This is a genomic window from Pseudoflavonifractor sp. An85 (assembly GCF_002161235.1).
Taxonomy (GTDB): domain Bacteria; phylum Bacillota; class Clostridia; order Oscillospirales; family Oscillospiraceae; genus Enterenecus.
This window is the reverse complement of sequence record NZ_NFHE01000005.1, coordinates 1-57671: the sequence shown is the minus strand read 5'-3', so window position 1 is coordinate 57671 and position 57671 is coordinate 1. Positions and strand designations below refer to the sequence as shown.

Annotated in this window: 50 protein-coding genes and 1 pseudogene (1 of these 51 running past the window's edge); 14 read left to right on the top strand and 37 right to left on the bottom strand. The window is 58.3% G+C overall.

The window, feature by feature from the left end:
* On the top strand, positions 1-300 hold the 3' portion of the coding sequence (locus B5G37_RS04005; RefSeq protein WP_087254249.1) for a galactoside ABC transporter permease. It extends 1356 nt beyond the left edge of the window; the window shows 300 of its 1656 coding nt (coding positions 1357-1656); the start codon falls outside the window, past its left edge; its stop codon occupies positions 298-300.
* Positions 301-473: 173 nt separating this feature from the next.
* Positions 474-2279 carry a M56 family metallopeptidase gene (locus B5G37_RS04000; protein WP_087254247.1) on the top strand — a complete coding sequence of 602 codons (1806 nt, stop codon included), beginning with the start codon at positions 474-476 and terminating at the stop codon, positions 2277-2279.
* Between the two features lie 43 nt (positions 2280-2322).
* On the opposite strand, the gene B5G37_RS03995 is transcribed toward B5G37_RS04000, so the two are convergent.
* The 8 genes from B5G37_RS03995 to B5G37_RS03960 form a co-directional block, all read right to left on the bottom strand.
* Complete coding sequence (locus B5G37_RS03995; protein ID WP_158099342.1) at positions 2323-2805, bottom strand: DUF3592 domain-containing protein; 483 nt, start codon at positions 2803-2805, stop codon at positions 2323-2325.
* Between the two features lie 46 nt (positions 2806-2851).
* On the bottom strand, positions 2852-3334 hold the full coding sequence (locus B5G37_RS03990; RefSeq protein ID WP_087254239.1) for a DUF3592 domain-containing protein: 483 nt from the start codon (positions 3332-3334) through the stop codon (positions 2852-2854).
* A 20-nt stretch (positions 3335-3354) separates the two neighbouring features.
* A complete protein-coding gene (locus B5G37_RS03985) occupies positions 3355-5109 on the bottom strand; it encodes a M56 family metallopeptidase (protein ID WP_087254236.1) in 1755 nt (584 codons plus the stop codon).
* Positions 5102-5479: a BlaI/MecI/CopY family transcriptional regulator gene (locus B5G37_RS03980; RefSeq protein WP_087254233.1), complete on the bottom strand. Its 378-nt coding sequence runs from the start codon at positions 5477-5479 to the stop codon at positions 5102-5104. Before B5G37_RS03980 ends, B5G37_RS03985 begins: the two co-directional genes overlap by 8 nt.
* Positions 5480-5605: 126 nt before the next feature.
* Positions 5606-6844: a cytosine deaminase gene (gene codA, locus B5G37_RS03975; RefSeq protein WP_087254230.1), complete on the bottom strand. Its 1239-nt coding sequence runs from the start codon at positions 6842-6844 to the stop codon at positions 5606-5608.
* A gap of 18 nt (positions 6845-6862) precedes the next feature.
* Positions 6863-8107, bottom strand: coding sequence for a cytosine permease (gene codB, locus B5G37_RS03970; protein WP_087254228.1), 1245 nt, complete (start codon positions 8105-8107; stop codon positions 6863-6865).
* Between the two features lie 439 nt (positions 8108-8546).
* On the bottom strand, positions 8547-8741 hold the full coding sequence (locus B5G37_RS03965) for a hypothetical protein (protein ID WP_087254226.1): 195 nt from the start codon (positions 8739-8741) through the stop codon (positions 8547-8549).
* Between the two features lie 102 nt (positions 8742-8843).
* On the bottom strand, positions 8844-9902 hold the full coding sequence (locus B5G37_RS03960; protein WP_087254224.1) for a GDSL-type esterase/lipase family protein: 1059 nt from the start codon (positions 9900-9902) through the stop codon (positions 8844-8846).
* A 141-nt stretch (positions 9903-10043) separates the two neighbouring features.
* Here B5G37_RS03960 and B5G37_RS03955 point away from each other — a divergent pair, with 141 nt between their 5' ends.
* Together B5G37_RS03955 and B5G37_RS03950 are read left to right on the top strand one after the other, a co-directional pair.
* Positions 10044-11417: an MATE family efflux transporter gene (locus tag B5G37_RS03955; RefSeq protein ID WP_242962751.1), complete on the top strand. Its 1374-nt coding sequence runs from the start codon at positions 10044-10046 to the stop codon at positions 11415-11417.
* A 287-nt stretch (positions 11418-11704) separates the two neighbouring features.
* Positions 11705-13243, top strand: coding sequence for an ATP-binding cassette domain-containing protein (locus tag B5G37_RS03950; protein WP_087254217.1), 1539 nt, complete (start codon positions 11705-11707; stop codon positions 13241-13243).
* A gap of 40 nt (positions 13244-13283) precedes the next feature.
* On the opposite strand, the gene B5G37_RS03945 is transcribed toward B5G37_RS03950, so the two are convergent.
* The 21 genes from B5G37_RS03945 to B5G37_RS03845 form a co-directional block, all read right to left on the bottom strand.
* Positions 13284-13955 carry a DUF421 domain-containing protein gene (locus B5G37_RS03945; protein ID WP_087254214.1) on the bottom strand — a complete coding sequence of 224 codons (672 nt, stop codon included), beginning with the start codon at positions 13953-13955 and terminating at the stop codon, positions 13284-13286.
* A 179-nt stretch (positions 13956-14134) separates the two neighbouring features.
* Complete coding sequence (locus B5G37_RS03940) at positions 14135-14650, bottom strand: hypothetical protein (protein WP_087254211.1); 516 nt, start codon at positions 14648-14650, stop codon at positions 14135-14137.
* A 20-nt stretch (positions 14651-14670) separates the two neighbouring features.
* Positions 14671-15213, bottom strand: a complete 543-nt coding sequence (locus tag B5G37_RS03935) for a hypothetical protein (RefSeq protein WP_087254208.1) — start codon at positions 15211-15213, stop codon at positions 14671-14673.
* 147 nt (positions 15214-15360) lie between these two features.
* A complete protein-coding gene (locus B5G37_RS03930; protein WP_087254205.1) occupies positions 15361-16521 on the bottom strand; it encodes a helix-turn-helix transcriptional regulator in 1161 nt (386 codons plus the stop codon).
* Complete coding sequence (locus B5G37_RS03925) at positions 16505-17065, bottom strand: TIGR01440 family protein (protein ID WP_087254202.1); 561 nt, start codon at positions 17063-17065, stop codon at positions 16505-16507. The genes B5G37_RS03930 and B5G37_RS03925 overlap by 17 nt, the downstream gene beginning before the upstream one ends.
* Before the next feature lie 10 nt (positions 17066-17075).
* Positions 17076-18572, bottom strand: a complete 1497-nt coding sequence (locus B5G37_RS03920) for a carboxypeptidase M32 (RefSeq protein WP_087254199.1) — start codon at positions 18570-18572, stop codon at positions 17076-17078.
* A 54-nt stretch (positions 18573-18626) separates the two neighbouring features.
* Positions 18627-18914 carry a hypothetical protein gene (locus tag B5G37_RS03915; protein WP_087254196.1) on the bottom strand — a complete coding sequence of 96 codons (288 nt, stop codon included), beginning with the start codon at positions 18912-18914 and terminating at the stop codon, positions 18627-18629.
* A 62-nt stretch (positions 18915-18976) separates the two neighbouring features.
* Positions 18977-19462: a small multi-drug export protein gene (locus B5G37_RS03910; protein ID WP_343229679.1), complete on the bottom strand. Its 486-nt coding sequence runs from the start codon at positions 19460-19462 to the stop codon at positions 18977-18979.
* Between the two features lie 3 nt (positions 19463-19465).
* Positions 19466-22306, bottom strand: a complete 2841-nt coding sequence (uvrA, locus tag B5G37_RS03905; RefSeq protein ID WP_087254195.1) for an excinuclease ABC subunit UvrA — start codon at positions 22304-22306, stop codon at positions 19466-19468.
* A gap of 33 nt (positions 22307-22339) precedes the next feature.
* Entirely contained in the window at positions 22340-23350 is a 1011-nt protein-coding gene (locus B5G37_RS03900; RefSeq protein ID WP_087254192.1) for an aldo/keto reductase, read from the bottom strand.
* Between the two features lie 12 nt (positions 23351-23362).
* Positions 23363-23857, bottom strand: coding sequence for a Cys-tRNA(Pro) deacylase (gene ybaK / locus B5G37_RS03895; protein WP_087254189.1), 495 nt, complete (start codon positions 23855-23857; stop codon positions 23363-23365).
* A gap of 7 nt (positions 23858-23864) precedes the next feature.
* Positions 23865-25829, bottom strand: a complete 1965-nt coding sequence (uvrB, locus tag B5G37_RS03890; protein ID WP_087254187.1) for an excinuclease ABC subunit UvrB — start codon at positions 25827-25829, stop codon at positions 23865-23867.
* Between the two features lie 24 nt (positions 25830-25853).
* Positions 25854-26501 carry a JAB domain-containing protein gene (locus tag B5G37_RS03885; protein ID WP_242962750.1) on the bottom strand — a complete coding sequence of 216 codons (648 nt, stop codon included), beginning with the start codon at positions 26499-26501 and terminating at the stop codon, positions 25854-25856.
* A gap of 64 nt (positions 26502-26565) precedes the next feature.
* The gene (gene pyrE, locus B5G37_RS03880) at positions 26566-27240 is read right to left on the bottom strand and encodes an orotate phosphoribosyltransferase (RefSeq protein ID WP_087254184.1); all 675 of its coding nucleotides are present in this window, start codon (positions 27238-27240) and stop codon (positions 26566-26568) included.
* Positions 27241-27356: 116 nt separating this feature from the next.
* Positions 27357-28355: a WYL domain-containing protein gene (locus B5G37_RS03875; protein WP_087254181.1), complete on the bottom strand. Its 999-nt coding sequence runs from the start codon at positions 28353-28355 to the stop codon at positions 27357-27359.
* 116 nt (positions 28356-28471) lie between these two features.
* On the bottom strand, positions 28472-29212 hold the full coding sequence (locus B5G37_RS03870) for an NTP transferase domain-containing protein (protein WP_087254178.1): 741 nt from the start codon (positions 29210-29212) through the stop codon (positions 28472-28474).
* 23 nt (positions 29213-29235) lie between these two features.
* Positions 29236-30510, bottom strand: a complete 1275-nt coding sequence (locus B5G37_RS03865; RefSeq protein ID WP_087254175.1) for an O-acetylhomoserine aminocarboxypropyltransferase/cysteine synthase family protein — start codon at positions 30508-30510, stop codon at positions 29236-29238.
* A gap of 70 nt (positions 30511-30580) precedes the next feature.
* Entirely contained in the window at positions 30581-31492 is a 912-nt protein-coding gene (locus B5G37_RS03860) for a GerMN domain-containing protein (protein WP_087254172.1), read from the bottom strand.
* The gene (locus B5G37_RS03855) at positions 31479-32966 is read right to left on the bottom strand and encodes a HAMP domain-containing sensor histidine kinase (protein WP_087254437.1); all 1488 of its coding nucleotides are present in this window, start codon (positions 32964-32966) and stop codon (positions 31479-31481) included. The genes B5G37_RS03860 and B5G37_RS03855 overlap by 14 nt, the downstream gene beginning before the upstream one ends.
* A 5-nt stretch (positions 32967-32971) precedes the next feature.
* Positions 32972-33670 carry a response regulator transcription factor gene (locus B5G37_RS03850; RefSeq protein ID WP_087254169.1) on the bottom strand — a complete coding sequence of 233 codons (699 nt, stop codon included), beginning with the start codon at positions 33668-33670 and terminating at the stop codon, positions 32972-32974.
* A gap of 19 nt (positions 33671-33689) precedes the next feature.
* Positions 33690-34031, bottom strand: coding sequence for a helix-hairpin-helix domain-containing protein (locus B5G37_RS03845; RefSeq protein ID WP_087254166.1), 342 nt, complete (start codon positions 34029-34031; stop codon positions 33690-33692).
* A 135-nt stretch (positions 34032-34166) separates the two neighbouring features.
* On the opposite strand from B5G37_RS03845, the gene B5G37_RS03840 reads away from it, so the two are divergent.
* Complete coding sequence (locus B5G37_RS03840) at positions 34167-35543, top strand: D-alanyl-D-alanine carboxypeptidase family protein (protein WP_087254162.1); 1377 nt, start codon at positions 34167-34169, stop codon at positions 35541-35543.
* 395 nt (positions 35544-35938) lie between these two features.
* Here the strand turns inward: B5G37_RS03840 and B5G37_RS03835 are convergent, their stop codons facing one another.
* On the bottom strand, positions 35939-36517 hold the full coding sequence (locus B5G37_RS03835) for an ECF transporter S component (protein WP_087254159.1): 579 nt from the start codon (positions 36515-36517) through the stop codon (positions 35939-35941).
* Between the two features lie 124 nt (positions 36518-36641).
* Between B5G37_RS03835 and B5G37_RS03830 the strand changes: the two genes are divergently transcribed.
* Entirely contained in the window at positions 36642-38063 is a 1422-nt protein-coding gene (locus B5G37_RS03830; protein ID WP_087254156.1) for a PLP-dependent aminotransferase family protein, read from the top strand.
* Here B5G37_RS03830 and B5G37_RS03825 read toward each other — a convergent pair.
* The gene (locus B5G37_RS03825) at positions 38020-40341 is read right to left on the bottom strand and encodes a SpoIIE family protein phosphatase (RefSeq protein ID WP_158099341.1); all 2322 of its coding nucleotides are present in this window, start codon (positions 40339-40341) and stop codon (positions 38020-38022) included. The genes B5G37_RS03830 and B5G37_RS03825 overlap by 44 nt on opposite strands.
* Positions 40342-40474: 133 nt before the next feature.
* Here B5G37_RS03825 and dusB point away from each other — a divergent pair, with 133 nt between their 5' ends.
* The 5 genes from dusB (at position 40475) to B5G37_RS03800 (ending at position 46440) form a co-directional block, all read left to right on the top strand.
* Positions 40475-41449, top strand: coding sequence for a tRNA dihydrouridine synthase DusB (gene dusB / locus B5G37_RS03820; RefSeq protein ID WP_275532971.1), 975 nt, complete (start codon positions 40475-40477; stop codon positions 41447-41449).
* Positions 41450-41473: 24 nt separating this feature from the next.
* Positions 41474-42049 (top strand): sigma-70 family RNA polymerase sigma factor, encoded by a 576-nt coding sequence (locus B5G37_RS03815; RefSeq protein ID WP_087254148.1) that lies wholly within the window; start codon positions 41474-41476, stop codon positions 42047-42049.
* A gap of 47 nt (positions 42050-42096) precedes the next feature.
* Positions 42097-42723, top strand: a complete 627-nt coding sequence (locus B5G37_RS03810) for an anti-sigma factor (protein ID WP_087254145.1) — start codon at positions 42097-42099, stop codon at positions 42721-42723.
* 228 nt (positions 42724-42951) lie between these two features.
* Complete coding sequence (locus tag B5G37_RS03805; RefSeq protein ID WP_087254142.1) at positions 42952-45021, top strand: elongation factor G; 2070 nt, start codon at positions 42952-42954, stop codon at positions 45019-45021.
* 159 nt (positions 45022-45180) lie between these two features.
* Positions 45181-46440: a hemolysin family protein gene (locus B5G37_RS03800; protein WP_242962749.1), complete on the top strand. Its 1260-nt coding sequence runs from the start codon at positions 45181-45183 to the stop codon at positions 46438-46440.
* A 28-nt stretch (positions 46441-46468) separates the two neighbouring features.
* Here B5G37_RS03800 and B5G37_RS03795 read toward each other — a convergent pair whose 3' ends face one another.
* Both B5G37_RS03795 and B5G37_RS03790 read right to left on the bottom strand, forming a co-directional pair.
* Positions 46469-46984, bottom strand: coding sequence for a nucleoside recognition domain-containing protein (locus tag B5G37_RS03795; RefSeq protein WP_087254139.1), 516 nt, complete (start codon positions 46982-46984; stop codon positions 46469-46471).
* Between the two features lie 7 nt (positions 46985-46991).
* Positions 46992-47564: a spore maturation protein A gene (locus tag B5G37_RS03790; protein WP_087254136.1), complete on the bottom strand. Its 573-nt coding sequence runs from the start codon at positions 47562-47564 to the stop codon at positions 46992-46994.
* Positions 47565-47747: 183 nt separating this feature from the next.
* Between B5G37_RS03790 and B5G37_RS03785 the strand changes: the two genes are divergently transcribed.
* Positions 47748-47990, top strand: coding sequence for an AbrB/MazE/SpoVT family DNA-binding domain-containing protein (locus B5G37_RS03785; protein ID WP_087254130.1), 243 nt, complete (start codon positions 47748-47750; stop codon positions 47988-47990).
* A gap of 108 nt (positions 47991-48098) precedes the next feature.
* Here B5G37_RS03785 and rsmI read toward each other — a convergent pair whose 3' ends face one another.
* From rsmI to recG, 4 genes are read right to left on the bottom strand one after another with little or no spacing between them, the layout of a single operon-like run.
* A complete protein-coding gene (gene rsmI, locus B5G37_RS03780) occupies positions 48099-48929 on the bottom strand; it encodes a 16S rRNA (cytidine(1402)-2'-O)-methyltransferase (RefSeq protein ID WP_087254127.1) in 831 nt (276 codons plus the stop codon).
* Between the two features lie 10 nt (positions 48930-48939).
* Entirely contained in the window at positions 48940-51117 is a 2178-nt protein-coding gene (locus B5G37_RS03775; protein WP_087254125.1) for a Tex family protein, read from the bottom strand.
* 12 nt (positions 51118-51129) lie between these two features.
* The gene (locus tag B5G37_RS03770) at positions 51130-51516 is read right to left on the bottom strand and encodes a C-GCAxxG-C-C family protein (RefSeq protein ID WP_087254121.1); all 387 of its coding nucleotides are present in this window, start codon (positions 51514-51516) and stop codon (positions 51130-51132) included.
* Positions 51517-51542: 26 nt separating this feature from the next.
* Complete coding sequence (gene recG, locus B5G37_RS03765) at positions 51543-53636, bottom strand: ATP-dependent DNA helicase RecG (protein WP_087254431.1); 2094 nt, start codon at positions 53634-53636, stop codon at positions 51543-51545.
* Between the two features lie 269 nt (positions 53637-53905).
* Here recG and B5G37_RS03760 point away from each other — a divergent pair, with 269 nt between their 5' ends.
* Positions 53906-57343 carry a pyruvate carboxylase gene (locus B5G37_RS03760; RefSeq protein ID WP_087254117.1) on the top strand — a complete coding sequence of 1146 codons (3438 nt, stop codon included), beginning with the start codon at positions 53906-53908 and terminating at the stop codon, positions 57341-57343.
* A gap of 112 nt (positions 57344-57455) precedes the next feature.
* A pseudogene (locus B5G37_RS03755) lies at positions 57456-57671 on the top strand (hypothetical protein); the annotation flags it as partial.

The window sequence follows — 57671 nt, the reverse complement described above, 5'->3', positions numbered from 1 at the left end:
GGTATTCTCTACGGCTTCGGCTCCTGGCTGGAATGCATCCGTATGTACGGCTCTGGTTCCGCTGCTTACGGCCAAGGCTGGGAGATGGACGCCATCGCCGCCTGCGTGGTGGGCGGTGTGTCCTTCACCGGTGGTATCGGTAAGATCTCCGGCGTTGTGGTGGGCGTGTTCATCTTCACCGCTCTGACCTACGCCCTCACCGTTCTGGGTATCGACGCCAACCTGCAGTTCGTGTTCTCCGGTATCATCATCCTGGTGGCCGTGACCTTGGACTGCTTGAAGTACGTGCAGAAGAAGTAATTTCAATTTCATACGTACCAATCAAAACCCCCGGCCGGTGGCCGGGGGTTTTGTGCGTGTCTCAAAAACGCCATCATTTCTGACCGCTTGACAAGTTTAATCTAATCTGTTAGACTTACATTGTAATCTAACACATTCGACTAATCCCCTTCCAACCGAAAGGAGGCCACACCATGACAGAATTATTTCTCCACGTGGTAAACCTGAGCATATCGGCCAGTTGGCTCATTTTGGCGGTGCTGCTGGCCCGTGTGGTGATGCGGCGTGCACCCAAATGGGCCCACGTCCTGCTGTGGGGTCTGGTGGGGATTCGTCTGGTGTGCCCCATCTCGTTGGAGAGCATCTGGAGCCTGATCCCCAGCGCTCAGACCATCTCCCCCACTCTCTTGACCGATTCCACTCCCACGGTGCAGACCGGGTTTCCCACCTTGAACCAGTCCATCAATCCCGCACTGTCTCAAGCCGCGGCGGCCACCCCGGATGCCACACCGAACCTTTTAGAAATTTGGCTGCCTACACTGGCGTCGTTGTGGGTGTTGGGAATGGTCGTATGGATGGGGTATGCCGCTGTTGGCTACCTACACTTGCGCCGTAGTTTGTCCAATGCTGTGGAGGTGGAGGATCACATTTTCCAAAGCCCAGCGGCCCACGTTCCCTTTGTCCTGGGTCTATTTCATCCTAACATCTATCTGCCTCACTCCATGGACCCGGACACCTTGTCTCACGTGATCGCCCACGAACAGGCCCATCTGAAACGGCGGGATCACTGGTGGAAAGCCCTGGGCTTCCTGCTATTGTGCATCCACTGGTTTAATCCTCTGGTGTGGGTAGCCTACGGGACATTTTGCCGGGATGTGGAACTGGCCTGTGACGAGGCGGTGGTAAAGCATCTGGACCATCAGGCCCGAGCAGACTACTCCCAAGCCCTGCTTCTGTGCAGTGTGGGCCGCGCCTCCTGGAAGGCTGGTCCCCTGTGCTTCGGAGAAGTGGGGGTCAAACAGCGGGTCAAGGCTGTGCTGCGCTACCGCCGCCCTGCTCTCACCACGGTAGCCGCTTCGGTATTGCTGTGTGCTCTGGTGGGGGTGGCATTTCTCACCAATCCCATCCCCAACCGTAGCTTTCCCATGGATGGAAGCCGGGTATCTGACCTGAACCCCCAATGGATCATAGATGAAATTACAGCCATGGAGGGATTGAAGGACGGCACACCTCTGTGCATCAACGGAAATCAAATTGTATACCTCACCTCCAATTTTGAAATTCGGAAATCCGGAGAAGTATCGTTCTTCTATGTTCAAAAACAGCGGACGTACCGCGCCCAGCTAAAGATGTCGGCGGAAGAAGAAACCTATTCTGTCACCGCCCCCACCTCATGGCCTTGGCAGAACACCGTATTCAGCTTGCAGTCTTATTTGGATGCACTGAAATGCCTACCCCAGGAGGAAATCCGCCGCTTGGCTCCGGATGCTGATCTGTATTCCGTGACCATGGTGGAAAGTGGAACGCCGGACGACTGGGACCGCACCATCACCTACACCCCCAAAGGTGCAGGAGCCATTGACGGGTGGTACATCCACCTGCAAGTACAGCCCTTCTATGCAAATGAAGACAGCGGGTATCATGGGACCGGAGAGGATGTCATCCACCTGTTCTATGGCGGTGAAAGCAGCGTCCCAGCGGGTACCTATGTGGGGACAGATATTCCCGGCACCTTGGTGGCCAACGATATCCCCGGTGGCCTGGATTCCCCCTATCTGAGCCTGAGCGGCAATGGCACCTTTTTCTGGTCCCCGGCTCTAATCTCCAGCGCCGCCACCATTGGACTCTACGAGCAGACAGACGACGGGGTGATTCTCTATACCAACGAGGGCCACAACGCCTATGTATTCCGTAAAGTGGGCGACACCCTGGTCTATGACCCGGATGCCTCCACCCCCGCCCAGACATTTTCTCTGGAAGATTGGGCGTTCTTACCTTGAAGCATAAAATTTCCCCGGGAACTGAAACGTTCCCGGGGAAATTTTATGCTTGATTCTTTCTCTGAATCCTACGCAAATATATCATTCGAACCAAAGAAGTAACCAATATCACCGCACCCACACCACAAAACAGCAAGCTTGCAATCAAAAGTCCCCGAGATGGCTCCAGAATGTGATTGGACTGGTTGGGGTGCTCCGGATTATACTTCACCGGAAACACATCTCCCACACGCACTTCATCTCGTTGATGCCAAGCCGCCCCGGTGTACGTCTGCCCGTCCACCTCATAGTGGTACTGGACATCATAGCAGTCCTCCAGATGATGGCGTCCGCTCCGCTCCTGATGTATGTCCACTTGGAACACCGTTGCCTGGGTCATCGGCCAATCCACCTGAGAGAGCTGTTGCTGGTATTTCATATGGTTGTTTCCAGCCCATATGAGGGAGCCAAAAAAGAGGATCAGACCTAGTACAAACCAGAAACCAGGATCCGGTTTTCCATCCCCTTTCTGCCTGTGAATGACCATACAATCCCCCCTATATGTGGGATTATATACGTCCCTCTTTTCCGCGTCAAGACTCCTGTGGCCACGCCACCTTTCTCCAGATTGACAGCACCACAAGCGTAATACCCGCCACACACAGGATGGCATTGACCCAAATGTAGTCTTTTGTGGGCTTCAGAATGTCGGTGGACTGTTCCGGTGCCTGGGGGTTGTACTTGACTGGGAACGTATCTCCCACCGATGCCTGGACGCTTTGGTGTTCCATGAACTCTGTATACACCGTTCCATGGACCACGTATTCATAGGTAACATTGTAATAATTATTGTAAATAGGATGATCTATTGTTCCGGATCGTTCCCGCAAGACCTCCACCTGAACCACTGTAGCCTGGGTGGTGGGCCAATCTACCTGGGTCAGCCTCTCTTGGTATGCTTCGGTTCCACTCCAGAACCCCCACAGCGCACCGATCACCAGAAATATACCAAAGATGAGCCAAGTATTCCATGGCTTTCCTCTTCTGTGCCCTCTTCCTCCAATTCGAATGATCATCTTTCTCCTCCATTCGTTTTTCACTGGTACCTGGGTGAAAATCCGCTGTAATCCTCCAAGTCAAAGGTCTTGATTGGGCTGCTACCCTCCAGCTCCAATTCTGTCACGGACATATAGCGGGTCACCCGTCCGTCCAGAGTGGCCTGGAAGTCCAGGAGAATTCCCGTCTCTTTGTCCACCAGCATGGTGAAATGGTCGGCGCTGTGTTTTTCCGCAATATAATCTGAGGTAGTGCCCTGTATTTTCACACAGGTTCTCCCCAGATACTCCACCCCGTCGTCCACGATGTCCCACCGCTCCATATCTGCCAGGTAACTATACGCCAATTCCTGGGGATCCACGCAATAGGCAGAGAGGGAGCAGTTGGTGGCATCCCGGCGGTAGCGGTAACAGGGCATACCATCCTCCTCCACAGCGATACGCTGGGCCAAGGAAATATAATAGGCGTCTTCCCGGGAGTAGTACCCACTATGTTCTACTTCATAGACTCGCTGTTTCCGATTTATTGTGATTTTAGAGTGATTTTGGCTGTACATCTCGGTATACAGCTCTCCGTTTTCCCAGGTGGCCTGGTAGGACGTGCCTGCGTCAAGGTCGATGTGGTATTCCACGGTGGTGGTGGCCTGACTAAGCATGGAGGTCTCCATGGTCAAATCCAGGCGGTTATAAAACTCCATAGTATTGAGCATCTGGTTGAACAAATCCACTTTGGCGTCGCCGGTTTTATCTTCTTCCAGGGAACCGGTGTTCTCCGGGACGGTTTGGGTGTACCAGTCCAGCCAGTTCTCCCCCTCATCCGACTGCTGTGGAACGTCCTCTTCCGGCGTCACCACCTCTACCACCGGGGCCTTTTGCGCTGCATCCACGGGGTCGGTGAGGAAACACACCGACACCACCACACCCAGGCATACCGCCGCCCCAATCCCCCACACCGTGGGACGCTGGTGGAACAGAATCTCCCGGATACGCCGCTGCACCCCCACTTCGCCAAAGGCCAAGGGAGTGACCACACGTTCCTTTGACCCTGCACTGTACGTGAGCAGCGCTTGGGAGTAGTCTGCCCGCTCCTCCCGGTTCATAGAGCGGATGACGCTTTCATCACAGGCCAGCTCCAAATCCCGGCAGAACAGCACATAGCCCAGCCACACCACGGGGTTGAACCAGTGCACTGCCAGCACCAAAAAGCCCAAGGGCTTCCACCAGTGGTCCCCGCGCCGGATATGCGCCCGCTCGTGGGCCACCACACTGGTCCTCTCCTGCCGGCTGAGGTGGGTTGGCAGGTAGATGCGGGGTCGCATCACTCCCAGCACAAAGGGATAGTCCAGATTCTCGCTCTCATACAGGTTTTTCTCCAGCGGAATGGCGGTTTTTATCTTCCGACGCAGCCGCCCCTGGGAGAGACACACATAGACGCACATGCCCACCACACCCAGCAGCCAGATCACCGCCAACAGGGCCGTCCAATTCCAGCCAGACAGCGGCGTGGCATTGGCGATGGTTGATGCTCCACCTTGGCCTGTCACAGTTGCGCCGTCCGCAGCTTGGGAAGCAGCGGAGAGGATCAGCGGCTCCAGCACCAAATCGGTACGAGGGGCCATACTCCACACGCTCTTGAGGGAAATGGGGCACATCAGGCGCACTCCCACCAGGCCCCACAGCAGCACCCACATCCACTTGGGTGCCCGATCCACCACCCGGCGCACCACCGCCACCGCCAACACCATACCGCTGGCGGACAAGCTCATCTGCAACACCTTCAGCCATAAATCACTCATCCATGCCCTCCCCTTTCCGATATCGGTCAATGAGCTGCTGCATCTGCTGGATATCCTCCTGGGACAACTTTTGCCGCCGCCCAAAGGCGGCCACAAAGGCGGGAATGGAGCCCTCAAACTTCTTTTCCACCAACTCGTCCAGTTCGGCGGCCTGGGCCTGGTCTTTGGAGACCAGAGTAGTGACGACTCCTCCGTCGTTGCGCAGCACCCCACGCTCACACAGCCGTTTAATCACCGTATAGGTGGTAGTGCGTTTCCACTCCAGCTTCTCCCGGCACAGCCGCACCAGCTCGGTGGTAGTCACCGGCTCGTGCTCCCACAAAATGAGGCAAAAGCGATATTCACTTTCAAAAATCTTGGGCACTTCCATAACGGCCTCCTTGTCTAATGGATTAGTCACTTCACCTTGAGTCTAAACCATTAGACAGTCCCTGTCAAGTCCAACCATAAAAAAGCCTCGCTGGGAGAAATCCCAGCGAGGCTTAGCATTGCGAAATTAGAAAAATACCTTCTGATCCAGCGGAGCGGTGCTGGCAATCAGCTTACCCTTGCGGTAGTTGCGCAGGATATTGGCGTTGAAGTTCAAAGCGTCGTACCAGTCCTTGGCATCCAGGATGATGAAGTTGGCGTCATTGCCTTCCTGGATGCCGTAGGCATCCCCCAGGTGGAGGGTGCGGGCGGCGTTGGTGGTGACAAAGCGGTAGGAGTTGATAATCTCCTCGTAGCCCAGCATGTGGCCGGCGTACAGACCCATGAACACCTGATCCCGCATCTTGGCGTTGCCCAGGGGATTCCAGGGGTCGAAAATGTCATCGGAGCCGAAGGAGACGTTGATCCCCTCGTCGGTGAGCTCCTTGACCCGGGTCATGCTGCGGCGCTTGGGATAGGTGTCGGTGCGGCCGCCCAGGTGCACGTTGACGCAGGGATTGGCCACAAAGTTGATACCGGACAGCTTCAACAGGCGCATCAGGCGGATGACATAGGCATTGTTATAGCTGTGCATAGCGGTGGTGTGGGAGGCGGTGACCTTCTCCCCCATGCCCATCTCATAGGCGCGGGTGGCCAGGGTCTCCAGGCCCCGGGAGGCCTCGTCGTCGATCTCGTCACAGTGGACATCCACCAGCTTGTTATACTTGGCGGCCAGCTCCATGCAGATGTTCAAAGACTCCACGGAGTACTCCCGGGTGAACTCAAAGTGGGGAATAGCGCCAGCGGCATCCGCCCCCATCTCCAGGGCCTTTTCCAGCAGCTTGGCCCCGTTGGGATAGCTGAGAATGCCGTACTGGGGGAAAGCCACGATCTGGATGTCCATGAAGTCACGGACCTCTTCCCGCACTTCCAGCATGGCCTCCAAGGCGGTGAGCTTGGGGTCATTGATGTCCACGTGAGTGCGCACGTACTGGATGCCGTTGCCCGCCTGCATGCGGATGGCCTGATTGACCCGGGCCTTCACGTCCTCATGGGTCAGGGAGGGCTTGTACTCCTCCCAGCACTGGATCCCCTCAAAGAGAGTGCCGGTGAGGTTCCAGCGGGGGCGGCCAGCGGTGAGGCAGGTGTCCAGGTGCACATGGGACTCCACAAAAGGAGGCAGCGCCATCTTGCCTGCGCAGTCGGACACCACTTCCTCCCCAGGCAGGGGCTCCAGGTGAGGGGCAATGCGCTCAAACTTTCCATCCGTCACCCGGATATCCACGGTCTCCTGGTCATTGGCCAGGTGCAGCTTTTGAAACAGCATGGTTGTTCCCTTCCTCTCTTAGTTCTTATTCTTCTTCCCCAGCAGTTCACCCAGGAAGAAGCAGATGCCAGCCACGATCATAGCGTTCAAAGCGGCAATGCCCCAGGGGAATACATTGGCCACCACAGCGCCCACTACGATACCTGCGATGTTAAACCAGTTCACCGCCACCGTCTTGGTGCAGTCCCGGAACTTCTGACGGTTTTTCAAAAAGTCCAGAATGACAATAGCGCCGATGGGAGGCAGCGCGCAGTTGAGGATGTTCAGCCAGCCGGTAAAGTTCCAGTACAGCCAGATGGCCAGGGCGGTGCCCACAATACCGGCAATCCAAGTGGTGAACTTCATACGCACCCCGGAGACGTTGGAAATAGCCAGGCCGCCGGTGTACAGCGCGTTGTTGTTGGTAGTCCAGATGTTGGCGCCCAGTACGATGAGGGCGGGGATGGCCAAGCCCTGGGCGATCATCACGTAGAAGATGTCATCCTTGCTGGTGAAGGCGCCACCCACCGCGCCAAAGCAGAACATCAGGGTATTTCCCAGGAAAAAGGCAATGACCGTGGTCCACACGGCGATCTTGCTGTTCTTGGCAAAGCGGATGAAGTTGGGTGTGGCGGTACCACCGGAGATAAAGGAACCGATAACGTAGCCGATGCCGGTCACCAGGGAAATCCCACCGGCGGACTGGGCAAAGATGGCGGTGAGGCCGCCGCCCTCTCCGATGGAGGTAATCATGGAATACATGCCCAAAATGACAATGAGGGGCACGGAAATATAGCTGACGATCTCCAAAGCCTTCATACCGGTGGCGGCGGTGGCAGTCATCAGCAGGCCAGCCACAATGGTCAGCGCCCACTGGTTGACCCCCATCAGCTCAGCGGCAGGAATGGAAAACATGGCCACACCTACGCCGAACCAACCAATCTGAGTAAAGCCCAGAATGGCGGAGGACAGATAGGAACCCTTTTCCCCAAAGGTTCTCCGGCACAGCAGGTCCATGTTCAGGCCCGTGCTAGAGCCAATGTAGGCCAGAATGCCACAATAGGCGGACAAAATCAGGCCGCCAATCAAACAGGCCCAGGCAAAACCGGACAGATCCAGTCCGTTACCCAGCTTGGCTCCCACGCTCATGCTGGCAGAAAAGAAGGTAAAGCCCAGCATGACAAAGAACATGTTCCAGAAGCCTTTGCGGGCAGATTCGGGGACCGCCTCCAAAGAGTAGTCCGCATCCACCTGGGGGTGTTTTGCTTTTTCGTTTTTGCTCATACGCAATAATTCTCCCTCTTGATCTTGTTTTCGATTGGGTGAATACCCAGTTGAGTACTATACCATGTTTTTGACTGGAATGTCCACCCATATTCCCTTGATAAACTGCCGAAAATCTGCATATTTATACCATAAAAATTATCTTCCTTGGAAAGGCATGAGTTACGTCCATAGGCAGCCATTTTCTCTGCTTTCTTCAAAGTTATTGTGTGCCATCTGCAATATAGTTAATTCCATATAATTTCATATTAATTTTTTATTATGATTCTTGCATTCTGATGTGTTGTAGTCTACAATGGACAGGTAAGCTGTTCGAGATGGCTTCCAACGAACTCCACTGGCTCCAAGCCCCCCTTGGATGACAGAAAGCCCCAGCCCTCCGGGTCAAACCGGAGGGCTGGGGCTTTTTCAACGGTTGGATGACACTTGGAAGGGCTTTTCACCACACCTGTCGGCGCACCTGTAACCCCTCCAACTGGTGCACTGCCTGGGTACACCGAGTCATATGATACCGAAGATAGGCTTTTTTCGCCTCTCGCTGCTCTTTTTGTCTGCTCTGAAACAGCATCCAGTTGGCGCAATTCTTATGGCATCCCTCATAGTAGTTCGGACAGGTCTTTTGACAAGGCAACATGGTGCATCCCACTCCTCTCATGGTTCCAGTATAAACCTATGACGTAGGAGAGGCCACCTATGTCTTGTAAAGTTCCTGTGAAGGTTGTATGTGGAGGCTCATTCAGGGTGTTTGATTGCGGGCGCTCCTTCTCCAGACCAGGATAGCCAGAAAGGCCAACCCTGCCCCGCACACCGGAATTGACCACCGCCAGTCACCGTCTTTTTTCTGTGGCTGAACCACTGCTGTTGTGGTGCCACTCACCGTCCGGGCCTGTTCGCCGGAGCCCCAACGCTGTGGGTTGGTGGCTGCCCCAACCACCTGCGCGATCAGACTGTGTCCATATGCATTGGGATGAAAGTCCAGATTCACCTTTGCAAATACGGATACGGCTGCATTGCAAGGGTTTTCCTGGGCTTGTTCGAAGGCCGTATAGACATCTGCCACCGAATACCCCATCTGTGCCCCCACCGTGGCAATGGCTGTGTTCAGGGCAGAAACACCATCTTCCAACGCCTCCTCTATGTCCTGTGCTGCGGTGGCCAGCGGCGGATACTTGGTAAATTCCTGTAGCAGATAGCGATACGGGTTGTACTGATTGGCCACTACCAAATGCACCTGGGGATTGACCGTTTGAATTTCTGTGACCACCTGAATCAGGTTATCCGTAAATTGGCCCAGCGCCTCCTGTTCCTCTTGGGAGGTGGAAAACCCTGAAATCTCCCCCAGAGCAAAGGTGACCTTGGTCATATCTCCCCCCATCAACGCCTGTTGCATGTTCTCCCCCGTGGGAGATTCATCGGGATAGCAGGCATGATACCGTTGGGCCAGGTATTCATACAATGCCTGCATCAAATCATTGCCACCAATGGTCACGGTAATCACATCCGCCCGAGCCACCGTCTGCATGGCTTCCGGGTCCTGCAAACACTCCAACAGCGTTTGAGAGGTCTCTCCATTTTGTGCCAGCGAGGTGAGTTGAAAGCCATTCTCAAGGGCTACCTGCTGGGTAAACCTCTGCTCCTCCTCTTCCAGCCCGTATCCGCTGGAAACGCTGTCCCCCAGGGCCACATAGCAGATTTTCTCACTGGATTGGGCCATGGACACAGGATTGAGACACATCATCACAGCCCCACACAGCACCCATCCCAGCAGTTTTCCCCCCCATGTTCCACCGTTCACACTTCCACCGCTCCCTTCTATATTTTCAGGTTCTCCTGCAACTTGCCATGGTCCAAACGGACATATTCCCCCATTCTTGCCCTATTCCTCCATTTGGCGTATAATAGAATGTATCCTGTTTCAAAGGAGGGGAATTTTCCCTTGGCTACCAGCGACAAAACCCAACTGTTTGAATCAACCCCCATTCCCCGAGCCATAGCATCTCTGGCCATTCCCACGGTGATGAGCTCCCTGGTGATGGTGCTGTACAACTTGGCCGACACCTTTTTCGTGGGCATGCTCAACAATCCTGTGGAAAATGCCGCCGTCACCCTGGCGGCCCCTGTTTTGTTGGCCTTCAATGCCGTAAACAATCTCTTCGGAGTGGGCAGCTCCAGCATGATGAGTCGCGCCTTGGGCCGAAAGGACTACGACACTGTATACAAAAGCTCTGCCTTCGGCTTCTACTGTTCCCTCATCTGCGGAGCCCTATTCTCCCTGTTCTATTTTCTCCTCCGGGACCCGCTTCTGGTGGTGTTGGGGGCAGACGCCCAGACCACCCAGGGAACCATCGCTTATCTGAACTGGACCACCGGTTTGGGCGCTGTCCCCGCCATTTTGAATGTTGTCATGGCCTATCTGGTGCGTTCGGAAGGCTCGGCTCTGCACGCCAGTATTGGCACCATGAGTGGATGTCTGCTGAACATTGTGCTGGACCCCATCTTCATCCTGCCCTGGGGCTTCCACATGGGAGCGGCTGGGGCCGGCTTGGCCACCTGCATTTCCAACTGTGTGGCTTGCCTGTACTTCTTCGTGCTGCTGTGGGTACGCCGGGGAAACACCTATGTGTGCATCCATCCCAAGCACTTCACATTCCGCCCGGACATTGTCAAAGGGGTGTGTGGCGTTGGCATCCCCGCCTCCATCCAAAACCTGCTCAACGTCACCGGTATGACGGTGCTCAACAACTTCACCGCCCCCTTTGGCGCCAACGCCGTGGCTGCCATGGGCATTGCCCAGAAAATCAACATGGTACCCATGTATGTGGCTATGGGCCTGTCCCAAGGCTTGATGCCCCTGGTAAGCTATAACTTCGCCAGTAAAAACTACCAGCGCATGAAAAAAGGTATTCTTTTTACCGGGCAGATTACCGTGGCTTTCCTGGTGGTTCTCACAGGTGTATATTTCTTCTTCAGCCACACCTTCATCACCCTGTTTATGAGTACCCCCGAGGTTGTGGAATACGGCTCCACCTTCCTGCGCGCCATGTGTCTGGCTCTTCCCTTCTTTGCCACGGACTTTTTGGCCGTGGGCGTGTTCCAGGCCTGCGGACTGGGTCGAAACTCTCTGATCTTTGCTATTTTGCGCAAAATCGTACTGGAAATTCCCGCTCTGTACATCCTCAACCAACTGTTCCCCCTGTACGGTCTGGCTTGGGCGCAATTCTGTGCGGAAGTCATCCTCAGCATTGCGGCCGTCATTACACTCAGCCGCCTGTTCCGGCGGCTGGAAAGCGGTGTGCACAACGTTGCTTGAGTTCCGGCGTATACTTGACGGTAGCTTGCGACTATGCTACACTGTAGTTAATCTCATAAGGTAAAGGGTGAAAACATGCGCAAGTAAACAGTTTCTTGTCATGATGATATTGCCAATTCGGTCCATGTATCCATGGGCTTTGGTTTTCGTGACGCGAGGAACTGTTTACTGACACTCTGTTCAGGGAGGTTCTCCCCCGGTGCAGGGTCCTGCCTTTCGTTGCGTCAGTCTGTCCTCGTGTCATTGAGGACAGACTTTTTCTTTGCTGCGAAAGGAGCGATTGACACATGCTGCAAGTGAAACATCTCACCATCACCCATAAAAAAGACCTCACCGTACTGGTGGACGATTTGAGCTTCGTGCTGGCCCCCGGAGATCGGGCCGCTATCATTGGCGAGGAAGGAAACGGAAAATCCACGGTGCTCAAGCTTCTCTTTGCCCCCTCCCTGGTGGAGAGCTACGCCGAATGGACCGGAGAAATCATAGACCACGGGTGTCGTAAGGGCTACCTAGCCCAGGAGCTCCCACCAGAGACGTTGGAACTGCCCGTGCTGGACTACTGCCGCTCCACTCCCACCTTCGAGGACGCCGACCCCAGAGAGATTTCCCGCACCGCTCGACAGTTGGGACTGGACGAGGGGCTGTTCTACGATTGGCGGCCCATGTCCACCCTGTCCGGGGGCGAGCGGGTAAAGCTGCGCCTTGCCCTACTGCTGCTGGCCCAGCCCGACCTGCTCCTTCTGGACGAGCCGTCCAACGATCTGGACGTGGACACCGTGGAGTGGCTGGAGGAATTTCTCCTCTCCTGCCCTGTCCCCGTCCTCTATGTCTCCCACGACCAGCTGCTGCTCACCCGCACCGCCAACGTGGTCATCCATCTGGAGCGGCTACGTCGCCGCACCACCGCCCGGTGCACCGTCTCCAATCTGGACTATGCCTCCTATACCGCCCAGCGCCAGGTAGCCTTTGCCCAACAGGAGCAGATCTCCCGCAAGGAGCACGCCCAATACCAGGCCAAGCTGGAAACCTACCGAAAAATACGGGACAAGGTGAACCACCAACAGGCCACCATCTCCCGGCAAGACCCCCACGGCGGCCGTCTGCTGAAAAAGAAGATGCACGCTGTGCAGTCTCTGGGCCGCCGCTTCCAGCGGGAGGCAGAGCAGATGACCCCCATGCCCGAATGGGAGGAGGCCATTCTAGCCGCCTTTGACCCTGTAAAGGCAGCCCTTCCCGCCGGAAAAGCGGTGCTGCGGTTAGACCTACCTCAATTGACCGTGGAAGACCGGGTATTGGCTAAAAACATTCATTTATGGGTGACTGGCGGGGAGAAAATCGGCATTGTCGGCCCCAACGGAGTGGGAAAGTCCACGTTGCTCAAGCTCATTGCCCAGCAACTACTCCCTCGTGACGATATTCGGGCAGCCTATATGGCCCAGAACTACTTCGATCAGTTACCCCGAGACCAGACCCCTGTGGAAATTTTGGCTCCCTCTGGTCGGAAGGAAGATATCACCTGGGCCCGCACCTTGCTGGGGTCCATGAAGTATCAAGCTGAGGAGATGGACCATCCCGCCACGTCCCTCAGCGGAGGCCAGTGTGCCAAGCTACTCTTTCTGGCCATGGTGCTCCGTGGTAGCAACGTCCTCATTTTGGACGAGCCCACCCGCAACTTCTCTCCCCTATCCGCCCCGGTGATTCGTAAAGTTCTGGCAGAGTTCCCGGGCGCCATTCTCAGCGTGTCCCACGATCGGGAGTACCTCTCCCAGGTGTGTGGGCGGGTGCTAACACTGACCCCCAACGGGCTGGAAGAAGCTCATGCATAATGGAAAGCCCCCGGATACACATATCCGGGGGCTTTCCTAGTCATTTTTTGAAGAGTACAAACTTTAAATTGCGGTCACATGCCGCCAAAAACACCTCTTTCGGAGAGGAAATGTGGCGCTGTTTCAGCTGCTTGTCCAGCCAGGTCCGGTCCAGACCCATGCGGCGAAGATTGTCCTCCAAAATGCGCCCGTCCATGATGAGCTCGGTGAAGATAAGTTCCTGATCTGGGCTCAAGTTTAGATCCTGGGGCGTCACCGGACGCTGGGTGGTGACCGGCAGGATGGTGAGCTTGCCATTGTACTCAAAGATGGCCCTCTGAATGGTGGTCAGGTCAAAATACCCCTGCTGGCGGCACATGACCAGAAACTCGCTCAAATCCAACCGAGCCTTCTTCATGTTCTCATAGTATAGTTTCCCGTGGTCCAGCAAAATGGTAGGGGTACCGTTGAGGTACTTTCGACTTCTGGGAAAGCGGCTGGAAATGAGGCTCAGGAACAAGGTAACGCCGCCGTAGAGCACCATGGCAACCATGGGCTTCCACGGCTCCTCCAACTCGGTTGCCATCTCAGCGGCAATGGAGCCGATGGTGATTCCGGTGATATAGTCAAAGAAATCCAGCTGGGCAATCTGCTTGTGTCCAATGATTTTTGCCGATAAAAACAGAACAGCAAAGGACCCCACGGTGGTGAGACAGAGAGTAAGAACAGGCATGGCGTGCGCCTCCTTTTCTGGTATTCTGTCTCAAAACCCCAGAAACATACATATCGCCCTCATTTCTGCTCAAGTTGGCAAATCCACCCCACGCAACAGGCTGAAAGAAATGCATGACTAACGAAAAGAGTCTGCTGCAAATTTGTGATTTTGCAACAGACCCTTTTTTGTATCAATTACTACCAAGCGGGATTTTGGTCCGGAGAGAGGGGCTTCATCAGGTATTCCATCCCCTTTTCACCGATGATATAGGAGAAGTCCCGATCTGGGCCGTCAAAGGAGACATATACCCGGGAGGTGCCGTCGGTGGACACATCCCACAGCTGCATCACCGCCTGGTCGGCGTAGTACAAGGTGGCCACGGGCGCCTCCTCCGGGGCCTGTCCTGCCACCGACCCAGCGCCCAGAGCTACCATGGTGTTGTAGATGGTGAAAGCGTTGTCAGGGGTAATACGCAGGGAGACGCCGTCCACTTCGGCTCGCAAATTGTTCTTGGTATAAACCTGAGTGGTCTGGGAGGAGAGGGCGGCCAGATACTGCTTGTACTGGTATTGGTGCAGAAGCGTACGGGCCACGGGGTAGATACAAGCGACCAGTACCACCACGGCCACTACCACAATTCCCACCAGCCAGCCACGCTTGCTGTGGGGCTGGCGCTGGTTGCGGGGGACAACATTTTCATACATGCCGGACATGGTATGCTCCTTTCTGGGGATCAGTCCAAAACGGTGTTCAGTTCCGGGGAGAGGTAGGCGGTGAGAAGGTCCCGCAAGGGGTCACCCACCATAAGATAGGAGAAGTCCACGTCCTCTGTGTCCGAGGTGAAGTGGATGTACACCCCGTTGGAGAAGCCATTGGAGTCGTCTTCCAGAGGTACGTCCCACAGATCCATGGTACCGTAGATGCCATAGCTCAGGCGCACATCCGGCTCCCGCTGGGGCTGTTCATTGGAAATATAGCAAGGTCCCTGCTTGACAATGGCCCCACACAGCTTGTAGGCGTTGTCCTGGCTGATGGCCAGGGTTTGGCCGTCCACCTGTGCGGTGAGCACCTGGGTGGAGGAGGTACGGTAGGTAGCCGTGGACAACACCGTGACAAACTCCTTGTACTGGGTCTTATGCGCCATCATGCGCACCGGGGGATACAGACACAGGACAAAAAACACCACTACAACGACAATGAGAATGCCCATGGTGAACCGCCCTTTCGGCCGCTTGCGTCCATGAAAAGGGATGACGTTTCCATACATGTTCTCCATGGATGATACCTCCTTGCTGAGACTCGGTCCAGGGAACGGACTGACCAAAGACATGTTTCTATACTCCCCTATGGTAACACAGAGGGTAAGAGGAGAAAAAGCCCCAAATCTTGAGAAATTTTTCTCTGGTAGAGAGGCCTTACGCCATTATAATTCCGGCTTAACGGGAAAATCCCGCAAAAGCTCGTAGGCACTGCGGTACTGCCGATTGGCGGTGTACCATTCCAGCACCCAGGGCAGGTGGAACGCCGCAAAGCTGATGGGGAGCTGAGCCCGGCAGTCCTGAAACACCTGCAAGAGCTGCGTGCCGTATTCCGGGTGATGCAGATAGTCGGGATGCTCCAGGCGATAGCGCACCAGATGGCACATCGGACGGCCCAGCTCAAAGTGCCAGTCTATCTTGTCCGCCCGGTCCAGCGCCTCCAAAGCTTGGCTGGTCAACCCCAGCTTCTCACAGCACAGGGCCAGCTTTTGCAGTTCCATCCCCGTGGGCTGATCCACGGTGGAGAAATACGCATAGGCTTTCTGGTATTCTCCCCGCCCCAGGTATCCCGAGGCCTGATTGTAGTTCATGACCCGCAGGGTACTCTCATCCCCCAAAGCCTGGATCAGCCGCTTGGCCACCCGGTACTGCTCCTCCATCTGCTCCACCTGGAACTGACCGCAGTAGCAGTTACCCATATATACCTTTGACAGCAGCATCAAGCGCACATAGCCCTGCTCACTGGCCTGCTGGTAGACCTGGCTCAGGCACTCCACCGCAGCGGTGTAGCTGTCCCCTCGGAAATAGTGGTCGATTCCCACTCGAAGCCAGGTATAGGCGCAGGGGTACAGGTCCAAAGCCTCTTGGTAGCGTTGCTGCTGCACCCGCCACAGGGCCAGCTGGCGGCGGTCCAGATACTCCTCCAGCTCCATGTCCTCCACGGCCTGTTCCGGGTGGACAAAGCCCCGCAGCACTGCCACGTCCAGCCCATAGGGGCTGCTTGCAAGCCGGGGTGCCAGGGCATCAAATTCCGGAGCCGGGTCCCTGTGGTCCTCTGGTTCGCAGGACAGCACCGCCTCATAGCAGTGCTCCACCCACTTCTCCCCTGCCGTCAGGGTCTCTGGGTCCTCGTACCAGGGTACATCCAGCCGCTCCAGCAGTAGGCGCAGCACCTCGCCGCTGCCCTCTGCCTTGCCCTGCTCGATTTTGGAGAGGTAGGACACGGTGCAAATGCCACGGCACAGCCCCTCCTGACTCCAGTCCCGGCGCAGCCGCTCGCCCCGGATGACCGCCCCCGCAAACAGGCGGTTACCGGGGCTCTCCATCGTACACCGCTCGGCTTCCGCCAATAAACTTGGGCCGGGTGCGGGCGCACAGCAGCAGCCCCTCCCCGATGTGGTTCAGGCTCAGACGCACTGGCACAGCCACGTCCTTCAAGTGCATCCCAATGAGGGTTCCGCCAATATCCAGCCCAGCGTGGGCCCGGATATGCTCCACCGCCACCGGGTGGTCAAACTGGACCCAGGCTGTGGTGGCAAAGGAGCCTCCCGCCTTGGGCTGGGGTACCACACAAACCGGCTCGTAACCGTACTTCTCCGCGCACGCCCGCTCCACAATGAGGGCTCGGTTCAGGTGCTCGCAGCACTGGGCGGCCAAAAACACGCCGTGCTGCTGGGCCACCGGCCAAATTCCCCGGAAGATGGCCTGGGCCGTCTCCAGGCTGGAGGCCTTTCCAATGTGACCTCCCACCACCTCCGAGGAGGAACAGCCTACCACCAAAATCTGGCCCGGCTCCATGCCCGCCACATCCAGCAGCTGGGTGGCTGCCTGTCGGCTCTGTTCCTCAATCTGTTCCAAGGTCCACGTCATATCTGTCACCTCACAAGTTGTAAAGTTTGGAGTACTTCTCCGCGAGATAGTCGGTGTACACCGTGGGGTCAAAGTCCCCGCAGGATTGCTGCACCAGCTGCCTGGGGTCCAGCATCTGTCCGTAGCGGTGGATTTTCTCTGTGAGCCACTGGGTGACGGGGCTCAGATCTCCCCGGGCCACGCTGCCCCACACATCCACATCCTGCTCCATGTTGCGCAGCATCTGAGCTCCGTAGGCGCTGCCCAGGGCATAGGAGGGGAAGTAGCCAATCATGCCGCCGGACCAGTGGGAATCCTGCAAGCAGCCGCGGGTGTCGTCGGGTACGTCCACACCCAGATACTCCTTGTACAGCCGGTTCCACTCTGCGGGTACATCCTTCACCTCCAGGGTGCCGCCGATGAGCTGCTTTTCCATCTCATAGCGTACCATGACATGGAGGCAATAGGTGAGCTCGTCAGCCTCGGTGCGGATGAGGGAGGGCTGGGCCATGTTCACCGCGCGGTACATCTGCTGGGCGGTGACATCAGCCAGCTGCTCCGGGAACAGCTCCTGCATTTTGGGGAAAATAGCCTCAATAAAGGGTAAAGAGCGGCCAATGAGGTTCTCATAGAACCGGGACTGGCTCTCGTGAACACCCATGGAGGAGCCGCCACTCAGGCAGGTGTAATCATAGGCGGGGTTCACGTCCAGCTCATACCGGGCGTGTCCACCCTCGTGAATGACGGAATACATGGAGCTGGCCACATCGTCCTCCAAGTAGTGGGTGGTGATGCGCACATCCTGACTGTTGAAATTGAGGGTGAAGGGATGCTCCGTCTCCCCAATGGCGCAGTGAGCCCGATCCAGGCCCATGACCTCCATGAGGTAGTCGGAGAACTTGCGCTGGGCCTCCACCGGGTAGTGGCGGTGGAGGAAGCTCACGTCCGGCTGTTCCTTCTCCCCAATGGCGTGAATGAGGGGTACCAGCTTGTCCCGCACGGTGGCAAAAAACCGATCCAGCTGCTCCATGTTGGCTCCCCGCTCGTACTCGTTGAGCAGAGCATCATAGGGGGCTTTGTTGGGGTCATAGTACCCGGCAAAGCGGCGGTTGTAATCCACCAGCTTCTCCAGCAGAGGCGCAAAGAGGGGGAAATCGTTGGTCTCCTTGGCCCGGTGCCACACGTCACTGGCCTCGTTGACCAGCATGGCGTACTCCATGTACTCCTGGGCAGGGATGCGAGAGAGTTGGCGATATTCCCGGCCCAGTAGCTCCACCTGGCGGCGCTGCTCCCCCGTGAGCTGCTCCCCGGCTTGGGCCAGTACCTCCAGCATCTCTCCCACCTGCGGGTCGGACAGGGTCTTGTGCTGCTCTCCAGCCAAAATGCCCAGGGCTACGCCGCGCCCGGCTGAGGTATCCCGAGGGGCCACGGTGACACCATCTAAGTACAGGGAGGATTGGGCTACCGTGTAGGCATAGAGCTTCTTTTGCAGCTCGTCCAGCTTTTCAATGGCCTGTTGTATCTCCATAGCGATCATTCCTTTCGTATAAGCCCCCCAGAAGATTTCTGGGGGGCTTAGGTATTACATGTTCAATTGTGCCTGGTAGTCCTCCACCAGGCGTCGAGCCACGGCCAGCCCTTGGGGGGACATGCCGCCGTCACGGATGACGATGTTTCCCCGCCACAGGCCAGTACGGCGCAGCCAGTGCAGAGCTTTGACCCCCTGTTCCAGTCCCTCCCCATCCCCATGTCCCGTCAGAGACACGGTAAGGTCCAAAGGGATGGGCATAAGCAATCTGCCCAGCAAAAGCCAGCACACTCCCAATAGTCCCAGGGCTGCCAGCAGCCCCAAAACCAGATACACTCCCACAACCAACCACCACCTTTGGGCCATTCTATGCCCTCTAAGCACAGGTGGTCACAGGATATTCTTTAAAACAGACTCTTCACTCCGTAAGAGAGGATGCTGATGATCAAACCCGCAGACAATACGCCTCCAGCAATGGAGGGCATCGCCCTATTTAAGCGCATGTCCAGGAACGCTGCCACCAAGGCCCCGGTCCAGGCTCCGGTTCCAGGCAGCGGAATAGCCACAAAGATGGCCAACCCCAAGTACTGGTACTTGAGCACTGAGGCGCTTTTCAGATGGGCCTTCTGCTCCATCTTGTCCACCAGGCTGTTGAGCCGGGGCATATGCTGGCGCATAAACATGAAAATGCGGCGAATATACACCACAATAAAGGGTACCGGGATCAAGTTTCCAATCACAGCTGCCAGATACGCCGCCCACACGGGCAGTCCCGCAGCCACACCAAAGGGAATGCCCCCTCGCAACTCGATCACCGGTACCATGGATACCAGCAGCGTGAGCACAAACTCACCATTGAGGTCGGTGGTCAGCCATTGCATCAAATCCATCTCTTAAACTCCTCTGTCTTTTTCTAAAATTTGTTTCAGGTAGCGGCCCGTATAGCTCTCTGGACACTGGGCCACCTGTTCCGGGGTACCGCAACACACCACGGTGCCGCCCCCGGCGCCCCCTTCGGGGCCTAAATCCACCAGGTAGTCAGCGGTCTTGATGACGTCCAGATTGTGCTCAATGACCACCACCGTGTTCCCAGCCTCCACCAAACGTTGGAGCACATCCACCAGTTGATGCACGTCGGCGGTGTGCAGACCTGTGGTGGGCTCGTCCAGGATATAGATGGTGGAACCGGTGGAACGCTTGGCCAGCTCCGTGGCCAGCTTCACCCGCTGGGCCTCTCCGCCGGACAAGGTAGTGGAGGGCTGGCCCAGCTTGACATAGCCCAGTCCCACGTCCATGAGGGTCTGGAGCTTATTTTTCAGCCGGGGCAAATTCTCAAAGAAGCCCAGAGCCTCCTCTACCGTCATTTCCAGCACTTCATGGATGTTCTTGCCCTTGTAGCGCACTTCCAGGGTCTCCCGGTTGTATCGCTTGCCTTTACACACCTCGCAGGGCACATAGATGTCGGGCAAAAAGTGCATTTCAATTTTCAGAAGGCCATCACCGGCACAGGCCTCGCATCGTCCGCCCCGGACATTGAAGGAGAACCGACCCGGGCCATAGCCACGGCTTTTGGCATCGGGAGTGGAGGCAAACAGGTCCCGGATATCTCCAAACAGCCCCGTATAGGTGGCAGGATTGGACCGAGGGGTACGCCCAATGGGAGACTGGTCAATGGCGATGACCTTATCCAGATGCTGGATGCCCTCGATGCCATCGTGCTTGCCCGGTCGGGCCTTGGTGCGGTTGAGTTCCGCTCCCAATCTCTTGTACAAAATCTCATTGACCAGGGAAGATTTACCCGAGCCGGATACGCCAGTCACAGCGATAAACGTACCCAAGGGGAAATCCACATCAATGTGGCGCAGGTTGTGCTCACTGGCACCCAGCACCCGCAGCACTTTGCCGTTACCCTCTCGACGGTGTTCCGGGATGGGCACCTTTTTCCGTCCGGACAGGTAGTCGCCAGTGATGGAACCGGGAGTATCCATCACCTCTTTGGCCGTGCCGCAGGCCACCACCTGGCCGCCGTGGACACCGGCCCCAGGGCCAATGTCGATGATATAGTCGGCTGCCCGCATGGTGTCCTCGTCGTGCTCCACCACAATGAGGGTGTTGCCCAAATCCCGCAGGTGCTTCAACGTACCCAGCAGCAGGTCATTGTCCCGCTGGTGCAGGCCAATGGAGGGCTCGTCCAAAATATACAGCACCCCCATGAGGGAGGATCCAATCTGGGTGGCCAGACGAATGCGCTGGCTCTCACCGCCGGACAGAGTGCCTGCCTGACGGCTCAGGGTCAAGTATTGCAGACCCACGCTCTTCAAAAATCCCAGCCGCTCCCGGATTTCCCGCAAAATGCGGTCGGCAATCATCATCTGGGTTTCGGTGAGAGTGATGGTGTCCAGAAAGGCCAGAGCCTCGTCCACCGGCATCTCGCAGAACTGGTGGATGGAAATGCCCCCCACCGTCACCGCCAGAGACTCCGGGCGCAGCCGCTGCCCGTGACAATCGGGACAGGGGGACTCGCTCATGCACTCCTCAATTTCCCGCTTCATGGCGTCCGACTGGGTCTCCTTGTACCGACGCTCCAGGTTGTTGATCACACCCTCAAAGGGCTGGTACAGAACTCCCTTACCCCGGGGCTGGTCGTAGTGGATGGTGAGCTTCTCGCCACGGGTGCCATACAGGATGATGTCCAGCACTTCCGGAGTGAGTTTCTCAATGGGATCGGTGAGTTTAAAGTGGTATTTGGCCGCCAGGGCATCAAAGTACATGCGGGAAATGCCGTCAGACTTGATGTTGTTCCACCCGGAGGCGGTGATAGCCCCCTCCAAAATGGACAGGCTGCGGTTGGGGATGATGAGATCCGGGTCCACCTTCAGCTGCGCCCCCAGGCCGGTACAGGTGGGACAGGCTCCAAAGGGGTTGTTGAAGGAGAACATACGGGGGGTGAGCTCCTCAATGGAGATGCCGCAGTCCTCACAGGCGTAGTTCTGGGAGAAGAGCAGATCCTCATCCTTCTCCACCAGGTTGACGATGACCACACCGCCGGACAGAGCGGTGGCGGTCTCCACCGAGTCGGTAAGGCGGCGGGTGATGTCCTCCCGGATGACCAGACGGTCCACCACGATCTCAATGTTGTGCTTCTTGTTCTTCTCCAGCTTGATCTCCTCGGACAGATCATACAAAGCGCCGTCAATGCGCACCCGGACGTAGCCGGATCGGCGGGCATCCTCCAGCACCTTGGCGTGCTCGCCCTTTTTCCCCCGGATGACGGGGGCCAATACCTGAATGCGGGTGGCCTGGGGCAGCGCCAACACCTGATCGATGATCTGGTCAATGGTCTGCTGGTGGATCTCCTTGCCACACTTGGGACAGTGGGGGGTACCCACCCGAGCCCACAGCAGACGCAGGTAGTCGTAAATCTCCGTCACCGTGCCTACGGTGGAGCGGGGGTTTTTGGAGGTGGTCTTTTGATCAATGGAGATAGCCGGGGACAGACCCTCGATGTAGTCCACATCCGGCTTTTCCATCTGCCCCAAGAACATACGGGCATAGGAGGACAGGGATTCCACATAGCGGCGCTGTCCTTCTGCATACAAGGTCTCAAAGGCCAGGGAGGATTTGCCCGAGCCAGACAGGCCCGTGAGCACCACCAGCTTGTCCCGGGGAATCTCCACGTCAATGTTTTTTAAGTTGTTCTCTCGGGCGCCCTTGATCAAAATATGGTCTAGCATGGGTTGGGTCTCCTTCAAGTTTACAGGCTACCATTAGTAGCCAAATTCCTTTGCCACGTCACGAAGCATTTCCCGGATGGGCAGCTCGTAGGGGCAACGTGTCTCACAGGCACCACACTCCACGCACTCTCCGGCGTGGTGGGCCAGAGACTGATAGCGGCTCACCGCCCAGTCGGCCAGGCCGTAGCGGCGGGCGTAGTTGGCCATGAGGAACTGGGACGGGATGTCCATGCCCACGGTGCAGGGGGCGCAATAGCCGCAGCGGCGGCAGAAGTGGGTGCCCAGCTCGGCCCGAATGCGCTGGCACTCCTCCAGCTCGGCCTGGGTCAAAGGAGTGGTCAAATCCACCTGAGCGTTGCGCTGCACTTCCTCCACGCTGCCCATGCCGGGGATGGACACATCCATCACCCCAGAGGCGGCAACGAAGCGCAGGGCCAGATTCCAGTCCTCCAGATTTCCGCCCGCCATGGGCTTCATGGCGATGGTGCCAATGCCCTTTTCTCGGGCCAGGGCCAGCACCTCATGGCCCTGCATCTCCACGATGTTGTAGGGGAACATCACAGTCTCGATCTGATGGGCGTGCTCCTCCACCAGCAGACGAAGAGCGTCCAGGGAGTGGGCGGTGGCTCCAATGTGTCCAATCTTCCCTGCCGCTTTGGCCTCAGCCAGAGCCTCATAGGCTCCGTCGGGGCCAAAGACCTGGTCAAAGTTCTTCAATGGCAGGTTGTGAATCTGGTACAGATCGATGTAGTCGGTTTGCAGGTTGCCCAGGCTGATGTCAATGTCTCGGGCCATGGCCTCCCGGGTGCGAGACATGGACTTGGTGGCCAGAATGAATTTCTCCCGGCGGCCCTTCAGGGCAGCACCCAGATATTCCTCGGACACCGTATAACCCCGGGCGGTATCAATGAAATTGATGCCGAACTTCTCCAGTTCGTCCACCACCGCCAGAGTGTTGGCCGCATCGGAGCGCTGGATGGGGATGCCACCAAAGGAGATGGCCGATACCTTCAGTCCGGTGTTTCCCAATGTTACCATGTTCATATTTCTTCTCCCCTATTCATCCACAATCACATCGGCAGCTGTGGCACGCACCAGATCCATGAGAGCCTGGGGCGCCACTTCCACCTGAAACCCAATCTTTCCGGCGGACACATAGATGGTGTTCTGGTCCAGGCAGCTTTCATGGAACACGGTGGGAAACTGTTTTTTCATTCCCACCGGAGAACAGCCGCCGTGGACGTAGCCGGTGAGAGGCAACAGCTCTTTGCTGGGCAGCATGGCCACCGACTTCTCCCCCACCGCCTTTGCCGCCTTCTTCAAATCCAAGGTGGCAGCCACCGGAATATCAAACACATAATATCCCCCAGAGGCCCCACGGGTCACCAGGGTTTTAAACACGCAGGCAGGGTCCTGGCCCATACTCTGGGCTACGCTCACCCCATCCGGGGCGGTCTCCCCATCGTGAGGATAAGTGTGGCCCTGATAGGGTACCTTTTTCTGCTCCAGAACCCGCATAACGTTGGTTTTTTCCTCTTTTTTCTTTGCCATGGTCTGTTCAGTCCTTTTCTTTCAGACGGATAATCTGATCGCGCAGCTGGGCAGCCAGCTCGAACTCCAGCATACGAGCCGCTTCTTTCATTTCCTTTTCCAGTCGGGCAATGGTGGCCTTGCGCTCCGCATCCGTCATCTTCTTGGCCCGCTTGGTGGTCTCCTCCGCCTCCTGGGCCACGCTCACCAGCTCTCGCACGGACTTCTGCACCGTCTTGGGCACAATGCCGTGTTCCTGGTTAAAGGCGTCCTGGATGGAGCGGCGGCGCTCCGTCTCCGCCATGGCGCGGGCCATGGACGGGGTAATGGTGTCGGCATACAAAATGACCCGGCCCTGGGCGTTTCGAGCCGCACGGCCAATGGTCTGGATGAGGGCGGTCTCGGAACGCAGGAAACCCTCCTTGTCCGCATCCAAAATGGCCACCAGAGACACCTCGGGCAGGTCCAAACCCTCACGCAGCAGGTTGATGCCCACCAGCACGTCGAACTCGCCCAGGCGCAGGTCCCGCACGATTTCCATACGTTCCATGGTGTCGATATCGTGGTGCATATACCGCACCCGAATTCCAGCATTTTTCAGATAATCCGTCAAGGTCTCCGCCATTTTCTTGGTCAGGGTGGTCACAAGAACCCGCTCGTTTTTCTGGGTGCGCTGGTTGATCTCCCCAATGAGGTCGTCCATCTGTCCTTCGATGGGCCGCACCTCCACCAGGGGGTCCAACAAGCCGGTGGGACGGATGACCTGCTCCACCACCTGCCCGGACCGGGTGCGCTCATACTCGCCAGGGGTGGCGGAGACATACACCACCTGGTTGAGCCGCTTTTCAAACTCGTCAAACTTTAAGGGGCGGTTGTCATAGGCACAGGGCAACCGAAAGCCGTAGTCCACCAGAGAGGTCTTTCTGGCCCGGTCGCCGTTATACATAGCCCGCACCTGGGGCAGAGTCACGTGGCTCTCGTCAATGAAGAGCACGAAATCCTTGGGAAAATAGTCCAGCAAGGTGTGAGGCGGGGACCCCACGGGACGGCCCTCAATCACTCTGGAATAGTTCTCGATGCCGGAGCAGTATCCAATCTCCTGCATCATCTCAATGTCGTACATGGTGCGCTGCTTGATACGCTGAGCCTCAATGAGCTTCCCCTCGGCCTCAAACTGGGCCACCCGCTCCTCCAGCTCCTTGTAAATCTCCTGGATGGCGGCGTCCATTTTCTCCTTGGGTGTGACGTAGTGGGTGGCAGGCCACACAGGGATGTTGTTCAGCCGCCGGATGATGGAGCCAGTGAGGGCGTTGACCTCGCTAATGCGGTCAATTTCATCCCCGAAAAACTCCACCCGCAAGGCGGTGTCCTTCCAGTAGGCGGGCCAGATCTCCACCGTGTCCCCCCGCACCCGGAACATGTTGCGCTCAAAGGCAATGTCGTTGCGCTCATAGCGGATGGCCACCAGCCGCTTCAAAAGCTCCGGAATGGGAATCTCCATTCCCACTCGCAGAGAGACCATCATTTTGGCAAAGTCCTCCGGCTCGCCCAAGCCGTAAATGCAGGATACGGAAGATACCACGATCACATCCCGCCGCTCCAACAGCGAGGCGGTGGCAGACAGGCGCAGGCGGTCAATTTCCTCGTTGATGGCCGAATCCTTCTCAATGAAGGTGTCGGTGTGGGGAATATAGGCCTCGGGCTGGTAGTAGTCGTAATAGGAGACGAAGTATTCCACCGCATTGTTGGGGAAAAACTCCTTGAACTCCGCACACAGCTGTGCGGCCAGAATTTTGTTGTGGGCCAACACCAGGGTGGGCCGTTGCACCGCCTCAATGACCTTGGCCATGGTAAAAGTCTTACCCGAACCGGTGACACCCAGCAGGGTCTGCTCGTCCAGGCCGTTCTCAATGCCCTGGGCCAGGGCTTCAATGGCCTGAGGCTGATCTCCGCTGGGGGTGTAGTCGGACACCACTTGGAAACGCTGTTGCATGAAATACCTCCCTCCTATGATTGGTTACAGATTCATATAGCCGGACTCCCGCATGGACACCATCTCATCCTCAGCCACAATGAAGTGGTCCACCAGGCAAATTCCCACTTGATTTAACAACTGATACATGTATCGGGTGGTCTGGATATCCTGGGCCGAACACAAGGCAATGCCGGAGACGTGGTTGTGGGCCAGGGCCACGCGGGTGGCTCCACAGGCCAGCGCCGCCTCCACCACTTGTCGCCCGGTGACGTCCACCCGGTCAGGGACGCCCTCGCCCAGCTTGCGGCAGGCAATGAGCTTTTGCTTGCCGTCCATACAGATGAGGTACACCATCTCGTTGCGGGCCCCGAAAAACAGCGGCATGAGCAATTCTTTGAAGTGCCAGCTGTCGGTGAGCTGGCCGGAAAAGCTGGAACGCTCCTCCAGATACCGTCCCGCCAAGGCAGGCATGAGTTGAATGAGGGTAGCGGTGTTCTCCCCCACCCCTTTCACCGCCAGCAGCTGCTCCCGGGTGGCCTGGAACACCCCGGCCAGAGAGCCAAACTGCTCCACCAGCTCGTGGGCCAGCGGGTTCACATCCCCCTGAGGGATGGAATAGAAGAGTAACAACTCCAAGGCCCGATGGTCTGGCATCCCTGCCAGACCACGGGCCATGAATTCCCGTTTCACCCGTTGCCGGTGCCCTTGATGCACCCCGCCGGGTTTCATTTTGGGACTACTGTCCGCCACGTTCTTAGCCTTTCGCGCCGTAGGTGGCCAGATACTCCTCCATGCGAGCCAGCATAGCATCGTCGATGTACACCTTGCCGTCCACAGGCTTGTTGTGCAGGCACTCCATCACCTCACGGATGGTGACGATGGGATAGACCTGGATGCCGTAGTCCTCACGCAGCTCGTCCAGAGTGGTGCAATCCCGAGTGCCCCGCTCCATACGGTCCACGGAGACGAACAGAGCGTCAATGTGTACGTCGGCCACGTGCTTGAACAGCTCGATGGACTCGCGCACGGCAGTGCCGGCGGTAACCACGTCCTCAATGATGGCGATGTGGTCTCCATCCTGGGGCTTGTAACCCACCATGGAGCCGCCCTCGCCGTGGTCCTTGGCCTCCTTGCGGTTGAAGCAGTAGGGGATGTCCCGCACATAGTTGCGGTACAGAGAGGCGGCGGCGGTGACAGCCAGAGGAATGCCCTTGTAGGCAGGGCCAAAGAGGGCGGTGATGCCCTCGGGCATGTTCTCCTGGATGCAGGCGGCATAGTAGTCGCCCAGACGGGCGGCCTGAGCGCCGGTCTTGTAGTTGCCGGTGTTGACAAAATAGGGGGTCTTACGGCCAGACTTGGTGACAAAATCCCCGAAAGTCAGCACCCCAGAGCGCACCATAAAGTGAATGAATTCCTCACGATAGTTCATGTTTCATACATCCTTTCTCCGCATCAAGCATTAATCGTTATATTATACCATTCTGGTCTGTTTTTCTCAAGACATTCCCGGTTTTTTTCCATGTAAAACCCTCTGAATTTTTGGGCTCATTCCTCTTGGGTTTTTGCCATGTCGTAGATGGCCCGCACCTGGGCCAGACGCTGGCGAAACTCCTCCACTGCCCAGGTGGGCGAGAGCACCTCTACCTGCGCCCCCAGTCCAAACAGCCACCCCCAGAAGGGCGGGCTGACCACCAGGTCCAACGTCACGGTAAAACGTTCTTCATCCTGGGGCACCAGCATAATATCCTGCCCAAACCGGTCCAAAAACACCCCTGCCAGCGAGGAGGCGCAGCGCAGGCGCAGCTGGCAGGGCCGCCCAGCATACATGCCAAAGTGGCGGCGGGTGTATCCTTCCAAATCCCAGCCTTCCCGGTCCTTGCCCCGCTCTCCAGTTCGCTGGATCTCCGCCATCTTATCCACCCGGTAGTGGCGCACCTCTTCCTTGGTGTGGTCCCACCCTGCCAGGTAGTAATTCTCGTTGTCCCAGATGAGTCCGTACGGGGTCACCCGGTACAGCGCCCCGCCTCGGCGGTACACCCGCTGTTTGGCCATGTTGACCTCAAAATAGCGAAAGGTGATGACTTGGTTGGCTCCAATGGCTCCGTGGAGCCGGTCCACATTGTAAAAGATGCTCTCGTTCATGGTCTTGATCCGACGGTCCACATACACCTGCCGTTGCAGCTGCCGGGCCTGGTACACTGAGGCCAGGGATTCCAGCTTATGAATGAGGGCGTTGCTCTTTTTCTGGGTGAGAAAACGGCTGGACTGCACCGCATCCACCAGCAGCTTCAACTCCGCCAGTTCAAACTCCCGTTCCCCAATAAACCAGCCGCCGCCCACTCCCCGCCGGGTCTGTACGTCCAGCCCCAGCTGGCGCAGCTGCTCCATGTCGTCATAGATGCTCTTGCGTTCGGCAGGGGCGTTCCACCGCTCCAGTTCCTCCTGGAGCTGTCCCAGGGTGACGGGATGCTCTTCGTCACTGTGTTTCAGCAAAAACCGGGCCAAAACCATCAGTTTCCGTTTCTGATTGCTCCCCTTTGGCATAGTATCCCCTCCTTTTCTCGAATAGTATACCACAAACGAAGTCCCGTTTATAGGACTATACAAAAAGCGGAGCCACTTTAATGGCTCCGCTTTCCTTTTCCTTGTTCCAAAACGTCTTAGCGTTGACGCAGCACGTCCTCCACCTGCTGCAGCTGCTCCACGGTGTTCACACCCAGCATTTCCATGGGGGAACAGGTGTCGCACAGAGCCACCTTGCCCCCGGCCTTGGCAATGAGGGCAGGCACGTCGGTGAGGTAATACTCGCCTTGGGCGTTGTCAGTGGTCAGCTTATCCAGCCAAGCCAGCAGATTTCCCACCCGGAAGACGTAGGTGGCCACGTTCACCTCGGTGATGGCGGCCTGCTCGGGGGTGCAGTCCTTGGCCTCCACAATGGCGGCAAAGTTGCCGTCCTCGTCCCGGATGATGCGGCCGTAGTTGCCACCCTCGTCCAAGTGGGCGGAGAGCATGGTACAGGCGCAGCCGCTATCCAGGTGGGTACGGATGAGGCTCTGGAAGGTCTCTTTCTGCATCAAAGGAGTGTCTCCACAGCAGATGAGCACATGGCTGTCGGGATCGGTGAGCAGAGGGGCGGCATAGCGCACGGCCCCGCCGGTGCCGTTGAGCACCTCCTGCTCCACGCTGGGGTAGTCGGGGAAACGGGCACGTACCTTATCCCCCATCCAGCCCACCACCAAAATGGTGTCCTCTTTGGGGAGAAAATCCAGGGATTTCAACACATAGTGCAGCAAAGGCTTTCCATCCGCCTCACGCAACACCTTGGGCAGGTCGATGCCCTCGGTTTGCAGACGGGTACCCTTCCCTGCTGCCAGAACCACTGCTTGAATCTTTTCAGCCATGGGAATCACATTCCTTTCTCTTCTTATACGCCGGCCAGAGCCTGCTCCACGTCGGCGATGAGGTCGTCCAGATCCTCAATGCCCACAGACAGACGCACCAGATCGGGGGACACACCGGCAGCCGCCAACTCCTCGTCGTTCATCTGGCGATGGGTGGAGGAAGCGGGGTGGAGTACACAGGTCTTGGCATCTGCCACGTGGGTGGCGATAGAGCACAGCTTCAGCCCTGCCATAAACTTTTCAGCGGCAGCCCGTCCGCCCTTGACGCCAAAGGAGACCACGCCGCAGCTGCCGTTGGGCAGGTACTTCTGGCCCAGTTCATAGTAGGGGTCGCCGGGCAGGCCCACATAGCGCACCCAAGCCACCTTCTCATGGTTGGACAGGAACTCCGCCATACCCTGGGCGTTGGCACAGTGCTTGGCCATACGCAGAGGCAGGGTCTCCATACCCACACCCAGCAGGTAGGAGTTCATGGGGGCGGGAGTAGAGCCCAAATCCCGCATCAGCTGCACCACACACTTGGTAATGTACGCTCCCCCCTGACCAAAGGCCTGGGTGTACACCAGCCCATGATAGCTCTCATCAGGGGTGGTGAGGCCGGGGAACTTATCCGCGTGGGCCGCCCAGTCAAAGTTGCCCGAGTCCACAATGGCGCCGCCCACGGCGTTGGCGTGGCCGTCCAGATACTTGGTGGTGGAGTGGGTGACGATGTCGGCCCCAAACTGGAAGGGCTTGCAGTTTGCGGGGGTAGCGAAGGTGTTGTCCACAATGAGGGGGACCCCGTTTTTGTGGGCCACCCGGGCGAACTTCTCAATGTCCAACACCACCAGGGAGGGGTTGGCGATGGTCTCACCAAACACGGCCTTGGTGTTGGGACGGAAGGCGGCCTGCAGCTCCTCCTCGGAGCAGTCAGGGTCCACAAAGGTGAAGTCGATGCCCATGCGCTTCATGGTCACCGCAAACAGATTGTAAGTACCGCCATAGATGGTGGCAGAGGCCACCACATGGTCGCCGGCAGAAGCGATGTTGAACACGGCAAAGAAGTTAGCCGCCTGGCCCGAGGCCAGGAGCATGGCAGCGGTGCCGCCCTCCAGCTCACACAGGCGAGCCGCCACAGCATCGCTGGTGGGGTTTTGCAGGCGGGTGTAGAAATAGCCGGAGGCCTGCAGGTCAAACAGCTTTCCCATGTCCTCGCTGGTCTCGTAACGGAACGTGGTGGACTGGATGATGGGAATGTTGCGGGGTTCTCCGTTGGCGGGCCGGTATCCGGCGTGGAGACAGCTGGTGTCAAATTTCATGGGAACGCTTCCTTTCCAAAGTTTCGGGATAGTCTTTGATATCCTAACACAGTAAAGTGGCACTGTCAACTCACGTGGGCTGGGGAGACGGGTCTTGGGATTGGGTGGGCTGTCCCACCAGAATATCCCCATACCACTCCAGATTCTCCCCCTCCACCAGCAGCTGCACCTGCTCGATGCTCTCCAGGCTGCACAGGGTGTTGACCAGAGAGTCAATAACCAGATGCTGCTCCCACTCTTCGGTGGGTACATTCCGCAACAGGGCGTCGGACAAGTCCACATAGCACACTTTTCCCTCTTGGCGCACCGAAAGCACCTTCAGATCCGTAGGCAGTACCCGCTCCAGCCCCTCATCCTGGGGGCCGGACAAGAGGGCTTCCAGCACCACTTGGGCCACGGAATCACTCTCGGTGAGCCGGAACACCCGGAACTCAAAGCCCAGTTCCTGGCTGTCTTTTCTGCGGAAATGCAGGGCAGCAGTCACTTCCACCGGCTCCTCCTCCGCCCCGGTGAACATCACGTCCTGGGCGGTGAACACCTGCCGCTCCCGGTAGGGCAGCTGGTTGCCGTTGGCGGTGATGCACACCTCTTCCACCCCCTCCAGCTGGGTGAGGGTGAGGGTGATGCAGTAGTCAGCCAAGGTAAGTTCAATGCCTGCCAGGTCTCCATAGACCCAGGACAGATCCACCGTCAGCCGCTTTCCCTCCTGCTTATACTGCTGCAAGTTGGTGCCATCGGGAAACGGCGAGAGCAAATTGCTCCCTTCGGGGGGGCCTTCCAGCAGCGCCGTCATCAGCCCCGACACCGTCATCTCGCCGGTATAGGAAATGGCATCCAAGGCAGTGGTGGCGTTGTCCCAGTTCTCCAGGTCGGTGGGGTACCACAGGCTGGCCTCTTCCTCGGTCTGGCGGCTGGAGCAGCCTGCCGTGGGCAAAAGCAGCGCCAGGGCTACTCCGCAGGCCAATGCTTTATACTTCTTCATGGTTCACCTCTCCTTGGGCCGCCATGGGAAACCGGGCCACAAATCGGGCTCCTACCCCATTGGCTCCAGGCTGGGCGGTGATATCGCCGCCATGGAGGCGGGCGGTATCCCGGGCGATGGACAGGCCCAGACCGGTGCCTCCCGCTTCCCGGGATCGGGCCTTGTCCACCCGGTAAAATCGCTCGAAAATTCGGGGCAAATCCTCCTCCGGAATGCCCACGCCGGTATCCTGCACCGCCAAGACGATCTGTCCGTCCTCCCGGTACACCCAAACCTCCACCCGGCCTCCGGGCAGATTATACTTCACCGCATTTTCCATCAAGTTAAAGGCCACTTGGTACAGGTCATCCTCGGTGGCCATCACCACACAACAGGGCCGCAGATGGTACACCAACTCCACCTGCACCGCCTGGGCCTGGGGCAGCAACATGTGCCCCACCTTCTCCACCAGCTCGCCCACGTCCACTGGCACCCGCTCCCGTTGGGGGCTGGAGTCCAGTTTGGTCAAAGTGAGCAGACGCTGGCTGATGCGGGTCAGACGGTCCGCCTCCTCCCCGATGTCCGAGACAAATTCCCGTACCGTCTCCATATCCACCGATTCGGTTTGCAAAATGGAGTCGGCCAACAACCGGATGGAGGCCAGAGGCGTTTTCAGCTCATGGGAGGCATCCGAGACAAACCGGCGGCGCACCTCCTCAATGGTCTGGAGCCGGTTGGTGAGTTCGTTGAACTCCATGGCCAGCTGGGCCAGCTCATCCTTGCCCTGTACCTGCACCCGGTGGCTGTACTCGCCTTCCCGTACCGAGCGAATACCCCCCAGCAGCTTGGAGGTGTTACGGGTCAGAGCCTTGGATAAAATCAGCGAGACCACCAGCGCCACCACGCAGATGACCACGGAGATATAGCGCAGGTTGGACTGAATGGACAGCAGCACCTCCGCCTGTTCCGTGTCGTATTCATAAAGGTACACCGCCCCCAGGGTCACCCCGCGATACACCGCAGGCACCGCCACACGGGTGCGGAACGCCCCCTGTCGATACTCCGCACGGCATACATCAGACCCACGCAGCGCCGCCACCACTTCGGAAATGATGGCGTAGTCCCCGGTGCGGTTTTCCAGTCCTGAGCTGTCGTAGAGAATGAGCCCTGACTCGTCGGTGACCAGCACCCGGGTACCCTGCATATCGTCCAGCAGTTCCATGGCCTGGGTCACACTCTCCTGGGTCAGAGTCTCAGACACCGCCAGAGCGTTGGCGATGGTGAGGGCCTGCCGCTTCAAAGAGGTCTCCTTGGCGGAAAACACCACATTCTGCGCCATGAGCAGCGGGTAGGTGTTGAGCACCAGCACGATGACCACCACCAACATCAGGTAGGTGACCACATATTTGGCCTGTAGGCTGCGGAAAAAGGGCACCTCTCCCGCCTTGAGCACCAAACTCTCGTGGCGCGCCCTCTTGCGCCACCGTTTCCACATTTCCTTCATCCCGGGCACTCACTATTCAGGTAGTAGCCCACGCCCCACTTGGTGAGGATGTAGGTGGGGTTGGCGGGGTCCGGCTCCAACTTTTCCCGCAGGCGGCGCACATGCACGTCCACCGTGCGGAATTCCCCCACATATTCGTAGCCCCACACCACATTCAGCAGGTTTTCCCGGCTGTACACCCGCCCGGGGTTGCGCATAAGTAGTTCCATGAGGTCAAATTCTTTGGCGGTGAGCTCCACCACCTGGCCGTCCCGGCGGGCCACCCGCTGGTCCAGATCCAGAGTGATTGCCCCATGCACCAGGCTGTTACCCACCTTCTTCTGCTGAGCGGAAGTTCCCGCCCGACGCAATAAGGCCCGAATCCGCGCCTTCACCTCCAAGATATTAAATGGTTTTGTGATGTAGTCGTCGGCGCCGCACTCAAAGCCCATGATTTTGTCCGCATCCTCTCCCTTGGCGGTAAGCATGATAATGGGCACATTGGAAAACTCCCGAATCTTCATACACGCCTGAAGCCCGTCAATTTTGGGCATCATCAGATCCAGGATGATGAGGTCAAAGCGGCCGGTGCGGGCCAGTTCCACCGCCTCTTCCCCGTCGCTGCCCGTCTCCACCTGATACCCTTCGTTTTCCAGATTAAATTTAATTCCCTTTACCAGCAGGCGCTCATCGTCCACCACTAATATATTGGGCATAACTCTTCCTCCCCGTATCCTAAACTGCTATCAAATCCAGCAGTGTCTCCATCATGGTCTTGCTGATCCCCGGCACCTCAATGAGGTGCTCGGCGTATTCAAAGGGGCCGTTGGCCTCCCGGTGTTGTACAATGGCTGCGGCCAGCTCCGGCCCGATCCCAGGCAAAGTCTCCAACTGCTCCTGGTTGGCCAGGTTGATGTTCACCTTGCCCCGGTCCAGCACAGAGAATTTTACCCCCGACTGAGGCCCTGGGCGCAACTCCAAGGTGTCCAAGCGTTCCATATGCACCAGCCAAACCAGCCCCATAGACAAGACCACACTGCACAAGATCGCGCCCAGCGCCTTGCCTGTGTGCCGCATGTTTCCACCCCTCTTTTTCCTCGCTGCTGAGTTGCGTTTTTACATCAACTCTGCTATAGTATTCTATATATGTGCAGTCAGGGCTTGACCCTGCCCACTTGCTTCACATTATAACATAGTTTACAGGAGAATCATATGAAAAAATACTTGCGTCGCGGATTGGCACTGGCCACCGCTCTGGTTCTGGCTGTTTCCCTGAGCCTCCCTGCTTTCGCCCTGGATGACCCCAAGCCCCACTGTACCGCCGCCATTGTGGTGGATGGCGACAACAACGAGGTCCTTTACGATTATAATGCCTTCGAGCAGCGATATCCCGCCTCGGTGACCAAAATCATGACCACGCTGGTGATTCTCCGAGCCATTGATGCCGGAGAGCTCACGTTGGACACCCAAGTCACCGCCTCCAAAGGGGCCGTCACCCTCCCCGAAGGCAGCTCCACCGCCGGCATTGTGGAGGGCGAGGTGCTGACCATCGAGCAGCTGCTCTACTGCGACTTGGTGCCCTCGGGCAACGAGGCCTGTAACATTCTGGCCGAAGCCCTGTGCGACACCCAAGAGGAGTTTGTGGAACGGATGAACCAGACCGCCGCCGAGCTGGGTATGACCGGCACCCACTTCGCCAACCCCCACGGTCTCCATGACCCCAATCATTACACCACCGCCTATGACATCTACCTTATGGCCTCCGCTGCCATGAAGTATGACATCTTCCGCAAAATCGTATCCACCCCCACCTACACTCTGGAGCCCACCAACAAGGTCTCTGAGCCCCGGGTGCTCCACAGCACCAACGCTCTCATCAGCAACTGGTATGTGTCCGGCGTGACCTACTCCAAAGCCATCGGCATTAAGACCGGTTACACCGAGGAGGCAGGCCGCTGCTTGGCCTCCGCCGCCACCGATGAGCAGGGCCGTACCTTCTACTGCGTGGTGCTGGGCTCGGAATACGCTCAGGATTCCGCAGGTAACTGGAAGTTCTACTCCTTCAGTGAGAGTTCCCGTCTGCTGGAGTGGGGCTTCCAGAATTTCAAGCGTACCACGCTGCTCAGCGACACTTCCGATAACGTCATCCGGGAGATTCCCGTCACTCTGTCCGGCGACACCGGTCACGTACTGGCCCAGCCTGTGGGTTCCATTGAGGCCACCATGCCCACCGACTACGATCCCAGTCAGGCGCAAGTGGTAATGGATTTGCCCGAGAGTTTGGAGGCTCCCGTGGAAAAAGGCCAGGTGGTGGGCAGCGTGTCCCTGGTGTACAACGGAGTCACCTACGGCACCTTGGATATGGTGGCCACCGATGACGTGTCCCGCTCCAACTTCCAGTACGTGATGAAAGTGGTTCACGACACCTGGTCTCTGTGGTGGGTCAAACTGCTGGTGATTGCCGTGGTGATTCTCCTGGTTCTGGGTCTGCTGTATCTCATCTTTGTTCGTCCCGCCCAGCGGGGTCGCCGCCGCAGATCTTCTTACTCCGGCACCCGGCGCAGTGGATATCGGGGCCGCCGCCGCTAATGGCAGCATTCACGATTTTTTCATAATTTCGTTGCAAATTATACAACAATTCCCCCACCCCTTCTGCTATGATAACAGCGTCAGGAAGAAATACACCAGACATTTTCAAAATCCTCCCTCTCTCTTTTCTCTTTTCTAGAAAATCCCCTCCGGTCACCCAGCCGGAGGGGATTTTGCGTCTCCCGGCAAGGCCCAAAGAGCTACCACGAAGCATTCATAATTCCTTCACAAAAGGTTCTCATTTTATCCATCACTGCCTTTCTCCACTCTGTTATGATTACAGCGTCAGGAAGAAGCAAACAATACTTGATTGAACATCCTCCCTCTCTCTTTTCTCTTTCAAACAAACAAACACAAAACCGCTGAGGCCATAGCCTCAGCGGTTTTGTGTTTTCTCATTGTTCCAACGCTTCATTTAAGTGTGCTGTACGCAGCGCACGCAGCACGGCCATGGCCAGCAGCGGAGCCAGGAGAATGGCCACCACCCCGTTGAACAGAGCGGAAGGCACCTTTGCCACCACGGCAATCCAGGCGGCGTTGGCCGTCATCCCCTCCAGCAACATGGAGTTATAGAAGAAGGTTTTGGCCAGATAGATGACCATATAACTCACCGCAGCACAAACGGTGGAAACCGCCATGGCGGGATACGTGGCCTTGCGGCGGAACACCCCCAGATACACAGCTCCAGCAATCAAGCCGTACAGCCCCTTGGTGACAAAGGTAATGGGGGCCTCAGTGATGTAAAGCACGTTGGTGCAGTCATACAGGGCCGAACCCAGCCCTGCCGCCAAACCGCCCCACCACGGCCCCAGCAAAATACCGCTGAGGGCGCACATGATGTTGCCCAGATGGAACCGGGAATTTCCTCCCACACTCAAAGGCAAAATGATCTCAATTTTACTGCCACAAAACACCAAAGCCACTAATAATGCGGCGATGACCAGCCGCAGCAGCTTCTTATGTTCCTGTCTCATGTTCTTCCACTCCTCTCAGACCGCAGACGTTGACGGCGCTGTTGTTGAGTGGTATTATACTCCCATCTGACATCATGAAAATGGCCAGTTTTCATATTTTTTATAGGGTCAGTTGGAGGTGGCCATGGAACATCCCATTCACATGCCGGTTTTTCAGGGCACGGAGCCCCTATATTTGCAACTGTATCAGCACCTGGCCCGGGAGATTCAACAGGGGCGGCCAGGTGCGGGCAAAAAGCTGCCCTCCAAGCGGCGGCTGTGCGCCATGTTGGGGGTGAGCATGAGCACGGTGGAGGGTGCCTACTCCCTGCTTTTGGCAGAAGGATACGTTCGCAGCCTGCCTCGCAGCGGCTATGTGGCGGCGCAGCTGCACGATGTGCAGCCCCAGTCGGTGCCAGACCTGCCGCCAGCACCTCCCCCTATCTCCCAGTGGCGGTATGACTGCTCCACCTCGTCGGTGGACACCACCGTGTTTCCCTTCTCCTCCTGGGCCCGCATCAACAAAGATGCTGTATACCAAAACCCCGGGCTGCTCCAGCCGGGCCATCCCCAGGGAGACGAGCCTTTGCGGGTGGCTCTGGCTGGACTTTTGGCTCAATACCGTGGGGTGCGCTGCTCCCCGGAACAGATCGTGGTGGGAGCGGGCGCTGACTACCTGCTCTCCCTCCTGCTCCAGCTCTTTCCCCAGGGCAGCACTGTGGCCCTGGAGGACCCGGGCTATCCCACCGCTTGGCAAGCCGTGGAACGACACGGACACCACCCGGTGTCCGTGCCCGTGGACCGGGATGGTATGGACCCCCAAGCCCTGGAGCGCTCCAACGCCACGCTGGCTTATGTCACCCCCTCCCACCAGTTCCCCTTGGGGGTGACTATGCCGGTGGAGCGGCGCAGCCGACTGCTGCATTGGGCTGGGCAGGCCCCAGACCGCTATCTGCTGGAAGATGACTACGACAGCGAATTTCGCTATGTCTCCCGCCCCATTCCCGCCTTGCAGGGGCTGGATCACGGAGGTCGGGTCATCTACCTGGGCACCTTTTCCCGCTCCATCGCCCCAGCCATCCGTGTGGCCTACCTGATTTTGCCCCCTCAACTGCTGGCCCGGTATCGACGAGTCTTTCCCCAAGGCGCCTGCACCGTGTCCCGTTTTGAGCAGGAGACATTGCGGCAATTTCTGGTCCAGGGCCTGTACAGTCGCCATTTGCGCCGCTCCGGTAACCTGTATCGCAGGAAATGCCTGACCCTCACCCGGGCTTTGGAATCCTGCGGCTATCTGGCCCTGTCTGGGCAAGACGCTGGCCTGCATTTTCTTCTCACTGCTCCCCACCTGACCGAGAGCGACATGGTGGCCCGGGCAGCAGAAAGCGGCCTCCGGGTCTACCCCCTCAGCCGCTACTGCCATCATGTCTCTCCACCCCCATCCACCGTGGTGGTGGGGTATGCCGGTCTACCTACCCAGGAGTTGGATACCTGCGCCCAGCTCTTGTGCCAGGCTCTGGACCCGGTTACACCTGCTGGGGAGAGCGCACCTCCAAACGGACTACCATAACCGTGCGGTCGTCCTCCTCCCCTTCTCGCTGGCCGCTCTCCGTCAAAATCTGGGCGGCCAGTTCTTGGGGCGAGGTGCCCTCGTAATCCTCCAACAGGTGGCGCATCCAACCGTCCTCTCGCGGACTGACCACGCCATCGCTGACCATCACCACCCAGTCGCCTGCTCCCAGCTGTTGTGGGAATGTGTCTGCCTTCATGCCGGGGATCACTCCGGCAGGCATGGAGCGGCCCACCACCCGCTCCACTCCACCGGATTTTTTGAAGTAGGTGGGAGCTGCCCCCAGCTTGTACACGGCACTGCGCCCGGAAAACAGATCGACCTGGAACAAATCCACCGTGGTAAAGCCTCCCTGGGCCTCCCCCCGCAGGGCCAGAGCCTCCCCCACCGTGGCCAGGGCCGCTTCCACATCCAACCCTGCTCGGAGAAATTTCTCCAGCAGGCCCAGGGCGCAGTTGCTATCCTCCCGGGCAGCCAGTCCGCTGCCCATGCCATCACAGAGCAGGAAGTTGAGCTTCCCGCTGTCGTCCTTGAACCAGGCTCCGCTGTCCCCACTCACCGACTGTCCCCTACGGTCCGCGGCAGCCAACCCTGCCACAGCCACCAGGGGCTCCTGCTGCACCAGCACCACTTGACCTTTGGCGCTGCCCTCCTGGCGCAAGGGACAGCCCAGCAACGTGGACAGTCGAGACAACTCTCCTCCCTGCACCAACCGTTCCACATCTGGCCCCTCTGCCCGAATGTGCACATGGCCGTGGTGGTCCTGGGACACGGTACACTGTCCCCGAATGCCCAAGGTTTTCATGCGTTGGGTAGTGAGACGCTGGCGGCGCGGGTCCACGTTGGGCTCCTCGTCCAGCTGCCCGGCAGCCTTGTCCAACACCTGGGCCAGCTGTCCATACTGGGCGCACACCGCCGCCCGGCTCTCCCGCACTCGGCTATCATACCGTCGACGGGCCAACATGCTACTCAGCTCCCGGTTGGCCGCCGCCAGGAAGCTTTCAAATTGGGTGCACCGTCCTGCAAAGTGGAGGGGAAAGTCCTCCCGAATCCCCTCTCCCCGCTCCATCATGGGGATCAGCGCGTCGGACAAAGCGGTGCGGGTGGCCTGATACTCCTGCTGCCAGCACCGCTCCCGTTGGCGGCACTTGGCGCACACCTCTTCCGCCGCCCGGTCAAAAATCCGGCTGGTGTCCTGATCGTTGGGTGGCACCGGGGCGAAGGCCTCCCTCAGTCCTCCCGTCACCGCCCGGAAGGCGGTGGCAGTACGGCGCAGCTGCTGGGCCGCCAACTCTCGACCCAGCTTTCCCACATCCTCCCGCTGCTCCTGGTGCAGCACCCGGCCCAACCGGTTGACCAGCCCCTCGGGCTGGAGCAGGAAGAGGACCGCCCCCAGCACTACCTCCAGGCCCACGGTCTGGAGGTTTTCTTCGTTCCCCATCCACAGCACGGCCGCAGCCCCAGCCACCACATAGCTCAAGGCACACACCAGCCGTCCTCGGCTCCCCCAGGCCCCAGCCAGCAACCCGGGCAGAGCATAGACCAGGGTGCCATAGGGCATCGTACCCTGGGCCGCATCCATGGCCACGCCCGCCACCACGCCGGTGGCAGCGCCCACGCCAACGCCCCCTTTCCAAGCGGCGGTCATCACCACCAGCACGCACAGCACACGCCCCAAGGAAATGATCCCGCCCAGCATCACCCGGGCCAATGTCATCATCACAGTGCCACCCAGCACCAGTACACCGGCCACCTGTGCCGGGGTCCACGGGCCGCTGTGGCTGTGGGTGCGCAAGACCATGGCTTGGCGATAGCAATACACCGCCCCTGCCGTGAGAGCCAGTTCCGCCAGATAGGCGGCCACCTGCTGAGTGTTCCACCCCACCGCCGACTGGTAGACAAACCCCACCGCCCCGTTGAGCAAGGCCGCCATCAAGGGCATAAACCAGCTCTTGCGGTAGATGCGAAATTCTCCCACCGCCAGAGCCACCGCATACACCATCATAGAGGCGGCTATGTAGCGCAATCCTCCCACAAACCCCAGGAAGGACAGGTAGCCCAAACACGCCCCCAGTAGCGCGCACACGCCCTCCAGGCCGGAGCCCCACACCGCCACCAGCGCCAGAGCGAAAAAGGTGTGTCCCTCCAAAAATTCGGCTCCGGTGAGCACCGCTGTGAGCAAAAACGCAATGGCACACTCGCCCAGTCTGGCCCGCAGAGGCATCACCCGCCGTCCCTTCGACCAAACCCGGCCCAGTGTTCCTTCTTTCCCGGTCATAGAAATCCCTCGCATTCGTCCTGTTTGGCCCATTATAGCTTGTCCCCGTCAAGAAGGAGGTCGTAACCTGTCTTGCCCGGTGGGGCAATCTGTGGTATGATGGGAGGCATTGATGAGCAAAGGAGAACGCTTTGTGAAAATTGGCAACGTAGAACTCAATACCCGTCTGATCCTGGCCCCCATGGCCGGGGTCACAGACGTGGCCTTCCGCACCGTGTGCCGGGAGCTGTCCGGCTGCTACACCGTCACCGAGATGGTCAGCGCCAAAGCCCTGTGCTACGGAGATAAAAAGACATCCTCCCTCCTCACTCTGGGTGAAGGGGAGCATCCCTGCGCCGTGCAGATTTTCGGCAGCGAAGAGGCTGCCATGGAAAAAGGCGCCGCGCTGGCCCTGGAGCAGTCGGGAGCCGACATCATTGACATCAACATGGGCTGTCCTGTGCCTAAAATTGCCGGGTCCGGGGACGGCTCCGCTTTGATGAAAGACCCGGATAAGGCCGCCCGCGTGGCTGCCGCCGTGGTGCGCGGCGCTGGCAGTAAGCCGGTGACGGTGAAATTCCGCCTGGGCTGGGACAAGGGCTCCATCAACTGCGTGGAGTTTGCCCGCCGCATGGAGGACGTGGGCGTGGCCGCCGTGGCCGTCCACGGACGCACCCGCACCCAGATGTACTCCGGCGTGGCCAACTGGGACTATATCCGTGAGGTCAAACAAGCCGTGTCCATCCCTGTCATCGCCAACGGCGACATTTTTTCCGCTCGGGACGCCCTGCGGGCTCTGTCCTACACCGGGGCGGACATGGTGATGGTGGGCCGGGGTACCTTCGGCAACCCCTGGCTCATGGAGCAGTGTGCCGCCGCTCTGGAGGGCCGAGAGGTGCCGGAAACTCCGCCCCTGTCCCAACGCTGCGACGTGGCAGTGCGCCAGTTTGAGCTGGCCATGGCCCACAAGGGAGAGCGCATCGCCTGCCTGGAAATGCGCCGCCACTACGCCTGGTACCTCAAAGGCGTACCCTACGCCGGGTACTGGAAAGAGCAGATCTGCTCCATGTCCACCGCCGAGGATTTCTATAAGGTAACCGCTGGCATTCGTCGAGATCTGTGTGACTGACACCCGATTCTCCCCAAGGAGGTGATGGACGTGGAGGAACAGGTGTGGATTTCTCAGGCCGCTTCCGGTGACTCCCACGCCTTTGCACACCTGGTGGAGCGATATGAAAAACAGGTGTACCACCACGCCCTGCGCCTGGTGGGAAATGCCGAAGACGCCGCGGACATCTCCCAGGAAGTATTTTGGAAAGCTTGGCGGGCTCTACCCACCTTTCGCAGGGAAAGCAGCTTTTCCACCTGGCTCTACCGCTTGACCGACAACGCCTGTGTGGATTTGCTGCGCCGGGAGAAAAAACGCCGGGGAGACGCCTCGTTAGAAGAGGAAGAGGGCTCCTCCCTGGCTCAACAACTGCCCCACCCCGATCCCTCTCCCCAGGAACGGGTGGAGGCCCAAGAACGCCAAGATACCCTGGAACAGGGGCTGGCCCAGCTGTCCCAGGAGCACCGGCGCATTCTGGTGCTGCGGGAGCTCAGCGGCCTGTCCTACCAGGAAATTGGGGCCATGTTGAACCTCTCTCCCGGTACGGTCAAGTCCCGGCTGGCCCGGGCGCGTCTGGCCCTGGCAAATTATTTACGTCAAAGCGGGAACTTTTCTCCCTGACTTACGTCTAACCCATCAGAAAATTATGTGACAAAAGGAGGGTGTGCATGTTGGAGCATGAGACCTACCTGGAGTGGATCAGTGCCGATTTGGACGGCGAACTCTCCCCCCACCAACGGGAACAACTGAACACGCACCTGCGCACCTGCCCCTCCTGTGCCCAGCTCTATCAGGAGTTGTCTGCCCAGAGTCAGGCTATAAAAGCCATGGACTGTACCCTTCCTCCTCACCTGCACCAAGATATTTTGGAGCATCTGCCCCCGCAGGTCTCCGTTCACCGCCCCAAAAAGGCGTGGAAGATGTTGGCTCCTCTGGCCGCCTGTCTGGCGTTGGTGGTCACCTTGGGCTACTTCTCCCAGAACCGCACCCCAGTGGCGGACTCCCCTTCCACCCCCACAACGGCGGCCTTCTTCGTTCAGCCCCGCTCGGTGGATGTTCCTAACTGCGACCAGATTCTCCTCCTCTCCGCCCCCCTCTCTCAAGAGGGTCTGGAGCTTTTGGAAAACCTGCCCACCTCTACCCTGGCCGACGGCTCGGTGTGCTGTGTGGCCGACCCAGACACCACCTCTGCCCTGGTGAAACTGCTGGAGCAATCCGGAGTGAACTTCACCCGCACCGCCCCATCCTCCCCGGATGGCAGCGGAAACACCGCCATTGTGTGGCCAGCCTCTTGAGTTTTGATACAGGTTTTGGAACTCTCCAAAACCTGTATTTTCTTTTGTCCGAACGAGGGTAAACCCATTTCCCTTTACGCATTTTCCACTCTGCTTCACAGTAGCGCAAAAAAGTTTTCGTCATTTTGTCAAATAACCGTTGCAAATTGCCAATTCACATTGTATAATTCATTCAAGCCCATTCCCCAGGAATGGCGCAAATGGCAAACATTAAGGAGTGGAAGAAAAATGAGCTATTCTCCGCATGCAATTCGAAACATCTGTCTGTTGGGTCACGGTGGTAATGGTAAGACCACTCTGGTGGAGAGTTTCCTCCGCACGACTGGTGTCATTGACCGTCTGGGCAAAACTTCCGACGGCAATACCGTCAGCGACTATGATCCCGAGGAAATCAAGCGTCAGATCTCCATCTCCGCCTCTGTGATCCCTGTGGAATATAAGGGTTGTAAGATCAACGTGCTGGACACTCCCGGTAACTTCGACTTCACCGGTGAGGTGGCCGAGTGCCTGTCCGTGGCCGACGCCGGTATTCTGGTGTGTGCTGCCAAGGGCGGTCTGTCCGTGGGCACCGAGCGGGCTTGGAAGATGCTCAACGAGCGCAAGCTGCCCCGCCTGGTCTACATCTCCAAGATGGACGAAGACAATGTGGACTTTAACTCTGCCTTCGATACCCTCCGCGAGCACTTCGGCAAGAACATCGCCCCCATGGTGGTGCCCATCTGGGACGAGAACAAGAAGGTCACCGGCATTGCCGATGTGCTGCATAAGCGTGCCTTCGAGCTCCACGACGGCAAGCGTGTGGAGATCGACGTTCCCGAAGACAAGATTCCTGTCATCGAGGAAATCTATGAGAAACTCATGGAGTCTGTGGCAGAAACCAGCGAGGAGTTCATGGATAAATACTTCTCTGGCGAGCCCTTTACTTACGCCGAAGTGGTGCAGGGCCTGAAGGCCGGCGTCCGGGATGGCTCCATCATCCCCGTGCTGTGCGGCTCTGCTTACACCGGCCTGGGCACCATGATGCTGCTGGATCTGATCATCGACCTGTTGCCCACTCCTCTGGAAGGCATCCCCGCCATGGGTACTGACCGTGAGGGTGAGCCCGCCGAGTTTATCGTTTCCCAGGGCGCCGTTCCCGCTGCTTACGTCTTTAAGACCGTGGCTGACCAGTACGGCAAGTTCTCCTTCGTCAAAGTGCTCTCCGACCACCTGTCCCCCGACATGACTTTGGTGGACACCAACACTGGCAACAACGAAAAGCTGGGTCGTCTGTATGTGATGTGCGGCAAGAAGAGCACCGAGGTCAAGGAGTTTCTGTGCGGTGACATTGGCGCCATCGGTAAGATGGATAAGGTCAAGACTGGGGACACCCTCAGTGATGCCCGTAAGTTCATGAAGCTGGACCCCATCCCCTTTGCCGAGCCCAACTACTCCAAGGCTATCGCCCCCAAGGTCCGTGGCCAGGAGGATAAGATTGCCGCCGGTTTGGCCCGTCTCAATGAAGAAGATCCCACCTTCCACGTGGTCAACAACGCCGAAACCCACCAGATGGTGGTGACCACCGCCGGTGACATCCAGATGGACGTACTGGTGAGCAAGCTCAAGAGCCGCTTCGGCGTGGAAGTGGTGCTCAGTGAGCCTCGTGTGGCCTACCGTGAGAAGATCCGCAAGAGCGTATCCAAGCAGGGCCGTCATAAGAAGCAGACCGGTGGTTCCGGCCAGTTCGGTGATGTGTGGATTCGCTTCGAACCCGGCCAGAACGACGAACTGGAGTTCTGTGAAGAGGTGTTCGGCGGCTCTGTGCCCAAGAACTTCTTCCCCGCTGTGGAAAAGGGTCTGCGGGAAGCTTGCCTGCACGGTGTGCTAGCCGGTTACCCCGTGGTGAACCTGAAGGCCACGTTGTATGATGGAAGCTATCACCCCGTGGACTCTTCGGAAATCGCCTTTAAGACCGCCGCTCAGCTGGCCTACAAGGCCGCTCTGCCCGAGGCCTCCCCGGTGCTCATGGAGCCAGTGGGTGAGCTGAAGGTGACCATCCCCGACAACTACATGGGCGATGTCATCGGCGATCTGAACAAGCGCCGCGGCCGTGTGATGGGCATGGATCCCACCGACGACGGTGGCCAGATCATCACCGCCGAGGTTCCCATGGCTGAGATGATGACCTACGCCATTGACCTGCGGGCCATGACTCAGTCCCGCGGCTCCTTCACCTTCCACTTTGTCCGCTATGAGGACTGCCCCCCTGCCGCTCAGGAGAAGGCCATTGCCGCTGCAAAGGCCATGGCAGAGGAATAACCCTTTAAACTTCTCTTTGTGCCATGCCGCAGGTATGCTGCGGCATGGCACAATTCCTTTACACGACTTTTTCTTGCATCTTTCCAGTGGATGTGGTATATTTGGTGACAATACCCAAGCACATGAAAAAAGAGAAATGAATTGAGGAGTGATGATTCCGTGTTGGGTGATGACAGTATAGTCCTGCTGGTAGTCTTGTTGTGTATGGTGGTGATGAGTGCGTATTTCTCCGCCACCGAAACGGCTTTTACCTCCCTCAACCGCATTCGGCTGAAAAGTCGGGCGGACAACGGAGACGCCCGAGCAGCCCGTGTGCTGTCCCTGGCTGAAAAATACGACCAGCTCCTGTCCACCATCCTGATTGGCAATAACATTGTCAACAATGTGGCAACCACCCTATCCACCGTGTTGTTTATTGACTTTCTGGGCCCAGGTAAAGGCCCCGCTGTGTCCACGGTGGTGCTTACCATTGTAATCCTGATTTTCGGCGAGGTCTCTCCCAAGAGCCTGGCCAAAGAGTCCCCCGAGAGTTTCGCCCTGTTTTCCGCTCCCTTCCTGCGGTTTTTCATGGTGATTCTCACCCCTGCCACCTTTTTCTTTACCCTGTGGAAAAAGCTGCTGTCCAAGATCTTCCACACCAAAGAGGATGTGGGTATCACCAACGAAGAGCTGGTGACCATGGTCACCGAGGCGGAGGACCAGGGCGGTCTGGACGCTGAGGAGAGCCAGCTCATCTGTTCCGCCATTCGCTTTGACGATCTGGAGGCCTCGGACATTCTCACCCCCCGGGTGGATATCGTGGCTCTGGAGGACACCGCCACCATGGAGGAGGCCACTGCCCTGTTTGCTCAGGAGGGCTACTCCCGTATGCCGGTGTACCACGAGTCTCTGGACAACGTGGTGGGTGTCATCCACCAGAAGGATCTGTTTGCCGCCCGCTACCACGGGCGTACCCAGTTGGCCCCCCTGATCCACCCGGTGCTCCATGTGACTACCGGCACCAAAATTGACGATCTGATGCGCCAGTTCCAGCGCACCAAAACCCACATGGCCATTGTGGTGGACGAGTACGGCGGTACCGAAGGCCTGCTCACCATGGAGGACGTGGTGGAGGAACTGGTGGGCGATATCTGGGACGAACACGACGAAGTGGTGGAGCAGTTCCGCCCCCAACCCGACGGCAGCTATCTCATTGCCTGCTCGGCCAATTTGGACGACATGTACGACCTGTTCTCCGTCACCGGCTCCTGTGATGCCGCCACGGTCTCCGGCTGGGTGCTGGAGCAGATGGGCCGTATTCCCGATGTAGGCGACCACTTCGTTTGGGAGGACCTGGACGTCACTGTCACCAGCGTGGAGCATCACCGGGTGCTGGAGATTTCCGTGCGCAAGCTCTCCAAAGAAACCGAAGAAGCGTAAAAAAGAACGGGCCTCGGCCCGTTCTTTTTTATGTCCCAAACAGCCACCGCACCACCCAACTGGCGGCCAAAAACCCCGCAATATCTGCACACAATGCCGCTGGAATGGCATACCGAGTGCGGCTGATCTTGGCCGCGCCAAAGTAAACCGCCACGGTGTAGAACGTCGTCTCGGTGGACCCCAGCATCACCGCAGCCGTGCGCCCCACCAGAGAATCGGGGCCGTAGGTCTGGATGAGCTCTGCCCCCAGCCCCAGAGCCGCCGAACCACTGATGGGACGCACCACCAATAGCCCCACCGTCTCCGGCGGAATACCCACTCGGGTCAAAAGGGGAGCCACCACCCCCTCCAGCAGCTCTAAGGCTCCAGAAGCCCGCAGCATGTACACCCCACACAGTAGCCCCACCAACGTGGGCACCATGCGCACGGCCGTCTGTAGGCCCTGCCCGCCCCCTTCCACCAGGGTGGCCCACACGTCGACACCATGGCTCAGGCCCCATACCCCTACCATTAGTAAAATGCAGGGCACCACCATGGACATCATAGCGCCGTCACCTCCACAGCCGAGCCATCCCCTTGGCCGCAACAACCCCCACCGTCACCGATATGGCAGAGGCCAACCACACCGCCGGAAGAATATCAAAGGCCGAAGCGCTACCTGCGGCCTGTCGTAAACTGGCCACAGTGGCGGGAATAAGCTGGATCGAGGCGGTGTTGCACACCACTAACATACATAAGCTGTCCGTGGCCACTCCTCCCCCGTCTGCCATGAGCTGTGCCGCCCGAATGCCCAACGGTGTGGAGGCATTGCCCAGCCCCAGCAGGTTGGCGGCCACATTGGCACTGACCGCACCCATGATCTCCTGGTCCCGGGCGTGTTGCGGATAGAGCCGGGATAACACAGGATGCAGGCAGCGGGACAGCCCCTGCACCATGCCACTTTTCTCCATCACCCGCATGACCCCCATCCACAGGCACATGACCCCCACCATGGCCAAACACAGTTCCACTCCGGCGTTGGCCCCCTCCAATGCCGCTCCAGCCACTTCTTCCATGCGTCCAGTGGCCGCTCCACAGAGGATGGAGACCCCCACCATCACCACCCAGATCCACGACATCGCCATACTCCCACCCCTTTCTCTACCACCCTATGCCCCCCTTTTTTTCCCAATGACACCTTCGACATTTTTCTTGGAAATTTATTATAGTTCTATTAATTTTATACTTTTCGGATTGACAACATTATACGCTGTGTTATAATGGGGTAGGTTCGTAAAGTTGCACATTTATTAAGGAGGACTTCACATATGAAATCTACTGGAATTGTCCGCAAAGTGGACGAATTGGGCCGTATTGTTCTGCCCATCGAATTGCGCCGTACTCTGGACATCGCAGAACGTGATGCCCTGGAAATCTACGTGGATGGAGGCTCCATCGTGCTAAAGAAGTACGAGCCCGCCTGCATTTTCTGCGGAGAATCTTCCGATGTAACCACCTTCAAAGGGAAAAACATCTGCGCTTCTTGCCTGCGGGAATTGGAAGGAAAGTAAAACTTTTATTAGAAAAAACGCCGGTGGAAACAATTTCCACCGGCGTTTTTTGTCATTTTATTCCTAAATTCGGCAGAAAATAAAGCCGCCATTTTATACTATATGTAATCACTTTCCTAGGCTCATATCATACAGCTGACGCTTCTTCGTGCCAAATTCCTCTGCTGCTTTGGCGCAGGCCTCCTTGAGAGACAGCCCCTCTCCTCGCAGCTGTTCTACCCGCTGCAAAGCCATTTGGGGATCGGCCTGCTCCACCGGAGCCTCCTCTGCCCCTTCCACCACCAATACATATTCTCCTCTGGGTGGGCGATTGGTACAGTCCTCCACTGCCTGGGCTAAAGTTGTCCGTACCACCTCTTCGTGGAGCTTGGTCAGCTCCCGGCACAGGGCAATTCGGCGCTGGGGTCCGAACACAGCCACGAAATCCTCCAGGGTGTCCTCCAGCTTATGGGGGGCCTCATAAAAAATCATGGTGCGCTGCTCATTCCTAAGACTATCCAGGTGGGCACGGCGGTTTTTCTTGTTCTGAGGGAGAAATCCCTCAAAGGTAAATCGTGCTGTGGGTAACCCAGAGGCAGACAGGGCACAGATGAGAGCACAGGGGCCGGGGATGGCCTCCACCTCAATTTCATGCTGGGCACAAAGGGCCACCAAATCCTCTCCGGGGTCGGAGATGGCGGGGGTTCCCGCATCGGTGACCAGGGCGCAGCTCTCCCCCGCCAGCAGCCGCTGCACAATGGCAGGGCCCGCGGTGGCGAAGTTGTGGCGGTGGTAGCTGACCATGGGCTTTTTCAGCCCCAGGTGGTTAAGCAGCTTCACCGTCACTCGGGTATCCTCCGCGGCCAGAAAGTCCACCTCTGCCATGGTGTCCGCCATACGCCTGGAAATGTCCCCCAAATTGCCGATGGGGGTGGGAACCAAATACAACTTTCCACTCATAGCCGTTTCCTCACTTTCCCGGCACCGCTGCCGCGGCACCTTTCATGGTCAGAGAAATGCGCTTTTTCTTCTCGTCCACCTCTTTGACCCACACGGTCACCACATCTCCCACCGACAATACTTGAGAGGGATGCTTGATGAAGCGGTCGCAGATTTGGCTGATGTGCACCAGGCCGTCCTGGTGCACGCCAATGTCCACAAAGGCGCCAAAGTCGATGACGTTGCGCACCGTGCCCTTCAGCTCCATGCCCGGCTTCAAGTCCTTGATCTCCAGCACGTCGGTGCGCAGCACCGGGGCGGGCAGCTCGTCTCGGGGATCGCGTCCCGGCTTCATCAGCTCGCCCACCACGTCCAACAGGGTGGGCACGCCTACGCCACAGGCCTGGGCCGCCCGCTCCACGCCGTATGCCTTCACCTTATCCATCAGATCCTGCATAGCCCCCGCCTTCACCTGCTCCATGGTGCATCCGCACAGCTCCAGTAGTGCTTGGGCGGCTGCGTAGCTCTCTGGGTGGACGGCGGTGTTGTCCAGGGGAGATTTGCTCTCAGGCACCCGCAAGAATCCGGCGCACTGTTCAAAAGCCTTGGGACCCAGCTTGGGCACCTTCAAAATTTGCTTCCGGGTGGTGAAGGGGCCATTCTCCTCCCGATACTTCACGATGTTTTTGGCGGTGGTCTGGGTCAGGCCCGCCACTCGGGTCAACAACGATGCCGAGGCGGTGTTCACATCCACACCCACGGCGTTGACGCAGTCCTCCACCACGCCGTCCAGAGCCTCCCCCAGACGGGCCTGGGGCATATCATGCTGGTATTGGCCCACACCGATGCTCTTGGGGTCTATCTTCACCAGTTCTGCTAGGGGGTCCTGGAGGCGGCGGGCAATGGACGCCGCCGAACGCAGGTTCACGTCGAAGTCGGGGAACTCTTCGGCAGCCAGCTTAGAGGCAGAGTACACCGAAGCCCCCGCCTCGTTGACCATCATATAGGTGACCCCGCAGTTCAGCTTCCCGATCATTTCCACCGCCATCTGCTCCGTCTCCCGGCTGGCGGTGCCGTTGCCAATGGCAATGTGCTGCACATGATGCTTTTTCACCAGAGCGGAGAGCTTGGCAATGGCCTCCTGCTTCCCTCGCTCCCCGTGGGTGGGATAGACTACGGTGGTGTCCAGCACCTTGCCCGTGGGGTCGATGACCGCCACCTTACATCCCATGCGGTAGCCGGGGTCCAGGCCCATGGTCACATGCCCTTTCACCGGGGGCTGCATCAAAAGGGGCTTGAGGTTGAGGGCAAACTGGCCGATGGCACCTTCCGAGGCTTTTTCCGTCAGATCACTGCGCACCTCCCGCTCCAGAGAGGGTGCGATGAGACGGCGGTAGGCATCCTCAGCGGCAGCTTTCACAAAGGTCATGGCGGGGGTGCCTGGGCGCACCACCTGGCGGCGCACCGCCACCAGGGCCTCCTCCTCGTCCATGTCCACGGACACCTTTAAAATATCCTCCCGCTCCCCTCGGTTCATGGCCAACACCTGGTGGCCCATCACCTTACTGACGGGAGAGGAGAAGTCATAGTAAAGCCGGTATACGCTGTCCTCCGGCTCCTTGGCGGCAGCTTTGGACACCAAAACAGCCTTTTTCGCATAGAGAGTACGCAACACCTTGCGGATGTCCGCATCGTCGGAAATCCACTCCGCCACAATATCGGAGGCACCCTGCAGGGCCGCCTCCACGTCCTCCACCCCCAAGTCCGGGTTGATGAAGTCTTGGGCCAGGGTCTCCGGGTCGGGACAGTCCCGCTTCTGGGCATAGAGGGTCTGAGCCAGAGGCTCCAGGCCCTTCTCCTTGGCCATGGTGGCCCGGGTGCGCCGTTTTTGCTGGTAGGGACGGTACAAATCCTCCACCTCGGCCAGAGTCTGAGCCCCGTCAATGGCCTGGGCCAACTCGTCGGTGAGCTTGCCCTGGTTTTCAATGGCGGTTTTCACTTCCTGGCGGCGCTTGTCCAGCCCCCGCAGGTATTGCAGCCGGTCGGCCAGCTGCCGGATGAGCTGGTCATCCATGCCGCCGTGCATCTCCTTGCGGTACCGGGCAATGAAGGGGACCGTATTCCCCTCGTCCAAAAGGTTGATGACATTTTCCACATGCTTGGCCGAGACAGAAAATTCCTGGGCCAAACGCTTGATCAGTTCTTCCATGGGTATTCTCCTTTATTCCAGGCCGCTTTCCCGGCTGACCCAGTCCATACACCACTCCACCATCCGGTCACAGTGGCACTTGCGCTCCTCGCCCCGCTCCACGGCGCTCTTCAACAGCTGGGCGCAGTGGACGTCTCCATGGTCCTGGCGAAACTCCCGCAACAGCTGAGCGCGCTTCTCCTGGGGAAGCCCTAAGCCGCCCATGGCCGCAAAGGCCCCGGTGATGGCACCGCACACCGAGCCGCAGCCCATGCCGGCGCCAAAGTTCAGGCCCAAGGCGTTGGCCTGCTCCTCTGTGAGCCCCATGTCCTGGGCAAAGGGGATAAGCACCGATTGGGCGCAGTTGTAGTGCACCTGGGTATCCGCCCGCAGAGTCTTGCTGTGTTCTTTTCTGGTCATATTGGTTCGCTCCATTTCCGCTTGTGTTAATGAAAAATATCCGGGTTGTCCCGGAACATATGCTCCACCCGACGGCGCAGGGGAAGGTGCTGGGCCTGGGTCAAATCCGGGTCCCCATCCACCAACGCCTGAGCCGCTTGCCGGGCTTGGTTCAAAACTTCCAGGTCGGAGGCAAAGTCCGCCACCTTCAACTGGGGCAAGCCGTGCTGCCGCTGGCCGAAAAAGTCGCCAGGGCCACGCAGACGCAGGTCCTCCTGGGCAATTTGGAAGCCGTCCGTGGTCTGGGTCAGCACCCGCAGCCGCTGTCGGGCCGTCTCACTGCGGCTGGCAGTGACCAGCACACAGTAACTCTCGTGCTTGCCTCGACCCACTCGGCCACGCAGCTGGTGCAGCTGGGACAGGCCGAAGCGGTCAGCGTTCTCCACAATCATCAAGGTGGCGTTGGGCACGTCCACCCCCACCTCAATGACGGTGGTGGACACCAAGACCTGAATCTCTCCGGCGGCAAAGGCGGACATGATGGCTTCCTTGTCCTTGCTTTTCATTTTGCCGTGGACAAACCCCACCTTCAAATCGGGAAACACCTGCTCTTGCAGGTGTTTGGCATAGGTGGTCACTGCTTTCAGGTCCATGGCGGGAAACAAGGATGTCTGTCCCTCCTCATCCTCGCCTCCGTTCTCCTCTACGGCGGGACACACCAGATAGACCTGTCTTCCCTGCCCCACTTGGGTGCGGACAAAGCCGTACATGCGCTGTCGCTTGTCCTCTCCCACCACATAGGTGGATACCGGGGTGCGTCCAGGAGGCAACTGGTCGATGATGGACACCTCCATATCCCCGTAGATCATCAGCGCCAAGGTGCGGGGAATGGGGGTGGCGGACATCACCAGCACATGGGGCGGAATCTCGCCCCCCTTGGCGGCCAACGCACCCCGCTGGGCCACGCCAAACCGGTGCTGCTCATCGGCAATCACCAGGCCCAGCCGGTGGTACTCCACCCCCTGGGAAAAGAGGGCATGGGTGCCCACCAGCACCTGAACGTCTCCGCTGGCCAGTGCCTGGAGCAACTTTTTTCGCCCCGCTCCTTTTACCGATCCGGTAAGGAGTTCCACCCGAATGCCGCTGGGGCCCAACAGGGTGGACAGGGTGCGGTAGTGCTGCTCGGCCAGCAGTTCGGTGGGGGCCATAAGGGCGCACTGCATGCCGCTGAGGGCTGTCACCCACGCCCCATAGGCGGCCACCGCCGTTTTGCCCGAGCCTACATCGCCCTGCACCAGGCGGTTCATGCTCTGCCCCGAGGTGACATCGTGGAAGATGTCCTCCATGGCCCGACGCTGGGCATCCGTGGGGATAAAGGGGAGCAGCGATTGGAATTCCTCTGGAGAATGGGGCGCCAGACGCAATCCGTCAAAGTGCTGCCGCCGCCCTTTCAACATGGCCAAACCGCAGGTCAGGGTGAGTAGCTCCTCAAAAATCAGCCGCCGTCTTGCCCACTCCAGCCCCTCAAAACTCTGGGGAAAGTGGATGTTTTGCAGGGCAAACTCTTGCTGGCACAGGTGGTACTCCTCCCGCACCCACAGGGGGAGCACCTCCTCCACCGTGGGGGCCAGTTGCTCCACCGCTAGCTGGGCCAAGTTCATCAGCAGCGCATTGTGGACGCCAGCCGTCAGGGGATACACGGGGACGATGCGCCCGGTATACTTCTCCTCCCCTTCCTTTTCAAAGAGGGGATTGACCATGGAAATGCCTCGCCCCTGCCGCTCCACTTTTCCGTAGAATACGTACTGATCGCCTGGGGAAAAGGTATGGCGCAGGTAGCTTTGGTGAAAAAAAGTCAGGTTCAGCACCCCGGTGTCATCCACACAGCGCACCTTCACCAGCTCGATGCCGCTGCGCACCCGGGAGAGCTGGGGCAGCTGGGCCACCATGGCCTTGACACAGCACATCTGCCCCTCGGGCGCTTCCCGCACGGTGTAGACCTTGCGCCGGTCCTCATAGCGTAGAGGAAAGTGCCAGAGCACGTCGCTCAGCCGTTCCAGGCCCAGCTTGGCCAATTTCCCGCTGCGCACCGGTCCCACGCCAGACAGTGAGGACAGCGCCACATTGTTCCTCTGCTCCATGCCTTTCACCTCCATTTGGGGCAATCCCCCAATTTGCAGGCCTTCATTGTACCACATTTCCCCCTCTATGAACACCCCCCTCTCTCCGACATCTGTCTTTGTGCGGCGGACTTTCGTCTCTTTGTCACAACTTCTTTGACGAGATAAAGCGTTTCATGTCAAAAGTACCAAGTTTATTTTTTAACACTCTTTCTCCGTTGCAAAAGGGAAAACCAGCCATTATAATGTACATTATTACAGTGAACCATCAAGGATAAGGAGGTATCAACGTGGCACAGCAATTTTCCAAGGTGCTCGCCGCCAACCGAGGCGAGATCGCCATTCGCATTTTCCGTGCCTGTCACGATTTGGGGCTGCATACGGTGGCCATGTACTCCAACGAGGACACCAATTCCATGTTCCGCATCAAAGCCGACGAGGCCTATCTCATTGGAGAAAACCAGTCCCCTCTGGGCGCGTATCTGGATATTCCCGCCATCATCGACCTGGCCAAGCGCCGGGGCGTCACCGCCATTCACCCGGGCTATGGATTTTTGTCGGAAAACGCCGACTTCGCCCGGGCCTGTGAGGCTAATGGCATCAAGTTCATCGGCCCTCCCTCCCACGTGTTGGCCCAGATGGGCGACAAGCTGGCGGCCAAAGCCACGGCCATTGCCTGCAATGTGCCCATCATCCCCGGCTCCACCCAGCCGTTGAAGGATGCGGACGAGGCGGTGGAAAAGGCCGTGAGCTATGGCTTCCCCATCATCCTCAAGGCCGCCGCCGGCGGTGGCGGTCGTGGCATGCGGCGCTGCGACAGCGAGGAGGACGTGCGCCGGGAGTTCGAGCTGGTGAAAAATGAGGCCCGCAAGGCTTTTGGCAACGAGGATATCTTTATCGAGAAATTCCTGGTGGAGCCCAAGCACATCGAGGTGCAGATCCTGGCCGATGAGCACGGAAACGTGATGCACCTGGGTGAGCGTGACTGCTCCCTCCAGCGCCGCTATCAGAAGGTTGTGGAGTACGCCCCCGCCTGGTCAGTGCCCAAGGCTACCGTGGAAGCCCTGCGGGCGGACGCGGTGAAGATCGCCAAGCATGTGGGCTACGTCAACGCCGGCACCGTGGAGTTCCTGGTGGATGGCAAGACGGGCCAGCACTACTTCATTGAGATGAACCCCCGCATTCAGGTGGAGCACACCGTCACCGAGATGGTCACCGGCGTGGACCTGGTGCGGGCCCAGATTCTCATCGCCGAGGGCCATCCCCTCTCCCACCCCGCCATCGGTCTGGCCCGCCAGGAGGACTTGCGTATGTACGGCTACTCCATCCAGTGCCGGGTGACCACCGAGGACCCCTCCAACAACTTTGCCCCCGATACCGGCAAAATCTCCGCCTATCGCTCCAGCGGCGGCTTTGGCGTGCGTTTGGACGGCGGCAACGCGGCTGCCGGGGCTGTCATCTCCCCTTACTACGACTCCCTGTTGGTGAAGGTGACCACTTGGGACAATACCTTTGAAGGCGCCTGCCGCCGGGCCACCCGCGCGGTGAACGAGGAGCACGTGCGAGGGGTCAAGACCAACATTCCCTTTGTCACCAACATCCTCAACCACCCCGCCTTCCTGGCTGGAGCCTGCCACACCAAGTTCATTGACGACACCCCTGAGCTGTTTGAGATTGAGAACAGCCGGGACCGCGCCACCAAGGTCTTGAAGTACATCGCTCAGATTCAGGTGGACAACCCCGACACTGAGCGCAAGCAGTACCACAAGCCCCGCTTCCCCGAGACCACCGGCAAGCCGCTCCACGGCCTGAAGCAGTTACTGGATGAAAAGGGCCCCGAGGCAGTGAAGGAGTGGGTGCTGAATCAGAAGAAACTGCTCATCACCGACACCACCATGCGGGACGCTCACCAGTCCCTCCTCTCCACCCGGATGCGTACCCGAGACATGGTGCACGGAGCGGACGGCACTGCAGAGATTTTGGGCGACTGCTTCTCCCTGGAGATGTGGGGCGGCGCCACCTTCGACACCGCTTACCGCTTCCTCCATGAGTCTCCCTGGGACCGCCTGGACCTGCTGCGCCAGAAGATCCCCAACATTCCCTTCCAGATGCTGCTGCGCGGCTCCAACATGGTGGGCTACGCCAACTTCCCCGATAACCTGGTGCGGGAGTTTGTGCGGGAAGCCGCTCAGTCCGGCATTGATATCTTCCGGGTGTTCGACTCTCTGAACTGGATTCCCGGCATGGAAGTGGCTATGGACGAGGTACTGCGCCAGAACAAGGTGCTGGAGGCCACCATGTGCTACACCGGTGACATTCTGGACCCCAAGCGGGACAAGTACACCTTAAAGTACTACGTGGACATGGCCAAGGAACTGGAGCGCCGCGGTGCCCACACCTTGTGCATCAAGGATATGTCCGGCCTGCTCAAGCCTTACGCCGCCAAGAAGCTAATCTCTACCCTGAAACAGGAGGTGGGCCTGCCCATCCACCTGCATACCCACGACACCACTGGAAACCAGGTGGCCACCTATCTCATGGCCGCTGAGGCCGGGGTGGACATTGTGGACTGTGCCACCGCCTCCCTGTCCAGCCTCACCAGTCAGCCCTCTTTGTCTGCCGTAGTGGCCGCCCTGGAAGGACAGGAGCGAGATACCGGTCTGGACCTGCGAGACATTCAGCGCCTGGACAACTACTGGTCCGACGTGCGTCTGCGCTATGCCAGCTTTGACGAGGGTCTGAAGAGCCCCACCACCGACATCTATCGCTACGAAATCCCCGGCGGTCAGTACACCAACCTGTATCCTCAGGTAGTGTCCTTGGGCCTTGGCCCCCGCTTTGAAGAAGTCAAGGAGATGTACAAGACCGTCAACGATATGTTGGGCGATCTGGTAAAGGTGACCCCCTCCTCTAAGATGGTGGGCGATCTGGCCATCTTCATGGTGCAAAACGACCTTACCCCCGACAACATCTTGGAGCGGGGCAAGAGTCTGGCCTTCCCCGATTCGGTGGTCAGCTACTTCAAGGGCATGATGGGCCAGCCCGCCTGGGGCTTCCAGCCTGAGGGTCTGCAAGAGGTAGTACTTAAGGGCGAGAAGCCCATCACCTGCCGTCCCGGCGAGCTGCTGCCCCCTGTGGACTTCGATGCCGTGCGTCAGGAGATGACCCGCTTTATGGAGAGCGACATCATCAACACCCGGGCCATGCTCTCCTACTGTCTGTTCCCCAAGGTCTATGAGGATTACCGCAACCACCGTCAGGAATACGGCTACATCACCCGCATGAGCAGCCACGTGTTCTTCAACGGCATGGCCATTGGCGAGACCAACAAGATCAACATTGAGGACGGCAAGACCCTGGTCATCAAGTACCTGGGGTTGGGGGACCAGAACGACGATGGCACCCGCACCGTCAACTTCGAGCTCAACGGCACCCGCCGCGAGGTGGCTGTGCCAGACAAGCGTGCTCAGGTCAAGGGCCGCACCGTGGTCATGGCTGACCCGGAGGACAAGAGCCAGGTGGGCTCCTCCATCCCCGGCATGGTGTCCAAGGTTTCCGTGAAACCCGGCGATACCGTAGAGGAAAACCAGGTAGTGACCGTCATCGAAGCCATGAAGATGGAGACCTCCGTGGTGGCTCGCATGTCCGGTGTGGTGGATCAGGTTTACATCACCGACGGCTCCAGCGTCAAGGCCGGTGAGTTGCTGATGACCATCAAAGTAAAATAACTTCCATTTCTTTCATGGAGGAGATTCCCGGTGTGGAATCTCCTCCATCATTTTTCCATTCTCCGGTATAGGGTACTCACCTCCTGTCCAAAATAGCCGTGGAGGTGTTATTATGAACCAGAAACCGAATTTATGGAAACGAGCCGTGGACTTTGTCACGGGGAAGGGATTTTATCTTGCGGTGCTGATGTGTGTGATGGTCATCGGTCTGTCCGCCTACTTCCTCATTCAAAGCGTGCGCAGCAATGTGTCCAAGCTGGCCGATGAGCCGGCCGCAGGCACCGCATCCATCACCGTCACCCCTGCGCCCCGGCCCACCGTCACCCCC

What these genes read in the sequence shown, in the direction of transcription:
- B5G37_RS04000 (WP_087254247.1), top strand. Translation starts at nt 474, where the DNA reads ATGACAGAATTATTTCTCCACGTGGTAAACCTGAGCATATCGGCCAGT.
- B5G37_RS03995 (WP_158099342.1), bottom strand. Translation starts at nt 2,805, where the DNA reads ATGGTCATTCACAGGCAGAAAGGGGATGGAAAACCGGATCCTGGTTTC.
- B5G37_RS03990 (WP_087254239.1), bottom strand. Translation starts at nt 3,334, where the DNA reads ATGATCATTCGAATTGGAGGAAGAGGGCACAGAAGAGGAAAGCCATGG.
- B5G37_RS03985 (WP_087254236.1), bottom strand. Translation starts at nt 5,109, where the DNA reads ATGAGTGATTTATGGCTGAAGGTGTTGCAGATGAGCTTGTCCGCCAGC.
- B5G37_RS03980 (WP_087254233.1), bottom strand. Translation starts at nt 5,479, where the DNA reads ATGGAAGTGCCCAAGATTTTTGAAAGTGAATATCGCTTTTGCCTCATT.
- codA (WP_087254230.1), bottom strand. Translation starts at nt 6,844, where the DNA reads ATGCTGTTTCAAAAGCTGCACCTGGCCAATGACCAGGAGACCGTGGAT.
- codB (WP_087254228.1), bottom strand. Translation starts at nt 8,107, where the DNA reads ATGAGCAAAAACGAAAAAGCAAAACACCCCCAGGTGGATGCGGACTAC.
- B5G37_RS03965 (WP_087254226.1), bottom strand. Translation starts at nt 8,741, where the DNA reads ATGTTGCCTTGTCAAAAGACCTGTCCGAACTACTATGAGGGATGCCAT.
- B5G37_RS03950 (WP_087254217.1), top strand. Translation starts at nt 11,705, where the DNA reads ATGCTGCAAGTGAAACATCTCACCATCACCCATAAAAAAGACCTCACC.
- B5G37_RS03945 (WP_087254214.1), bottom strand. Translation starts at nt 13,955, where the DNA reads ATGCCTGTTCTTACTCTCTGTCTCACCACCGTGGGGTCCTTTGCTGTT.
- B5G37_RS03940 (WP_087254211.1), bottom strand. Translation starts at nt 14,650, where the DNA reads ATGTCCGGCATGTATGAAAATGTTGTCCCCCGCAACCAGCGCCAGCCC.
- B5G37_RS03935 (WP_087254208.1), bottom strand. Translation starts at nt 15,213, where the DNA reads ATGGAGAACATGTATGGAAACGTCATCCCTTTTCATGGACGCAAGCGG.
- B5G37_RS03930 (WP_087254205.1), bottom strand. Translation starts at nt 16,521, where the DNA reads ATGGAGAGCCCCGGTAACCGCCTGTTTGCGGGGGCGGTCATCCGGGGC.
- B5G37_RS03925 (WP_087254202.1), bottom strand. Translation starts at nt 17,065, where the DNA reads ATGACGTGGACCTTGGAACAGATTGAGGAACAGAGCCGACAGGCAGCC.
- B5G37_RS03920 (WP_087254199.1), bottom strand. Translation starts at nt 18,572, where the DNA reads ATGGAGATACAACAGGCCATTGAAAAGCTGGACGAGCTGCAAAAGAAG.
- B5G37_RS03910 (WP_343229679.1), bottom strand. Translation starts at nt 19,462, where the DNA reads ATGGATTTGATGCAATGGCTGACCACCGACCTCAATGGTGAGTTTGTG.
- uvrA (WP_087254195.1), bottom strand. Translation starts at nt 22,306, where the DNA reads ATGCTAGACCATATTTTGATCAAGGGCGCCCGAGAGAACAACTTAAAA.
- B5G37_RS03900 (WP_087254192.1), bottom strand. Translation starts at nt 23,350, where the DNA reads ATGAACATGGTAACATTGGGAAACACCGGACTGAAGGTATCGGCCATC.
- ybaK (WP_087254189.1), bottom strand. Translation starts at nt 23,857, where the DNA reads ATGGCAAAGAAAAAAGAGGAAAAAACCAACGTTATGCGGGTTCTGGAG.
- uvrB (WP_087254187.1), bottom strand. Translation starts at nt 25,829, where the DNA reads ATGCAACAGCGTTTCCAAGTGGTGTCCGACTACACCCCCAGCGGAGAT.
- pyrE (WP_087254184.1), bottom strand. Translation starts at nt 27,240, where the DNA reads ATGAACTATCGTGAGGAATTCATTCACTTTATGGTGCGCTCTGGGGTG.
- B5G37_RS03875 (WP_087254181.1), bottom strand. Translation starts at nt 28,355, where the DNA reads ATGCCAAAGGGGAGCAATCAGAAACGGAAACTGATGGTTTTGGCCCGG.
- B5G37_RS03870 (WP_087254178.1), bottom strand. Translation starts at nt 29,212, where the DNA reads ATGGCTGAAAAGATTCAAGCAGTGGTTCTGGCAGCAGGGAAGGGTACC.
- B5G37_RS03865 (WP_087254175.1), bottom strand. Translation starts at nt 30,510, where the DNA reads ATGAAATTTGACACCAGCTGTCTCCACGCCGGATACCGGCCCGCCAAC.
- B5G37_RS03860 (WP_087254172.1), bottom strand. Translation starts at nt 31,492, where the DNA reads ATGAAGAAGTATAAAGCATTGGCCTGCGGAGTAGCCCTGGCGCTGCTT.
- B5G37_RS03855 (WP_087254437.1), bottom strand. Translation starts at nt 32,966, where the DNA reads ATGTGGAAACGGTGGCGCAAGAGGGCGCGCCACGAGAGTTTGGTGCTC.
- B5G37_RS03850 (WP_087254169.1), bottom strand. Translation starts at nt 33,670, where the DNA reads ATGCCCAATATATTAGTGGTGGACGATGAGCGCCTGCTGGTAAAGGGA.
- B5G37_RS03845 (WP_087254166.1), bottom strand. Translation starts at nt 34,031, where the DNA reads ATGCGGCACACAGGCAAGGCGCTGGGCGCGATCTTGTGCAGTGTGGTC.
- B5G37_RS03840 (WP_087254162.1), top strand. Translation starts at nt 34,167, where the DNA reads ATGAAAAAATACTTGCGTCGCGGATTGGCACTGGCCACCGCTCTGGTT.
- B5G37_RS03835 (WP_087254159.1), bottom strand. Translation starts at nt 36,517, where the DNA reads ATGAGACAGGAACATAAGAAGCTGCTGCGGCTGGTCATCGCCGCATTA.
- B5G37_RS03830 (WP_087254156.1), top strand. Translation starts at nt 36,642, where the DNA reads ATGGAACATCCCATTCACATGCCGGTTTTTCAGGGCACGGAGCCCCTA.
- B5G37_RS03825 (WP_158099341.1), bottom strand. Translation starts at nt 40,341, where the DNA reads ATGACCGGGAAAGAAGGAACACTGGGCCGGGTTTGGTCGAAGGGACGG.
- B5G37_RS03815 (WP_087254148.1), top strand. Translation starts at nt 41,474, where the DNA reads ATGGACGTGGAGGAACAGGTGTGGATTTCTCAGGCCGCTTCCGGTGAC.
- B5G37_RS03810 (WP_087254145.1), top strand. Translation starts at nt 42,097, where the DNA reads ATGTTGGAGCATGAGACCTACCTGGAGTGGATCAGTGCCGATTTGGAC.
- B5G37_RS03805 (WP_087254142.1), top strand. Translation starts at nt 42,952, where the DNA reads ATGAGCTATTCTCCGCATGCAATTCGAAACATCTGTCTGTTGGGTCAC.
- B5G37_RS03795 (WP_087254139.1), bottom strand. Translation starts at nt 46,984, where the DNA reads ATGATGTCCATGGTGGTGCCCTGCATTTTACTAATGGTAGGGGTATGG.
- B5G37_RS03790 (WP_087254136.1), bottom strand. Translation starts at nt 47,564, where the DNA reads ATGGCGATGTCGTGGATCTGGGTGGTGATGGTGGGGGTCTCCATCCTC.
- B5G37_RS03785 (WP_087254130.1), top strand. Translation starts at nt 47,748, where the DNA reads ATGAAATCTACTGGAATTGTCCGCAAAGTGGACGAATTGGGCCGTATT.
- rsmI (WP_087254127.1), bottom strand. Translation starts at nt 48,929, where the DNA reads ATGAGTGGAAAGTTGTATTTGGTTCCCACCCCCATCGGCAATTTGGGG.
- B5G37_RS03775 (WP_087254125.1), bottom strand. Translation starts at nt 51,117, where the DNA reads ATGGAAGAACTGATCAAGCGTTTGGCCCAGGAATTTTCTGTCTCGGCC.
- B5G37_RS03770 (WP_087254121.1), bottom strand. Translation starts at nt 51,516, where the DNA reads ATGACCAGAAAAGAACACAGCAAGACTCTGCGGGCGGATACCCAGGTG.
- recG (WP_087254431.1), bottom strand. Translation starts at nt 53,636, where the DNA reads ATGGAGCAGAGGAACAATGTGGCGCTGTCCTCACTGTCTGGCGTGGGA.